Source organism: Pseudomonas sp. GW821-FHT02C04 (assembly GCF_059421845.1).
In genome coordinates this window covers 281,988-327,836 of sequence record NZ_JBWKVT010000007.1, presented here as the reverse complement: position 1 = coordinate 327,836, position 45,849 = coordinate 281,988, and the positions used below count along the sequence as shown (strand labels likewise).

The 45,849-nt window shown below is 60.4% G+C and carries 42 protein-coding genes (1 of these 42 cut by a window edge); 25 read left to right on the top strand and 17 right to left on the bottom strand.

The genetic code is table 11. The annotated features are described in order from the left end of the window. Positions 1-79 precede the first annotated feature (79 nt). The 6 genes from msrQ to AC07VV_RS24405 all read right to left on the bottom strand — a co-directional run bounded on the left by msrQ (position 80) and on the right by AC07VV_RS24405 (position 6,069). Positions 80-703: a protein-methionine-sulfoxide reductase heme-binding subunit MsrQ gene (gene msrQ, locus AC07VV_RS24430; RefSeq protein WP_495037695.1), complete on the bottom strand. Its 624-nt coding sequence runs from the start codon at positions 701-703 to the stop codon at positions 80-82. After that, entirely contained in the window at positions 703-1,716 is a 1,014-nt protein-coding gene (gene msrP / locus AC07VV_RS24425) for a protein-methionine-sulfoxide reductase catalytic subunit MsrP (RefSeq protein WP_495037694.1), read from the bottom strand. The genes msrQ and msrP overlap by 1 nt, the downstream gene beginning before the upstream one ends. A gap of 63 nt (positions 1,717-1,779) precedes the next feature. Next, a complete protein-coding gene (gene pssA / locus AC07VV_RS24420; RefSeq protein ID WP_085712132.1) occupies positions 1,780-2,637 on the bottom strand; it encodes a CDP-diacylglycerol--serine O-phosphatidyltransferase in 858 nt (285 codons plus the stop codon). A 148-nt stretch (positions 2,638-2,785) separates the two neighbouring features. Next, positions 2,786-3,802: a ketol-acid reductoisomerase gene (gene ilvC / locus AC07VV_RS24415; protein WP_003228216.1), complete on the bottom strand. Its 1,017-nt coding sequence runs from the start codon at positions 3,800-3,802 to the stop codon at positions 2,786-2,788. 48 nt (positions 3,803-3,850) lie between these two features. After that, positions 3,851-4,342, bottom strand: a complete 492-nt coding sequence (ilvN, locus tag AC07VV_RS24410; RefSeq protein WP_003205610.1) for an acetolactate synthase small subunit — start codon at positions 4,340-4,342, stop codon at positions 3,851-3,853. Between the two features lie 2 nt (positions 4,343-4,344). Further along, on the bottom strand, positions 4,345-6,069 hold the full coding sequence (locus AC07VV_RS24405) for an acetolactate synthase 3 large subunit (protein WP_495037693.1): 1,725 nt from the start codon (positions 6,067-6,069) through the stop codon (positions 4,345-4,347). Positions 6,070-6,469: 400 nt separating this feature from the next. Between AC07VV_RS24405 and AC07VV_RS24400 the strand changes: the two genes are divergently transcribed. Continuing rightward, on the top strand, positions 6,470-6,886 hold the full coding sequence (locus AC07VV_RS24400) for a DUF4124 domain-containing protein (protein WP_495037692.1): 417 nt from the start codon (positions 6,470-6,472) through the stop codon (positions 6,884-6,886). Between the two features lie 18 nt (positions 6,887-6,904). On the opposite strand, the gene AC07VV_RS24395 is transcribed toward AC07VV_RS24400, so the two are convergent. From AC07VV_RS24395 to mrcB, 3 genes are read right to left on the bottom strand one after another with little or no spacing between them, the layout of a single operon-like run. Beyond that, positions 6,905-7,240: a YqcC family protein gene (locus tag AC07VV_RS24395; protein WP_192559002.1), complete on the bottom strand. Its 336-nt coding sequence runs from the start codon at positions 7,238-7,240 to the stop codon at positions 6,905-6,907. Beyond that, a complete protein-coding gene (locus AC07VV_RS24390) occupies positions 7,240-7,986 on the bottom strand; it encodes a tetratricopeptide repeat protein (protein ID WP_096820920.1) in 747 nt (248 codons plus the stop codon). Before AC07VV_RS24390 ends, AC07VV_RS24395 begins: the two co-directional genes overlap by 1 nt. A 16-nt stretch (positions 7,987-8,002) precedes the next feature. Next, the gene (gene mrcB / locus AC07VV_RS24385) at positions 8,003-10,327 is read right to left on the bottom strand and encodes a penicillin-binding protein 1B (RefSeq protein WP_495037691.1); all 2,325 of its coding nucleotides are present in this window, start codon (positions 10,325-10,327) and stop codon (positions 8,003-8,005) included. 117 nt (positions 10,328-10,444) lie between these two features. On the opposite strand from mrcB, the gene AC07VV_RS24380 reads away from it, so the two are divergent. From AC07VV_RS24380 to AC07VV_RS24365, 4 genes are all read left to right on the top strand, one after another. Then, positions 10,445-12,001: a bifunctional aminoglycoside phosphotransferase/ATP-binding protein gene (locus AC07VV_RS24380; RefSeq protein WP_495037690.1), complete on the top strand. Its 1,557-nt coding sequence runs from the start codon at positions 10,445-10,447 to the stop codon at positions 11,999-12,001. 91 nt (positions 12,002-12,092) lie between these two features. Next, entirely contained in the window at positions 12,093-12,437 is a 345-nt protein-coding gene (locus AC07VV_RS24375) for a pentapeptide repeat-containing protein (protein WP_096820917.1), read from the top strand. A gap of 220 nt (positions 12,438-12,657) precedes the next feature. Continuing rightward, a complete protein-coding gene (locus AC07VV_RS24370) occupies positions 12,658-12,930 on the top strand; it encodes a TfoX/Sxy family protein (protein WP_003228231.1) in 273 nt (90 codons plus the stop codon). A 15-nt stretch (positions 12,931-12,945) separates the two neighbouring features. Then, positions 12,946-13,737 (top strand): Crp/Fnr family transcriptional regulator, encoded by a 792-nt coding sequence (locus AC07VV_RS24365; protein WP_495037689.1) that lies wholly within the window; start codon positions 12,946-12,948, stop codon positions 13,735-13,737. A 227-nt stretch (positions 13,738-13,964) separates the two neighbouring features. On the opposite strand, the gene AC07VV_RS24360 is transcribed toward AC07VV_RS24365, so the two are convergent. From AC07VV_RS24360 to AC07VV_RS24345, 4 genes are read right to left on the bottom strand one after another with little or no spacing between them, the layout of a single operon-like run. Further along, positions 13,965-14,813, bottom strand: a complete 849-nt coding sequence (locus AC07VV_RS24360; RefSeq protein WP_495037688.1) for a ChaN family lipoprotein — start codon at positions 14,811-14,813, stop codon at positions 13,965-13,967. Between the two features lie 21 nt (positions 14,814-14,834). Beyond that, positions 14,835-15,602: a heme ABC transporter ATP-binding protein gene (locus tag AC07VV_RS24355; protein ID WP_495037687.1), complete on the bottom strand. Its 768-nt coding sequence runs from the start codon at positions 15,600-15,602 to the stop codon at positions 14,835-14,837. Continuing rightward, on the bottom strand, positions 15,602-16,585 hold the full coding sequence (locus AC07VV_RS24350; protein WP_495037696.1) for a FecCD family ABC transporter permease: 984 nt from the start codon (positions 16,583-16,585) through the stop codon (positions 15,602-15,604). Before AC07VV_RS24350 ends, AC07VV_RS24355 begins: the two co-directional genes overlap by 1 nt. A 50-nt stretch (positions 16,586-16,635) precedes the next feature. Beyond that, positions 16,636-17,508 carry a heme/hemin ABC transporter substrate-binding protein gene (locus AC07VV_RS24345; protein ID WP_495037686.1) on the bottom strand — a complete coding sequence of 291 codons (873 nt, stop codon included), beginning with the start codon at positions 17,506-17,508 and terminating at the stop codon, positions 16,636-16,638. Between the two features lie 162 nt (positions 17,509-17,670). On the opposite strand from AC07VV_RS24345, the gene AC07VV_RS24340 reads away from it, so the two are divergent. Next, a complete protein-coding gene (locus tag AC07VV_RS24340) occupies positions 17,671-17,988 on the top strand; it encodes a Rieske (2Fe-2S) protein (protein ID WP_102621079.1) in 318 nt (105 codons plus the stop codon). Here AC07VV_RS24340 and sfsA read toward each other — a convergent pair. Together sfsA and AC07VV_RS24330 are read right to left on the bottom strand one after the other, a co-directional pair. Then, positions 17,985-18,698, bottom strand: a complete 714-nt coding sequence (sfsA, locus tag AC07VV_RS24335; RefSeq protein ID WP_495037685.1) for a DNA/RNA nuclease SfsA — start codon at positions 18,696-18,698, stop codon at positions 17,985-17,987. The two genes, AC07VV_RS24340 and sfsA, sit on opposite strands and share 4 nt — an antisense overlap. Continuing rightward, positions 18,698-19,870 (bottom strand): pyridoxal phosphate-dependent aminotransferase, encoded by a 1,173-nt coding sequence (locus tag AC07VV_RS24330; RefSeq protein ID WP_495037684.1) that lies wholly within the window; start codon positions 19,868-19,870, stop codon positions 18,698-18,700. Before AC07VV_RS24330 ends, sfsA begins: the two co-directional genes overlap by 1 nt. Positions 19,871-20,203: 333 nt before the next feature. Between AC07VV_RS24330 and dksA the strand changes: the two genes are divergently transcribed. From dksA to AC07VV_RS24255, 15 genes are all read left to right on the top strand, one after another. Continuing rightward, positions 20,204-20,647, top strand: a complete 444-nt coding sequence (dksA, locus tag AC07VV_RS24325; protein WP_085712147.1) for an RNA polymerase-binding protein DksA — start codon at positions 20,204-20,206, stop codon at positions 20,645-20,647. A gap of 83 nt (positions 20,648-20,730) precedes the next feature. Next, positions 20,731-21,627, top strand: coding sequence for a tRNA glutamyl-Q(34) synthetase GluQRS (gene gluQRS, locus AC07VV_RS24320; protein ID WP_495037683.1), 897 nt, complete (start codon positions 20,731-20,733; stop codon positions 21,625-21,627). A 77-nt stretch (positions 21,628-21,704) separates the two neighbouring features. After that, positions 21,705-21,881: a hypothetical protein gene (locus tag AC07VV_RS24315; protein ID WP_003176118.1), complete on the top strand. Its 177-nt coding sequence runs from the start codon at positions 21,705-21,707 to the stop codon at positions 21,879-21,881. Next, positions 21,865-24,819 carry a sensor histidine kinase gene (locus tag AC07VV_RS24310; RefSeq protein WP_495037682.1) on the top strand — a complete coding sequence of 985 codons (2,955 nt, stop codon included), beginning with the start codon at positions 21,865-21,867 and terminating at the stop codon, positions 24,817-24,819. The genes AC07VV_RS24315 and AC07VV_RS24310 overlap by 17 nt, the downstream gene beginning before the upstream one ends. A gap of 22 nt (positions 24,820-24,841) precedes the next feature. Further along, positions 24,842-26,278, top strand: a complete 1,437-nt coding sequence (locus tag AC07VV_RS24305; protein ID WP_096820907.1) for a sigma-54-dependent transcriptional regulator — start codon at positions 24,842-24,844, stop codon at positions 26,276-26,278. A gap of 734 nt (positions 26,279-27,012) precedes the next feature. Next, on the top strand, positions 27,013-28,413 hold the full coding sequence (locus AC07VV_RS24300; protein ID WP_495037681.1) for a polynucleotide adenylyltransferase PcnB: 1,401 nt from the start codon (positions 27,013-27,015) through the stop codon (positions 28,411-28,413). Between the two features lie 3 nt (positions 28,414-28,416). After that, positions 28,417-28,902 (top strand): 2-amino-4-hydroxy-6-hydroxymethyldihydropteridine diphosphokinase, encoded by a 486-nt coding sequence (gene folK / locus AC07VV_RS24295; protein WP_495037680.1) that lies wholly within the window; start codon positions 28,417-28,419, stop codon positions 28,900-28,902. Between the two features lie 320 nt (positions 28,903-29,222). After that, complete coding sequence (gene panB, locus AC07VV_RS24290) at positions 29,223-30,023, top strand: 3-methyl-2-oxobutanoate hydroxymethyltransferase (protein WP_096820903.1); 801 nt, start codon at positions 29,223-29,225, stop codon at positions 30,021-30,023. Next, positions 30,020-30,880: a pantoate--beta-alanine ligase gene (panC, locus tag AC07VV_RS24285; protein ID WP_096820902.1), complete on the top strand. Its 861-nt coding sequence runs from the start codon at positions 30,020-30,022 to the stop codon at positions 30,878-30,880. Before panB ends, panC begins: the two co-directional genes overlap by 4 nt. Positions 30,881-31,238: 358 nt before the next feature. Next, positions 31,239-32,903 carry a glucose-6-phosphate isomerase gene (gene pgi, locus AC07VV_RS24280; protein ID WP_495037679.1) on the top strand — a complete coding sequence of 555 codons (1,665 nt, stop codon included), beginning with the start codon at positions 31,239-31,241 and terminating at the stop codon, positions 32,901-32,903. A gap of 114 nt (positions 32,904-33,017) precedes the next feature. Next, entirely contained in the window at positions 33,018-34,955 is a 1,938-nt protein-coding gene (gene acs, locus AC07VV_RS24275) for an acetate--CoA ligase (RefSeq protein ID WP_493073032.1), read from the top strand. 50 nt (positions 34,956-35,005) lie between these two features. After that, positions 35,006-35,875 (top strand): oxygenase MpaB family protein, encoded by an 870-nt coding sequence (locus AC07VV_RS24270; protein ID WP_495037678.1) that lies wholly within the window; start codon positions 35,006-35,008, stop codon positions 35,873-35,875. A gap of 54 nt (positions 35,876-35,929) precedes the next feature. After that, positions 35,930-36,946 (top strand): class I SAM-dependent rRNA methyltransferase, encoded by a 1,017-nt coding sequence (locus tag AC07VV_RS24265; protein ID WP_495037677.1) that lies wholly within the window; start codon positions 35,930-35,932, stop codon positions 36,944-36,946. A 122-nt stretch (positions 36,947-37,068) separates the two neighbouring features. Next, positions 37,069-40,020: a DUF748 domain-containing protein gene (locus tag AC07VV_RS24260; protein ID WP_495037676.1), complete on the top strand. Its 2,952-nt coding sequence runs from the start codon at positions 37,069-37,071 to the stop codon at positions 40,018-40,020. Further along, positions 40,020-40,316, top strand: a complete 297-nt coding sequence (locus tag AC07VV_RS24255; RefSeq protein WP_495037675.1) for a DUF2845 domain-containing protein — start codon at positions 40,020-40,022, stop codon at positions 40,314-40,316. The genes AC07VV_RS24260 and AC07VV_RS24255 overlap by 1 nt, the downstream gene beginning before the upstream one ends. Before the next feature lie 167 nt (positions 40,317-40,483). On the opposite strand, the gene AC07VV_RS24250 is transcribed toward AC07VV_RS24255, so the two are convergent. After that, positions 40,484-40,840 (bottom strand): BON domain-containing protein, encoded by a 357-nt coding sequence (locus AC07VV_RS24250; RefSeq protein ID WP_096820895.1) that lies wholly within the window; start codon positions 40,838-40,840, stop codon positions 40,484-40,486. A gap of 299 nt (positions 40,841-41,139) precedes the next feature. Next, positions 41,140-41,580 carry a pilin gene (locus AC07VV_RS24245; RefSeq protein ID WP_096820894.1) on the bottom strand — a complete coding sequence of 147 codons (441 nt, stop codon included), beginning with the start codon at positions 41,578-41,580 and terminating at the stop codon, positions 41,140-41,142. Positions 41,581-41,806: 226 nt separating this feature from the next. On the opposite strand from AC07VV_RS24245, the gene pilB reads away from it, so the two are divergent. The 4 genes in view from pilB to coaE are tightly spaced (at most 2 nt apart) and all read left to right on the top strand, a layout consistent with a single transcriptional unit that may run on beyond the window. Beyond that, positions 41,807-43,507 (top strand): type IV-A pilus assembly ATPase PilB, encoded by a 1,701-nt coding sequence (gene pilB / locus AC07VV_RS24240; RefSeq protein WP_495037674.1) that lies wholly within the window; start codon positions 41,807-41,809, stop codon positions 43,505-43,507. A 2-nt stretch (positions 43,508-43,509) separates the two neighbouring features. Further along, positions 43,510-44,727, top strand: coding sequence for a type II secretion system F family protein (locus AC07VV_RS24235; RefSeq protein ID WP_495037673.1), 1,218 nt, complete (start codon positions 43,510-43,512; stop codon positions 44,725-44,727). A 1-nt stretch (position 44,728) separates the two neighbouring features. Further along, positions 44,729-45,601, top strand: a complete 873-nt coding sequence (locus tag AC07VV_RS24230; protein ID WP_495037672.1) for a prepilin peptidase — start codon at positions 44,729-44,731, stop codon at positions 45,599-45,601. Then, positions 45,598-45,849, top strand: the beginning of a protein-coding gene (gene coaE, locus AC07VV_RS24225) for a dephospho-CoA kinase (protein ID WP_102621090.1). 372 nt of this gene lie beyond the right edge of the window; 252 of the gene's 624 nt are visible here — the first part of the coding sequence; it begins with the start codon at positions 45,598-45,600; its stop codon lies beyond the right edge, outside the window. Before AC07VV_RS24230 ends, coaE begins: the two co-directional genes overlap by 4 nt.

The following is a 45,849-nucleotide window of genomic DNA, read 5'->3' as shown; positions in this document are numbered from 1 at the left end:
TTGAACTTCAAGGAGTTTTCCGTTTCGACTGCGCCGGAAGTGGGGCGAATTATAGGCCTCCAGAATCTGCCGTCAACTCTTAATTGCGCTTTTCTTGCAAAACCTGCCTTTTACCCAGCAAACGCGGGATTCGACGGGCTACCGGCGGAAGCCGCAGCACAAGAAGCAGCCCACCTATAGAGGCATAGACCGCCCACTCCTTGAGATCGGCGCGCACAATCCACAGCATATGCAGCAATCCAAGCCCGAGAATCACATACGCCAGCCGGTGCAACTTCTTCCAGCGCGCACCCAGACGGCGCTGACTATAGCGGTTGGACGTCACCGCCAATGCCAGCAACCCCAGGAATCCAAGCGTACCGACAATAATGTACGGACGCTTGCGCAACTCCACTCCCAGTTGCGACCAGTCGAAACCCAGAATGAATGCCATATAGCTGCATAAATGCAGAACCACATACGCAAAACACCAGAGCCCCAACTGCCGGCGCACAGCGATCCACCCTCCCCACCCCGTAAGCTTCTGCAGCGGAGTCAGGCTCAACGTGATCAGTAGCAACACCAGCGTCCCGAGCCCAAGTCGATCAACCAGGACTTTTCCGGGGTCTGGCCCGAGCAGATCCTCAAAGGCCTGATAGAACCACCACAACGGCCAGATAGCCGCCGCAATAAAAACGCCCACACGCCAGAACGGATATCGCATCAGTAATTCTTCCGCAGATCGAGCCCTGTATATAAAGAAGCGACTTCGTCCGAGTAACCGTTGAACATCTGCGTATCACGCACATTCGGCTTGAACAGACTATTAGGAAGGCGCCGTTCCCGAGCCTGAGTCCAGCGAGGGTGATCAACCATCGGGTTCACATTTGCATAAAAACCGTATTCATCGGCCGCAATGCTTTGCCAGGTCGTCTTTGGCTGCTCACTGACCAGACTGATCCGCACGATGGATTTGACACTCTTGAAGCCATACTTCCATGGCACCACCAGACGCAACGGCGCACCGTTCTGATTTGGCAATTCACGGCCGTACATGCCCACAGCCAGGATCGCCAATGGATTCATCGCCTCATCCAGACGCAAGCCTTCTACATAAGGCCAGTCGATCAGGGCAAAACCCGACCGCTGTCCGGGCATGCTCTTGGGATCCTGCAAGGTTTCAAAACGAATGAATTTGGCATTGGACGTCGGCTCCACCTGCTTGAGCAGCGCCGAAATGGGAAAACCAATCCAAGGGATGACCATCGACCAGGCCTCGACACAACGCAGGCGATAGATGCGTTCCTCCAACTGGTAAGGCTTCATGAAGTCCTCCAGTGCATAGCGCCCCGGCTTCCCCACCTCCCCGTCCACCACCACACTCCAGGGTTCGGTCTTCAGTGATCCGGCATTGGCCGCCGGGTCACCCTTGTCGGTACCGAACTCATAGAAGTTGTTGTAGTGGGTCGCGTCCTTATAGGGCGTGATCACCTCATCCTTGACGTTCACCGCCCCCCATTTAATAGAAGGCTGTTTTTCGGTAAACCAGGCGGGCGCATTGCCAGACTCGACATCCGCATAACGGGCGGCCTCTTCGGCACTGGCCCAACGCGGCAAACTACTCACGGCCAAGCCTGCCGCAGTTGCTCCGAGCAATTGCCGGCGAGAGAGATAAATGGATTCAGGCGTGACGTCCGACTCATGGCAGTCGGACGCTTTGGGGATTTTGATCAGCATGACAACTCCGCAGTTTTGGAGGACAGATGCACCCATAGACTGCGGAGTATGAGGGAAATTACATCACTCGACGTTTTTGTGGCGACGAAGATGCAACAGGTACTGCACAGGGCCCGAGGCCGCATAGGCAAGGAACACCAACAGCAGAATACGCGGAGGATCACTGAACACCACGGCGAACACCAGCACCACCGCCAGGATCGCCACGAATGGCACGCGCCCTTTCAGGTCCAGCTCCTTGAAGCTGTTGTACTTGATGTTGCTGACCATCAGCATGCCGGCAGCTGCCACCATCAGTGCAACCAGGAACGACATCTTCGAACCCTGGATCCCGTAATCGCTGAATGCCCAGACAATCCCCGCGACCACACCGGCAGCTGCCGGACTGGCCAGACCGATGAAGTAACGCTTGTCTGCGGTGCCCACCTGAGTATTGAAGCGCGCCAGACGCAACGCCGCACCGGCCACATAGATGAAGGCGACCATCCAACCGACCTTGCCCATGTCACCCAAGGCCCAGCCGAATGCCAGCAATGCCGGCGCGACGCCAAACGCAACCATGTCCGACAGCGAGTCGTACTCGGCACCGAATGCACTTTGCGTGTTGGTCATGCGCGCCACACGACCGTCGAGACCGTCGAGCACCATGGCAACAAAGATCGCGATAGCCGCGAAGGCGAAGTACTTGCTCGCATTCGCCGAGTCCCCGGCGCTCAACGCAGCCTGGGCGCTCATCGAATTGATGATGGAATAGAACCCTGCAAACAGGTTCGCAGTGGTGAACAGATTCGGCAAAAGATAGATACCACGATGCCGGACTTTACGACCTTCTGCGTCATGCCCTTCTTCGACATGCTCATCGATGGGCAGCAGGCTTTCGGCGTCTGAAGCCTGGTTCGGCTCTTCGGGGCGTTCGCTCATGGACATTACCTTGCAACGGATTGGACATTTTCGACAGGTGTCTGGGACGACGGTTCGGCCACAAACGATGCAGCTTTATACCAGAACCGCCCGCCCATACGAAAAAACGCGGCCGAGGCCGCGTTTTTTTCATACAAGGGTCGACGACTTAGTTTTTGGCTTTGTCGACGATCTTGTTGGCACCGATCCACGGCATCATGGAGCGCAGTTGCTCGCCGATGATTTCGATACCGTGAGCGGCGTTGTTACGACGCTTGGCGGTCATCGAAGGGTAGCCGGTTGCGCCTTCGCTGATGAACATTTTGGCGTATTCGCCGTCCTGAATACGTTTCAGGGCGTTGCGCATGGCCTGACGGGACTCGGCGTTGATTACTTCCGGGCCGGTCACGTACTCGCCGTACTCAGCGTTGTTGGAGATCGAGTAGTTCATGTTGGCGATACCGCCTTCGTACATGAGGTCAACGATCAGTTTCAGTTCGTGCAGGCACTCGAAGTAGGCCATTTCCGGCGCGTAGCCAGCTTCAACCAGGGTTTCGAAACCGGCTTTTACCAGTTCAACGGTACCGCCGCACAGAACGGCTTGTTCGCCGAACAGGTCGGTTTCAGTCTCGTCCTTGAAGGTGGTTTCGATGATGCCGGTACGACCGCCACCAACGCCGGCGGCGTAGGACAGTGCAACGTTCTTGGCGTTGCCCGAGGCGTCCTGGTAGATCGCGATCAGGTCAGGGATACCGCCGCCTTTCACGAACTCGGAACGTACGGTGTGGCCCGGAGCTTTCGGCGCGATCATGATCACGTCAAGGTCGGCACGCGGAACAACCTGGTTGTAGTGGATCGCGAAGCCGTGGGAGAAGGCCAGGGTGGCGCCTTTCTTGATGTTCGGCTCGATTTCGTTCTTGTACAGGGAAGACTGGAACTCGTCCGGGGTCAGGATCATGACCAGGTCGGCAGCAGCAACGGCGGAAGCAACGTCAGTCACTTTCAGGCCATGGGCTTCAGCCTTGGCAACGGTAGCCGAACCTTTACGCAGACCGACGGTAACGTCGACACCGGAATCTTTCAGGTTGCACGCTTGAGCGTGGCCCTGGGAGCCGTAACCGATGATGGCAACTTTCTTGCCCTGGATGATCGACAGGTCGCAGTCTTTATCGTAGAAAACTTTCATGAATTTCCCCTTTATATCCAGGCCGTTCAGGCCATTCGCTAATTTGGTTTAGATGCTGAGTACTTTGTCGCCGCGGGCAATACCGGTGACGCCACTACGGACGGTTTCCAGAATCGATGCGGTGCCGATGGATTGAATGAAGCTGTCGAGCTTGTCGCTGGTACCGGTCAGCTGAACGGTATACACGCTGGCGCTGACATCGACGATCTGTCCACGGTAAATATCGGTGGTGCGTTTGATCTCGGCGCGCTGGGCGCCAGTGGCCTTGACCTTGACCAGCATCAGTTCGCGCTCGATGTGAGCACTTTCCGACAGGTCCACCAGCTTGACCACTTCGATCAGCTTGTTCAGGTTTTTGGTGATCTGCTCGATGATTTCATCGTGGCCGACAGTGGTCAGCGTCAGACGCGACAGGGTCGGGTCTTCGGTTGGCGCCACGGTCAGGCTTTCGATGTTGTAGTTGCGCTGCGAGAACAGGCCGACTACGCGAGACAAAGCACCGGGTTCGTTTTCCAGAAGCAAGGAAATAATGTGCCGCATGATTAGGTACGCTCCGTCTTGCTCAGCCACATATCGCGCATGGAGCCGTCTTTGATCTGCATCGGGTAGACGTGCTCGCTGGTGTCGACCGAAATGTCGAGCACCACCAGGCGATCCTTCAGGGCGAACGCTTCTTCCATCTTCGACTTCAAATCTTTCGATTCGGTGATGCGCACGCCGACGTGGCCATAGGCCTCGGCCAGCTTGACGAAGTCGGGCAGCGATTCCATGTAGGAGTGCGAGTGACGGCTGCCGTAACTCATGTCTTGCCACTGACGAACCATGCCCAATACACCGTTGTTCAAGATCACGATCTTGACCGGCAAACCGTATTGCAGGCAGGTCGACAGCTCCTGGATGTTCATCTGGATGCTGCCTTCACCGGTGACGCACGCAACGTCCGACTCAGGGAAGCTCAAGGCGATACCCATCGCGGCCGGCAGACCGAAGCCCATCGTGCCCAGACCACCGGAGTTGATCCAGCGGTTCGGCTTGTTGAACTTGTAGTACTGCGCAGCAAACATCTGGTGCTGACCCACGTCGGAGGTCACAAAGGCGTCGCCCTTGGTCACTTCGCACAGGGTTTCGATCACGGTCTGCGGCTTGATCTTGCTGCCGTCGCCCTTGTCGTAAGGGAACAGGCCGCGATCACCACGCCACTCGTCGACTTGCTTCCACCAGCTGGCGACCGCTTCCTTGTTCGGGGTCTCGCCGATTTCCTTGAGGATCGCAACCATTTCGGTCAGGACGCTCTCCACCGGGCCAACGATTGGCACGTCAGCCTTGATGGTCTTGGAAATCGAAGCCGGGTCGATGTCGATGTGAATGATCTTGGCGTTCGGGCAGAACTTCGGCGCGCCGTTGATCACGCGATCGTCGAAACGCGCACCGACCGCCAGGATCACGTCGGCATGGTGCATCGCCAGGTTCGCGGTGTAGCTGCCATGCATGCCGAGCATGCCGATGAACTGACGGTCAGTGCCAGGGTAGGCACCCAAGCCCATCAGAGTATTGGTCACTGGCAGGTTGAGCATCTTCGCCAATTCGGTCAAAGGCTCCGAACCGTGGCCCAGAATCACACCGCCACCGGCGTACATCACTGGACGCTTGGCTGCCAGGAGCATTTCTGCTGCCTTGCGGATTTGTCCCGAGTGACCGCGAACGGCCGGGCTGTAGGAACGCAGTTTGGCTTTCTTCGGGAAGATGTATTCGAACTTCTCGGCCGGGTTGGTCATGTCTTTCGGGATATCGACCACGACCGGGCCCGGACGACCGGATTGCGCCAGGTAGAAGGCTTTCTTCATGACTTCCGGGATTTCCGACGCGTGCTTGATCATGAAGCTGTGCTTCACGATCGGCCGGGAGATACCGATCATGTCGGTTTCCTGGAACGCGTCGGTACCGACCATGGTGCTTGGCACCTGACCGGAAATGATCACCATCGGAATCGAGTCCATGTAGGCCGTGGCAATACCGGTGATGGCGTTTGTGGCGCCTGGACCGGAAGTCACCAATACCACGCCGGCTTTACCGGTGGCACGGGCGTAGCCGTCAGCCATATGGGTAGCCGCTTGTTCGTGACGAACCAGGATGTGGGTCACTTCCGGTTCTTTGAACAGGGCATCGTAAACATGAAGGAGAGCACCACCCGGGTACCCGTAGATATATTTGACGCCTTCGTCACGCAAGAAGCGGACGAGCATCTCACCGCCAGATAAAAGCTCCACGTTGTTCACCTCTAAAACGCCAGAATACCGTCCACAAAAAGGCGAACGGGTCTTAATAGGTTTACTTCTCGGCAGAGCATGAGCGACGGTGGTCGCCGACTACGTCAGCACTGACTGAGCAAGTATTGGGATCGTCCCAAGTGTTGCGGGCCTTTCCCACCCAGCGCGAGGTAACGCGTTGCGGGTGTAACAGGTCGACGCGGATATGCGCCTCATGATCTGCCGAGAGGGTCTGCTTCTGGCAGTCCCTGTACAGCGGACTTTGGATTCTTCTGTTTCGCCCTCTCCAAGTCAAGCCGTCAATGTGCTTAATTGTGGGTAAGCACATGAGAACGCAAGAAAAAACCTGAAAAGCGCTACTCTGATAGCGTCAATTGCGCAATTTTGCCAAGGAATCAGCATGCGAACGCTCCTCGTCATACTGCTGATCGGCCTCAGCCCCTGGTGCATGGCCGGTCAGATCTACAAATGGGTCGATGCCCAAGGTGTCACGCATTTCGATGCGCAGCCGCCGCAGGGTCAATCGGCGACCACAGTGCAAACGCCGCCCTCGCCCGCTCCGCGCCCTGTTGCCATGCCCGGCAGCGGCGCGTTGGGCGATCAGAAAGCCATCGACGACAAGGTCAGGAAACAGGTCGCCGAGCAACAGGCTCAGCTAAAAACCTTCTGCGAACAGGCACGCACGAACCTGGCGCAGCTACAGAACAATCCGCGCTTGAGGGAAGAGACCGAGGGGGAACTGCGTCGGCTCAGCGATACGCAACGTCAGGAGCGTATCGCTGAGACGCAGAAGCAGATTGCCGAGAACTGCCAGTGATCACTGGCAGTCGGCCGTTCAGCGCGAAGCAGTGATCAGCAGGTCGAACTCTTTGAGCAACACCTGCAACTGCCGATCCTTGCCCTGCAGATTGCGCTGGGCGAAGACCATTTCGGCCATTTCCTGAATGCCCGAGGCATTGGGCAATGGCAGGTCCTGCTCGAGGATCATCTTCATCCGTGGCAGGAAGATCCATTGCAGCCACTGTTCGAAATCGAGAGTGTCGACCGAGAATGGCTCGACACTGCTCAAGGCTTCAGCCGAAGGCTGGACGTCATCCCACCAGCCCTGGGTGCGCAGTTCGCGCTCGATCAACAGCAGTTGATCGGCGACTTTCGAGAAGCGAGCGTCCATCACAGCGAAACCTTGGCCTTCTGACGGGCCAGTGCGGCGCCGGCGGAATCACCCTGTTTTTCGCGAGCCTGGGCAATCAGTTCCCACAGGCTGGCCTGCAAGTCCGGACGACCGTTGGCCATGGTCAGCGCGCGGCGGGCAGTTTGCTCGGCTTGCGGGGCATCGCCCTGAGCCATGCGCACCTGCGCCAGACGGTAAAGCACTTGTGGCTCACGCGGGGCAACACGCTGAGCGCGCTCAAGGCTGGAGGACGCACCGTTCAGATCGCCACCGGCCTGCTGTTGCTGCGCGGTAGTCAACAAGGCGAGCACCGGACCGTCCAGTTGCTCGTCGGCAGACAGACCGCCGCCGCTGCTAGCCGATGGAATGCCGCTAGGCGTCGAAGGCATGCTGTAGCTGCCGGAGCTGATCGGTGCCGATTCGACCGGCGAAGGGTTGTATGGCCCCGCTGTGATACCACCGGACGCCGGACCCGGAACGATCGGCGAGCTGCTGATCGGCGTTGACGTCGCAGCGCCGCCCGGCACCATCACCACCACACCGGTATCGCCCTGCGGGATAGCCTGAGTCTGGCCCTGCACAGGACGTTTCACCGTCGTCTGGCGGAAACCGCCATTGGCCGAAATGCGTTCGCTGTTAGACACAGCCGTGCCCGAATCGACAACCGGGATCGAACCACGCTGTACGGTGGAGCAGCCGCTGAGCAAAGCCACGGCGGTCACCGCTGGAATCAACCACTTGTTCACTTGAAACCCTCTTCGCTTAATTCATCCAGCCCTTGACCCAATCCATCACCGACTCGCTCGACGCCGGGCTTTCGCCCGCGCAGGAGGCGCCGGGTGGCGGTTCGCTGCCGCGAATATACGGCATCTGCACGGCGCCCGGACAGTTGGCATCAGAGCCCTGGCCGGTACGCGAATCAACCCACGCCTGAACCACGTTGTCCGGCTGCGGCATGTCCAGCGGCAGCGGATCGGCCTTGCGCATGAAACTGGTCCAGACCTGCAACGCACCGGTAGCACCGGTGAACGGCGTCTTGCCGTTATCGTCGCGTCCGAGCCAGACCACTGCCAGCAGATCCTGACTGAAGCCGGCGAACCAGCTGTCGCGCGAATCGTTACTGGTACCGGTCTTGCCGGCCAGCGTCAGGGTCTTGGGCAACACGTTGTAGACCGAGCTGCCGGTACCTTCACGCATGACGCGCTGCATGGCGTTCTGGATCAGGTAGATCGAGGCCGGATCGAAACGCTGCTCGATCTGGAACGGATAACGCTTGAGCGGCTCGCCCTCGGCGGTCAGCACGCTGCGAATCCCGCGCATCGGTGTATTGAAGCCACCGTTGGCGAGGGTCTGGTACATGGTCGCCACTTCGATCGGCGTCATGCCACCGGCACCCAGCAGCATCGACGGGAACGCCGGGAACTCACGGGTTACGCCCAGGCGCCCGATGGTCTTGAGGACATTCGGAACCCCCACCGCCAGCCCGAGACGCGAGGTCGACAGGTTGTAGGAGTGCGCCAGCCCTTGATAGAGGAACACCGTACCGTGGGAGCGACGATCATAGTTCTGCGGTTTCCAGACCTGACCGTCTGCGCCCTTGATGGAAAGCGGATCGTCCGACAGCCAACTGGTCAGCGTGTACTGGCTTGGTTTCTCCAATGCCGTCAGATAAACCGCAGGCTTGACCAGCGAGCCGATCGGCCGCACCGCATCCAGCGCCCGGTTGAACCCGGCGTAACTGGCCTGACGGCTGCCGATCATCGCCTGGACTTCGCCGGTTTCCGGGTTGGTCACGACCATCGCCGCTTCCACGTCATCGGAACCCTTGCGACCGGAAAGGCGCTTGAAGGTGTCGTTGACCGAAGCTTCGGCTTTCATCTGCAGGATCGGATCGAAACTGGTGAAGATCCGCAGACCTTCCTCGGTCAAGTCTTCGTCGCGGTAGTCTTCACGCAATTGACGCTTGACCAGGTCGATGAAGCCCGGGAACGAGCTGTCGGCCAGTTTGCCGCGCGAGGTCACGCCCAGCGGCATTTTCTTCGCGGCTTCCACCTGCTCGGCAGAGGCGACACCCTGCTGCTCAAGCACGTCGAGCACCAGGTTGCGGCGCTCCAGCGCACGCTCGGGGTTGCGACGCGGATTGTAATAGGACGGACCTTTGACCATGCCGACCAACAGCGCAACCTGATGCAGTTTCAGCTCGGACAATGGCTGGCCGAAGAAGAACTGACTGGCCAGACCGAAACCGTGCACCGCACGCTGACCGTCCTGACCGACGAAGACTTCATTGAGGTAAGCCTCAAGAATTTCCTTCTTGTCGTAATGCACCTCGAGCAACAGCGCCATCATCGCTTCGGTGAGCTTGCGCGTCAGGCTGCGTTCGTTGGTGAGGTAGAAGTTCTTGACCAGTTGCTGGGTCAGCGTACTGCCGCCCTGAGTCATCTTGCCCCCAGAGGTGTTGACCCAGATGGCCCGGGCAATCGACTTCGGCGACACGCCCCAGTGACTGTAGTAATCCCGGTCTTCCACGGCGACCAGGGTTTCCAGCAGGTACGGCGGCACCTGATCGAGTTTGATCAGAATCCGGTCTTCGAGGTTTTTCGGGTAGATCCCGCCGATCATCAGCGGCTCCAGACGCACCACCGACAGCTTCGAACCGTTGGTCGCCGAAAGCTCGGCCACGTAGTCACCGGAGAAACGCACGCGCACCGGCTGCGGTTTCTCGAGGCCTTCATAGAACTGGAAGCCACGGGTGTTCAAATCGACGGTATTGCCGTTGACGGCGGCAGCGCCGGGGCCATTGCTCACGGCTTCGCGGCGATAGCCGAGGGCATCGAGTTCGGTGAGAAAATCGTCCTTGCTCAGTTTCTGTCCGACGAACAGCTCGAGCGGACGCGCGTATACCTTGGCCGGGATGGTCCAGCGCTTGCCGGAGAACTTCTCCTGCACCACCGCATCGAGGTAAACGGCGAAGCCAGCCAGCACCACAAGGCCGACCAGACTGAGTTTAAGGGCCCAGCCCAACCATGGGCTCAGGCCCCGGGAAGGTGGTTTTTTAGGGGTGCGGGGGGATCGAGTACGAGTCATGGCGGCGGATTATACGCACTTTATTCATACTCAACAGGAGCGCTCCGAGGTTTGCGTCGGGCTGGCGAGCGGCCATAATGGCGACCTCGAATTTCCCCAGTCTCTGAAGGATCGCCTGTGAGCCAGTCCCTGATCGCCGCCCTGCAAAACCCGGCCCTGTTTGCGCACCCTGTCGAAGGGTTTCAGGTCATCGAAACCCATATCTCGTGGGTCCTGCTCACTGGTCCTTTCGCTTATAAAGTGAAGAAGCCGGTGAACTTCGGCTTTCTCGACTTCACCAGCCTCGAATCCCGCGAGCATTTCTGCGGCGAAGAACTGCGCCTCAACCAGCGCCTGACCGACGATTTGTATCTGGAAGTAATTCCGGTCACCGGCACTGCCGAAGCCCCTCAACTGGGCGGCGAAGGCCCGGCCATCGAATACGTGCTGAAAATGCGCCAGTTCCCGCAGACCGGCCTGCTGAGCACCCTGCAAGCCAATGGCGAGCTGACCACCACACACATCGACGAAATGGCCGAGCAGATTGCTCGCTTCCACCTCAGCGCGCCGAAAGTCCCGGCCGAGCACGATGCCGGCACCCCTGAAAGCGTGATGGCGCCGGTACGCCAGAACTTCGAACAGATCCTGCCGTTCCTCAGCGACAAAGCCGATCTGCTGCAACTGGATGCCCTGCAAGCCTGGGCCGAAAGCAGCTTCGAACGCTTGAAGCCGTTGTTCGCCCAGCGCAAGGCACAAGGTTTCACCCGCGAATGCCACGGTGACATTCACCTGGGTAACGCCACGCTGATCGACGGCAAAGTGGTGATTTTCGACTGCATCGAATTCAACGAGCCGTTCCGCTTCACCGACGTCTGGGCCGACACCGGTTTCCTCGCGATGGACCTGGAAGACCGTGGTCTGAAATCCCTGGCCCGCCGTTTCATCAGCCAATACCTGGAGCTGACCGGCGACTATCAGGGCCTGGAAGTACTGAACTTCTACAAGGCATACCGCGCGCTGGTCCGTGCGAAAGTTGCGCTGTTCAGCATGCCTGCCGACGCAACGCCGGTGCAGCGCGCCACTACCCTGCGCCAGTACCGCAACTACGCCAACCTGGCGGAAAGCTACAGCACCATTCCTTCGCGCTTCATGGCAATCACCCACGGCGTATCCGCTGTAGGCAAAAGCCACGTAGCCATGCGTCTGGTCGAGGCGCTGGGCGCAATTCGCCTGCGTTCCGATGTGGAGCGCAAGCGTCTGTTCGGCGAACAAACCGTCGCCAACGATGTTCAGGCCGGCATATACAGCGCCGATGCCAGCGCCGCGACTTATGCTCGTCTGCATGAAATCGCCGAAGTAATCCTGCACGCCGGTTTCCCGGTAGTGATCGATGCCACTTACCTCAAGCGCGAACAACGTGACAGCGCAGCCAAGGTCGCCGAGGCCACTGGCACGCCGTTCCTGATCCTCGACTGCAACGCGCCACAAGCGGTGATCGAGAGCTGGCTGGCCCTGCGTCAGGCAGACAAAAAGGATCCGTCCGACGCCACACTGGCGGTGATCGAAGCGCAACAAGCCAATCGTGAAGCGTTGACCCCGGACGAAATCCTGCGCAGCAAGCGCGTGCAGACCAATGAGTCCGGCACCCTGGACACTGTCGTGGCGCAAATCCGCCAGCGCCTGCCAGGTCTGTAAGAAACTATTTCGGCCGTGAAGCCCTCGCTCGCTTCACGGCCGTCAAATAGTGGCACTATACTGGCGTCATAAAACCAACAGGTGATCTGACATGAGCCAGCCGAAACTTCTCGACACCCCGCTTTATGCCTTGCTGCACAAAGACGACATAACCGGTTTCAACAAAGAACGTCCGAAAGACGGTCCGATCGACATGGTCGGCGGTGATTTTCGCGGCCTCGACCTGCGTGAACTGAACGCCGATGGCGTGGATTTCCGGGACGCCTACTTCCGTTCCGCTGATCTGCGCGGCATCGACTTTCGCAACGCCGCACTGGAAGGTGCGAGCCTGGCCCATGCGCAGATTTCCGGTGCTTACTTCCCGCCGGAACTGAGTGCAGACGAAATCCTGATGTCGATGAACTTCGGTACACGCCTGCGCTATCGCACTCGCTAAGCCACCGAGAGGCCGACCCGTCCAGCGCCCCCGCTTTGCGCTGGACTGCGTGCTATTCGTTCTTTTCCCACGCCCTCCCCGTCCTGATCCATCAGCGAAAACCTGACCTTTCTTAGAAGCGTTTGCGTCTAATCCGACCAAACAACCACGCTTTTCCTACTGATGGCTACACTCCTGAGAAGCTCGCCCACGCACCATTCGGCCGTCGCAAGGAGGCTTGATGAATGATGAACTGCAACACCTGAAGAATCTTGGCAAGACGTCGGCGCAATGGCTGCATGCCGTGGGCATCCACAGCGCCTCGGATCTGCGTCGCCTGGGCGCCGTGGATGCCTATCGGGCCGTGCGCACGCGCGGGTTCCGGGCGTCGAAGGTGTTGTTGTATGCAATCGAAGGCGCCTTGATGGATGTGCACTGGAACGACATCCCCGCTGAACGCAAGGACGCACTGAACAAACAGCTCGAAGCCATTTCCTCTCGCCACAAGAACTGACGGGCACTCACCTTCATGTATCTGCTCGGGGAACAATCGGCGCCGGCCGAAGCAATGATCAACCGTTTGCAGAGTCTGCCCGGTCAATTTCTGCGGGACCTTGAACCGTGCGGGGCCGTGCTGCAACTGGAGGCCACGAATGATCTGATGGCGCAATTGCCGGGTGATCAGTTGTTCTTACTGACAGAGGGCATCATCAACGGCCAGTTCGGTGGCCGGGCGCTTTTCTATTGGCAGGAAGGTGATCTGATCGGTCTGCAACAAAGCCCGGACTGGACGGATTGCGTCCTGCGTTCGGACGGACCGCTGAGCCTCCTGCCCTATCGTCGACGCGATTTGTTTCAGCATGTGTATTCAGAGCCGGCACGTTCGGAGCAATTTCTGCACTATCTGCTCGGACAAATGGCGCTGCTGGCCCATGCGGTTGCCGAACTGAAGCCACGGGAGTTTCGCAGCACCAATGGCTTTAAACGGGTCGAGGCCGGAGAAGTGTTGATCCGCGAGGGCGATCCCGCCGATCACGTGTTCGTAATCATCGAGGGACACGCGCAGGCATTCGTCGACGGGCATAAGGTCGGCGATGTGCCCAAGGACGAGATCTTCGGCGCCATGGCGATATTCACCGGCGAACCTCGCAACGCTACCGTCGTTACCTGCGAGCCGAGCACGGTGATGCTGATTCCAGGCGATCAGTTTTTGAGCATGACCCGCAGCAATCCGAAAATCGCCCACAGCCTGATCGAAAGCATGGCGCGGCGCATCGACCAGCTCAACAAGCAGCTCACGGCACTTGACCGTCCAAGCTGAAGCCCAGTGTTTGCAGGGCTTTTCAGCCATTCCCCAAACAAAACCGAAGAAATGGAAAAACACACGTTGACTTGTTAATGAGAATCGCTATGATTATCACAACTGGTCGCGAGATCAGTCGATATTCTGAAAAGCCCTTGGTTCGGACTCTCAGATTATCTCCTCATCAGGCTAATCACGGTTATTTGACCCGGTTTTTACCGGGTCTTTTTTTGCCTGCGAGAAAGTCATTGGCCGAACTGTTTACGCATTTCGGCGCAGTAATCCGGTTTCGGCGTGGCCGGTGTGAGCCAGACATAATCGGCCATGGCCGCCGTGACCTCGCTGCCCTGCTCCGCCAGAATCAGCACCGTCGGTGCTTCGGGCGCGCCCAGATCCAGCACATGCAGCGGCACACCAACATCCTTGCGCGCATGGAACGCACCAGCGAACAACAATGCCGGCGCAGGCGCCGCCATCAATCGTGAGGCCATCCGCCGATCCCGTTGCTGCTGCACCGCCAGCATCGCCGGCATTTGCGATTGGGGCAGCAAGCCGCAGTGAGAATCGTTGATCTGCCCGGCCAGTTCGTTTTTCACCGACTCGGCGTTGCTGCGAGCTCCCTTCAAAACCGGAGGGTCGCGATACAACGCACGAATTTCAATGTTATCGAGATTGGCCGCCAGCAGTGGATACGGTTGCGTGAAAGCAAACCGCACAATCGGCCCGTAGAGTTTCCAGTCCCAACCGTCCTGCCACGCCAACTCGACCGGAAGATCGACAGGAGGCTTTGCGGAATGGCGTACGTCATCAACCCGCGATTGTTGATCGGGTGTCAGCATTTCAAGCAGGAGACTGCCTTGGGGACGCGCTTCGCCCAGCGTCTGCAACAGCCACAATTGCACGGCATGATGATCGGCGTTGTCATGTTGCTCACCGACGATCACTCGTGCTGGCTTGCCCAGACGCGTCAGCAATTCTTGCGGGGTAATCAGTGTTCCGCTGCGCAAGTCGCGAATCTCGCCACTGACCGGTGGCGGAGCGACATGTTGGCAACCGCCAAGCAACAACACCGCAAACAGCAAAATCCCACGCATGCTTTCACCTCGATGACGAAATCAGCGGGCGATGATCAGCGGATGCCCGCGCTCCGGGTGTGACTGCACCAAAACCTCCAGACCGAATACGGCCTTGAGCGATTCCGGACGCAACACCTGCTGCGGCGTGTCCAGCGCCACCGGGCGCCCGCTTTCAAGCAGCAAGATGCGATCACAATAGCGCGCCGCCAGGTTCAGATCATGCAGGATCACCATCACTGCAGCGCCACGATCGGCAAACTCACGCACGGTTTGCAACGTGGTGTGTTGATGCAAAGGGTCGAGCATCGAAGTCGGCTCGTCCAGCAACAACGTCTGCCCGGCCTGCCCCGGCCACAACTGCGCCAGCACGCGGGCCAGATGCACCCGCTGGCGTTCGCCACCGGAGAGCGCCAGATAACTGCGACCACTCAGGTGACCGGCATCCGCAGCCAGCAACGCGGCGGCAACAATCTCGTCGTCGCGCACTCTGCCGGTCTGGTAAGGCAAACGCCCCATCCCGACCACTTCTTCGACGCGAAAGGCAAAATCCAGCGTCGACACCTGGGGCAACACCGCCAGCCGTTGGGCACGCTGAGTACCACTCCAATGACTCAAGGCTTCGCCGTCGAGGGAAACGCTGCCTTCACTGGGCGTCAGTTCCCCGCACAACGCCCCGAGCAAAGTGCTTTTGCCGGCGCCATTGGGGCCGAGCACACCGAGCACTTCACCCGACTCCAGTTGCAGATCGACGTCAGCCAGCACGGTCTTGCGGCCACGACGGATGTGCAGATTGTGCGCACGCAACATCAGGCACGCCCTCGCAGCAGCAGATAAAGGAAGAACGGCGCGCCGATGAATGCGGTGACGATACCGATCGGCAACTCTGCTGGCGCCAGCGCCAGCCGCGCCACCAGGTCCGCCAGTAACAACAGACTGGCACCGGCCAGCACCGAAGCCGGCAACAACACGCGATGATCCGGCCCGGCGAGCAAACGCACCAGATGCGGTACTACCAGCCCGACGAAGCCGATCATCCCTGCCGCCGCCACTGCCGCCCCGACACCCAACGCCGTGCAGAACACCAGCTCACGCTTGAGCCGCTCGACATCGATCCCCAGATGCCCGGCTTCCGACTCCCCAAGCAACAACGCATTGAGTGCCTTCGCCCGGCGAGGAAGCCATAACGCGACACCGGCGCTGATGATCAGCAGCGGCCACAACCGCGCGTAACTCGCGCCGTTGAGACTGCCAAGGTTCCAGAAAGTCAGGGTTCGCAGAGTCGCGTCGTCCGCCAGATAGGTAAAAAGCCCCACAGCAGAACTGGCGAGCGCAGTCAGGGCGATGCCTGCCAGCAACATGGTCGCGACATTGGTCTGCCCGTTGCGACGGCCGAGCCGGTAGACCAGCGCCGTCACACCAAGGCCACCGAGAAACGCACACACCGACAACAGGTACGGCCCGAACCACTCCGGCAAACCGCCGAAAAACGAACCGCCGACAATCGCCACCGCCGCGCCTAAAGCAGCGCCACTGGAGACGCCAACCAACCCGGGATCGGCCAACGGATTGCGAAACAACCCCTGCATCGCCACACCGGACAACGCCAGCACGCCGCCGACGGCCAACCCGAGCAAGGTCCGCGGCAAACGAATCTGTCCGAGAATCAGTTCAGCCTGTTCCAGCCCGTCCGGCGCCAGCGGCACGCCGACCATGCGCAAGGCCGCCCTCAAGGTATCGAACAGCGGAAGGCTGACCGGCCCCAAGGCCAGCGACAGCCAGATTGCCAGCAAGCACAGCAGGGTCAGGCCGATGAACAACCCACGGGGTTTGACCAGCGTGGTCATTGGCCGCTCTGGGTCGGGTAGAAACCGTCAGACAGGGTTTTCAGCGCTCCCGGCAAACGCGGCCCGAGCCCGCCGACCAGCAGCGTCGGGTCCAGCTCCAGCACACGTCCGGACTTGGCCGCACGGCTTGAATTGAGGATCGGGTTTTCCTTGAACAGCGCCGCTTTCGCCGCCTCGCCGGTCAATGCACGGTCAGCAAACACCAGCACCTCAGGGTCGAGCCCGGCCAGGGATTCCACGGAAAACGGTTTGTAACCGGTGTGGGTGGCCAGGTTGTGCCCGCCCGCCTGTTGCAGCAGCCAATCGGCGGCGGTGTCCTTGCCGGCAATCAATGGTTTGCCGCCGGCATGCCCGAGCAGCAACAACACACCGGGAGCCTTGTGTTTTGACTGCATCTCAACCACCCGCGCCTTCTGTGCGTCGAGTTGCTGTTGATAACTTCGCAGCAGTTGCGTCGCCTGAGTCTCGGCGCCCAGCAACTGGCCCAGATGGGTGACGTTTTTTTCCAGCGTCGGCAGATCCGGCTGAGCGGAGAACAATTCCACCTGCACCTTGGCACCGCGAACCTGCGAGATCACCGGTGGCGGGCCCATTTCTTCGGTGCCGATCAGGATGTCCGGGCGCAGGCTGAGGATGCCTTCGGCCGACAGACTGCGCTGGTAACCAATGCTGGGCAGCGACTTGAGGGATTCGGGATGCTGGCTGGTGGTGTCGACGCCCACCAGTTTCGCCTCGCCGCCCAATGCACTGACCCACTCCGACAGCGCACCGCCGGCACTGACCCAGCGTTGCGGCAATTGGGCCGCTGCAGCCTGGTGGCTGACAAAAAGTCCGACACACAGCACGGCAACGCGGGTACTCAGGCGCATAGACAGCTTCCTTGAAGGATTTTCCCGGGCATCGGGACGGCAGGCCAAGTATCCTCGGCAGCGGTCACCGCGCAGCGGGCGAAGGCGGCCATTTGATAATTGTTTGCATTTAAACGTCAAGCTCGGACATATCCGGACATGAGCTGACACTTGAGGATAGCCATGAAGTTTCTGTGCACGGGCGCCGATCTGGCCGAGGCCGCCAGCCGCGGTTTCGAGATCGACGGCAAAAAACTGTTTGCTGTGCGCAGGGCCGGCCAGGCGTACGTCTACCTCAACCGCTGCCCGCACCGGGGCGTTGGTCTGGAATGGCAACCCGACCAGTTTCTCGACCCGAGCAACAGCCTGATCCAGTGCGCGACACACGGCGCACTGTTTCTGATCGAGGACGGTGAATGCGTGGCGGGCCCCTGCGCCGGGCAATCGCTGACGGTCATCGATTGCCGTGAGGACGCACAAGGGCTGTGGGTCGACGTTTAACCGTCGAGCAATACGTCCAGCCGACGATCGATCAACATTTCCTCATGATTTAACCGCACACCATAAGCCAGCACCTCGACCCCGGACGCCACCGCCTCGCGCAAGGCACCAGCGTAGGCCGAGTCGATTTCCACGGCAGGACGCACCGCCTCGATGCCGGTCAGGTTCACGCAGTACAACTGCACCGCCCGAATCCCGTCGCGCGCCAGATGCGCAAGCTCACGCAAGTGTTTGGCGCCGCGCTCTGTCACCGCATCGGGAAAGGCCGCCACCGCCGTACCGTCGAACCCCAGCGTGACGCTTTTCACTTCCACGTACGCCGGCCCTGTCGGGTATTCGAGGCGGAAGTCGATACGGCTTTTTTCCTGTCCGTAGGCCACTTCGCGTTTCAGCGCAGTAAAACCGTTCAACTCGCTGATGACACCGGCCTGCAACGCTTCTTCGACCAGCGCGTTGGCGCGCCCGGTGTTCACACAGAACAACCGGCCCTGCGGGGTTTCGCCGATTTCCCAGGTACCGGGCAACTTGCGCTTGGGATCATTGGAACGGCTGAACCAGACCTGACCGCCCTCGACCTGACAATTGAGCATCGAGCCGGTGTTCGGGCAGTGAATCGTCAGCAATTCGCCGCCAACGGTTTCGATGTCGGCGAGAAAGCGCTTGTAACGGCGGATCAACCGACCTTCTTCAAGAGGAGGATGAAAGCGCATCAGCCTTGCCAGCTCTTCAAGCCACGGGCGATGCGTTCCACCGCGTCCTGTAGGCGAGGAAGGTTTTGCGTGTAGGCAAAGCGCACGTGATGACTGGCCTGATAGCGACCGAAATCCAGGCCCGGAGTGAACGCCACGTGCTCGGTTTCGAGGAAATGCCGGCAGAACGCGAAGGCATCACCGCCGAACTGGCTGATATCGGCGTACAAGTAGAACGCACCTTCCGGCTCTACGGCGATATTGAAGCCCAACTCCCGCAGTGCGGGCAGCAGGAAATCTCGGCGACGGCCGAATTCAGCTCGGCGCTCCTCGAGGATCGCAATGGTCTCCGGCTCAAAACAGGCCAGCGCCGCATATTGGGCCATGCTCGGTGCGCTGATGTAGAGATTCTGCGCGAGTTTTTCCAGCTCACTGACCGCCGCATCCGGCGCCACCAGCCAGCCGAGACGCCAACCGGTCATGCCGAAGTATTTGGAGAAACTGTTGAGGACAAACGCGCTGTCGTCGACTTCCAGCACGCTGGCAGCATCGGTGCCGTAAGTCAGGCCATGGTAGATCTCGTCCACCACCAGATGCCCGTGTCGCGCCTTGATGGCTGTGGATAACCCCGAAAGCTCATCGCGGGTCAGAATCGTGCCGGTCGGGTTGGCCGGCGAGGCGACCAATGCGCCGACACTGTCGTGATCCCAATGGCGCTCCACCAGATCAGGCGTCAGTTGATAGCGAACGTCCGGCCCGACAGGAACGAGCTGCGCCGCGCCCTCGACCAGTCGCAGAAAGTGCCGGTTGCACGGATAACCGGGATCGGCCAGCAACCAGTGCTTGCCCGGATCCACCAGCAACGCACTGGCCAGCAGCAGCGCCCCGGAGCCGCCCGGCGTGATCAGAATCCGTCGCGGATCAATATTCAGGCCGTAGCGGGTCTGGTAGAAACCGGAAATCGCCTCGCGCAGCTCAGGAATGCCACGGGCGGCGGTGTAACGGGTTTTCCCCGCCGTCAGCGCGGCCTGGCCGGCGCGGATGATCGGTTCGGCGGTCGTGAAGTCCGGTTCGCCGATTTCCAGGTGGATCACGTCGTGGCCGGCGGCCTGCAATTCATTGGCCCGCGCCAGCAACGCCATCACATGGAACGGTTCGATCGCACGACTGCGCGCACTGTAGGGCTGAGCCATTGGCCTTCCTTCAACGAGGGAAAAGAAACGATTCTACCCATCTGCCGGAACGAGCGAGAACCCGTAGCGGTCACAGCCTCAAGAACACTGGACTGTAACGACCCGAGCGTACGCTCCAGGATTGACTAAAATGATTGATTGTCAGGTCTCCAGCACCACCAGACATGGCTTGGCAAACATTTGCAAGCACCACCGGCCGCGGGCTCGACATCCGGGAGTAGCGCGGGCCGAATTGATCTGGTAAGTTCGCCCGCTTGCAGCCGCAGGGCCGGCAGGTGTCGGTGATGGAGCAATCCTGCGCAATGGATTACAAGAGTAGAGGCGGTCCATTTCATGCCCACCCAAGCAAAGCAACAGCAGCAACAGGCGATCAGCGGTTTCGAACCTTACGTTCCGGCCGAAGGCGAAGAGTACATGGGCAAGCCCATGCGCGCGCACTTCACCAAGATCCTGACCAAGTGGAAACTGGACTTGATGCAGGAAGTCGACCGCACTGTTGATCACATGAAAGACGAAGCAGCCAACTTCCCTGATCCGGCCGACCGTGCCAGCCAGGAAGAAGAATTCGCCCTTGAGCTGCGTGCCCGCGACCGCGAGCGCAAGTTGATCAAGAAGATCGACAAGACGCTGCAACTGATCGAAGACGAAGAGTACGGCTGGTGTGATTCCTGCGGCATCGAGATCGGCGTCAAGCGCCTCGAAGCCCGCCCGACCGCCGACATGTGCGTCGACTGCAAGAACCTTGCGGAAATCAAGGAAAAGCAGGTCGGCAAGTAATCCCGACCTGAACGAGAAACGGAGCGTGCGAACGCTCCGTTTTTGTTTCTGCTGTTTTTTGACTCTCTAGTAGCATCGCTCTCATGACTGCCAACACCTCCCCCGCCTACATCGGCCGCTTTGCGCCTACACCCAGTGGACACCTGCACTTCGGTTCGCTGGTGGCTGCACTGGCTTCTTATCTGGATGCCCGTTCGGTGAATGGCCGCTGGCTGGTGCGCATGGAAGATCTCGATCCGCCCCGGGAAGAGCCGGGCGCGCAGACCGCGATTCTCAAGGCGCTGGAAAGCTACGGTTTCGAATGGGACGGCGAAATGGTCCGCCAGAGCGACCGGCATGAAGCCTACGCGCAAGTGCTCGACAGCCTGTTCAATCACGGCCTCGCCTACGCCTGCACCTGCTCGCGCAAACAACTGGAGCCTTATCACGGCATTTATCCAGGACTGTGCCGCAATGCCGGCCATGGTCAGGAAAACGCCGCGATCCGCCTGCGCGTGCCCGAGCTGGAATATCACTTCATCGACCGGGTGCAGGGCGAATACCGTCAGCACCTGGGCCGTGACGTGGGTGATTTCGTGATCCGTCGCCGCGACGGCCTCTACGCCTATCAACTGGCGGTGGTATTGGACGACGCCTGGCAGGGCATCACCGACATCGTGCGCGGCGCCGATCTGCTCGACTCGACGCCGCGCCAGCTCTACCTGCAAGAACTGCTGGGCCTGCGCCAGCCACGTTATCTGCACCTGCCGCTGATTACCCAGCCCGACGGCAACAAGCTCGGCAAGTCCTACCGCTCGCCGCCGCTGGAAGCCGATCAGGCCACCCCACTGCTGCTGCGCGCCTTACGCGCGCTGGGGCAAAATCCCGGCGCCGAACTGGCCCACGCCTCGCCGCAAGAACTGTTGAACTGGGGCAGCGCCCACTGGGATGCCTCGAAAATCCCGCGCACACTGACCCTGCCCGAAGCGCAACTGCTGTGACGACACTTGCAGTGGCGCGCCCATCCGTTACCATCGCCGCACGTTTTCGGGCACGCGCATAAAAAAGAGAGGCCGGGATGTACATCTATCGCTTGGTCCTGCTTCTGGTCGTGGGGATCTACCTGTTTTCTCCCGCCATCATGGATTGGTGGATCGACGCCACGGGCGCCTGGTATCGCCCTTATCTGCTCTGGCTGATCCTGATCGTCGTGACCTTCATCCTTCAGAGCCAAAAAGATGCCGATGAGCTTTAGCCTGACCCAGATGCTGCTGATCAGCGCCGCCTACCTGGCCGCGCTGTTCGGAGTGGCCTGGATCAGTGAACGGGGCATGATCCCGCGGGCGATCATTCGCCATCCGTTGACCTACACCTTGTCGCTGGGGGTCTACGCCAGTGCATGGGCGTTCTACGGCACGGTCGGTCTGGCTTATCAGTATGGCTACGGCTTTCTGTCGAGTTATCTCGGAGTATCCGGCGCGTTTCTGCTGGCACCGGTGCTGCTGTATCCGATCCTGAAGATCACCCGCACCTATCAACTCTCGTCGCTGGCGGACTTGTTCGCCTTCCGTTTCCGCAGCACCTGGGCCGGTGCGCTGACCACGATTTTCATGCTGATCGGTGTATTGCCGTTGCTGGCGTTGCAGATCCAGGCCGTGGCCGACTCCATCGGCATCCTCACCGGCGAACCGGTGCAGAGTCGCGTGGCCCTCGCGTTCTGCGCGCTGATCATCCTGTTCACGATTTTCTTCGGCTCACGCCATATCGCTACCCGCGAAAAGCACGAAGGGCTGGTGTTTGCGATTGCCTTCGAATCGGTAATCAAACTGGCCGCTCTCGGCGGCGTCGGCCTCTACGCGTTGTACGGTGTGTTCGACGGCCCGCAACAGCTTGAACTGTGGCTGCTGCAGAACCAGACCGCCCTCGCCGCCCTGCACACGCCATTGCAGGAAGGCCCGTGGCGCACGTTGCTGCTGGTGTTTTTCGCCTCGGCGATCGTAATGCCGCACATGTATCACATGACCTTCACCGAAAACCTCAACCCGCGTTCGCTGGTGAGTGCGAGCTGGGGCCTGCCGCTGTTCCTGCTGTTGATGAGCCTGGCAGTACCGCTGATTCTCTGGGCCGGCCTGAAACTCGGGGCGACCACCAATCCGGAATACTTCACCCTCGGCATCGGCATCGCCGCCAATAGCAAGTCGCTGGCGCTGCTGGCTTATGTCGGCGGTCTGTCGGCAGCCAGCGGCCTGATCATCGTCACCACGCTGGCGCTGTCGGGCATGGCCCTGAACCATCTGGTGCTACCGCTTTATCAGCCACCGGCCGAAGGCAACATCTACCGCTGGTTGAAATGGACCCGCCGGGCACTGATCGTCGCGATCATCATGGCGGGCTTCTGCTTCTACCTGATGCTCGGCGCCGAGCAGGACCTGGCCAACCTCGGCATCGTCGCGTTCGTGGCGACCCTGCAATTCCTGCCCGGCGTGTTGTCGGTGCTGTACTGGCCGACCGCTAACCGCCGCGGTTTCATCGCCGGTCTGCTGGCGGGGATTCTGGTGTGGGTGGTGACCATGCTGCTGCCGCTGGTCGGCAATCTGCAGGGTTTCTATATTCCGCTGCTGAACATGATCTACGTGCTGGACGACACCAGTTGGCACATGGCGGCCATCGCCTCGCTGGCGGCCAACGTCTTGATGTTCACCTTGATTTCGCTGTTCACCAATGCCAGCCCTGAAGAGGCCAGCGCCGCCGAAGCCTGCGCGGTGGACAACGTGCGTCGCCCGCAACGCCGGGAACTGCATGCGGCCTCACCGCAGGAATTCGCCACTCAACTGGCCAAACCATTGGGCGCCAAAGCGGCACAAAAGGAAGTCGAGCAGGCCCTGCGCGACCTTTACCTGCCGTTCGACGAACGCCGCCCTTACGCCTTGCGCCGGCTGCGTGACCGGATCGAAGCCAACCTCTCCGGCCTGATGGGCCCGAGCGTCGCCCAGGACATGGTGGAAACCTTCCTGCCGTACAAGGCCGGTGGCGAAAACTACGTCACCGAAGACATCCACTTCATTGAGAGTCGCCTTGAGGATTACCACTCGCGCCTCACCGGCCTGGCCGCCGAACTCGATGCCCTGCGCCGCTACCACCGCCAGACCCTGCAGGAATTGCCGATGGGCGTCTGCTCGCTGGCCAAGGATCAGGAGATCCTGATGTGGAACAAGGCCATGGAAGAGCTGACCGGGATTGCCGCGCAACGGGTCGTCGGATCGCGCTTGAGCACCATCGCCAATCCGTGGAAAGAATTGCTGCAAGGCTTCATCAACCTGCCCGACGAACATTTGCACAAGCAGCATCTGGCCCTCGACGGCCAGACCCGCTGGCTGAACCTGCACAAAGCGGCCATCGACGAGCCACTGGCGCCGGGTAACAGCGGCCTCGTGTTGCTGGTGGAAGACCTGACCGAAACCCAGATGCTCGAAGACAAACTGGTGCACTCCGAGCGCCTGGCCAGCATTGGCCGACTCGCGGCCGGCGTGGCCCATGAAATCGGCAACCCGATCACCGGCATCGCTTGTCTTGCGCAAAATTTGCGAGAAGAGCGTGAAGACGACGGCGAACTGACGGAAATCAGCGGCCAGATCCTAGAGCAGACCAAACGCGTGTCGCGCATCGTGCAGTCGCTGATGAGCTTCGCCCATGCCGGCAGCCATCAGCACAGCGACGAGCCCGTCTGTCTGGCGGAAGTGGCTCAGGATGCCATCGGTCTGCTGGCCCTGAACCGACGCAACTTCGAAGTCCAGTTCTACAACCTGTGCGACCCCGATCACTGGGTCGAAGGCGACCCGCAGCGGCTCGCCCAGGTTCTGATCAATCTGCTCTCCAACGCCCGTGACGCCTCGCCTGCCGGCAGTGCGGTACGGGTCAAGAGCGAAGCCGGCGAACACACGGTCGATCTGATCGTCGAGGACGAAGGCAGCGGTATTCCATCGAGCATCATGGACCGATTGTTCGAACCCTTCTTCACCACCAAGGATCCTGGCGAAGGCACCGGTCTGGGCCTTGCACTGGTCTATTCCATCGTTGAAGAGCATTATGGACAAATCACCATCGACAGCCCGGCTGATGTTCAGAGCCAGCGCGGCACCCGTATCCGGGTGACATTGCCGCGTCATGTCGAAGCGACGTCCGCTGTGAACTGAGACCGTCGAGAGTATCGAATCAATGCCGCACATTTTGATCGTCGAAGACGAAACCATTATCCGCTCCGCCTTGCGCCGCCTGCTGGAACGCAACCAGTACCAGGTCAGCGAAGCCGGTTCAGTGCAGGAAGCACAAGAACGCTTCAGTATTCCCACTTTCGATCTGATCGTCAGCGACCTGCGCCTGCCGGGTGCTCCGGGCACCGAGCTGATCAAGCTCGGCCAGGGCACGCCGGTGCTGATCATGACCAGCTACGCCAGCCTGCGCTCGGCGGTCGACTCGATGAAGATGGGCGCGGTGGACTACATCGCCAAGCCTTTCGACCACGACGAGATGCTTCAAGCTGTCGCGCGGATCCTGCGTGATCGCCAGTCGGCGCCGGCTGCCGGCGAAGTTGTTACCGGCAAAACGGCCAACGGTAACGGCAAATCCGCCGTCGACAACAGCAACGGCGAGATCGGCATCATCGGCTCCTGCCCGCCGATGCAGGACCTTTACGGCAAGATCCGTAAAGTCGCCCCGACCGATTCCAATGTATTGATCCAGGGTGAGTCCGGTACCGGTAAAGAGCTGGTGGCCCGCGCCCTGCACAACCTGTCGAAACGCGCCAAGGCACCGATGATCTCGGTGAACTGCGCCGCCATTCCGGAAAGCCTGATCGAGTCCGAACTGTTCGGTCACGAGAAAGGCGCGTTCACCGGTGCCAGCGCCGGTCGTGCCGGCCTGGTGGAAGCGGCGGACGGCGGCACGCTGTTCCTCGACGAGATCGGCGAACTGCCACTGGAAGCACAGGCCCGCCTGCTGCGCGTGTTGCAGGAAGGCGAGATTCGCCGCGTTGGCTCGGTTCAGTCGCAGAAGGTCGATGTCCGACTGATCGCCGCGACCCACCGCGACCTCAAGAGCCTGGCGAAAATCGGCCAGTTCCGTGAGGACTTGTATTACCGCCTCCACGTGATCGCGTTGAAACTGCCGGCCCTGCGCGAGCGTGGCGCCGACGTCAACGAAATCGCCAATGCGTTCCTCGCTCGCCAGAGCGCACGCATCAACCGCACCGACCTGAAATTTGCCGCCGATGCCGAACAGGCCATCCGGCACTATTCCTGGCCGGGCAACGTGCGGGAGCTGGAAAATGCCGTCGAGCGCGCCGTGATTCTGAGCGAAAGCCCGGAAATCTCTGCCGACCTGCTGGGCATCGACATCGAGCTGGGTGACCTGGAGGACGATGAGTTCATCGGTCTGCCGGCGCAACCGGCCGGTAACGCCAGCAACAGCAGCCACGAGCCGACCGAAGATCTGTCGCTGGAAGATTACTTCCAGCATTTCGTGCTCGAGCATCAGGACCACATGACCGAGACCGAACTGGCGCGCAAACTGGGTGTCAGCCGCAAATGCCTGTGGGAACGCCGTCAGCGCCTGGGCATTCCACGGCGCAAGACCGGGGTCGCCAGCGAGAGCTGAACGTTACCTGTCGAGTGTGCGGGTAACGGTTGAGGATGTGAAAAAACTGTTACCTCAGTCTTTTCACGTAACAGAAGCCGGGGTTATCGGTAACGAAACCCCGGCTTTTTTTCGCCCTGCGAAAACGGTTATATCGACCTAACCCCTTGTTTTATTGGGGTTCGCAAAAGTTGGCACGGCACCTGCTATATGTTTGGTACAAGAACAATAACAAGCAATGCACAAGACAATAAAAATAAGACGAATCGACTCACGCACAATAAAAACAAGACGGCGAGAGGCGCAGCTAACTGATTCTTTTGGAGAGGCGTTGTATTTGGGGCTTGCCCCACGACCAGGCCGAGAACAACAAAAACTGTCTTAAGACAGAGCCTGTACTGGTTGGATCGAGAGATCACTGCAATTCAGCGACCAAAGCAATCCGTTTGCTCTTGGCTCCCGATTGGGAGGGTCATGAAGGAAAAGCTTCATGGCGAGGGCACTCAACAAAAACAAGAAGCCCGAATCAATAATAAAAAGAGCACGCAACTACTTCTTGGGGAGCTTCGGCTCCCCTTGTAGTTTCTCCCCCGCAGTAAAATCTCCCTCACTCATGCAATTCGACGCCTTTAGCCTGCGGCTTGCAGCGCAAAATGCCTGCGTCCTACACCATCACTCGACTAAATGCTAGAATCCCGGCCCATCATGCGGTCATTCTTTGGTCTGGCCGAACATTCCTTCAAACAGTGCATCCCATGCTGAAGAAGTTGTTCCAGTCATTCCGAACTCCCGTTCGTCGTACTCAACACATCCGTAGCACGCCTGAAGTCCTCAACAGCGGCCAACATTCGCTGCAAAAAGGCCAATTCAGCCGTTACGCGGTCAACATCGTCGAACGTCTGCAAGGCGCCGGTTACCAGGCTTATCTGGTCGGCGGTTGCGTGCGCGACATGCTGCTGGGCATCACGCCCAAAGACTTTGACGTTGCCACCAGCGCCACTCCCGAGCAGGTTCGCGCCGAATTCCGCAATGCGCGAATCATCGGCCGCCGCTTCAAGCTGGTGCACATCCATTTCGGTCGCGAAATCATCGAGGTCGCGACCTTCCGCGCCAATCACCCGCAAAACGAAGATGACGAAGACAGCAGCCAGTCTTCGCGCAACGAGAGCGGGCGCATTCTGCGCGACAACGTCTACGGCACGCTGGAAGAAGACGCGCAACGCCGCGACTTCACCATCAACGCCCTGTATTACGATCCGGTCAGCGAGCGCATCCTCGATTACGCCAATGGCGTACACGACATCCGCAATCACCTGATCCGCCTGATCGGCGACCCGAAGCAACGCTACCAGGAAGACCCGGTGCGGATGCTGCGGGCCGTGCGTTTCGCCGCCAAGCTCAACTTCGGCATCGAAAAGCACACCGTCCAGCCGATCCGCGAACTGGCACCGATGTTGCGCGAGATTCCTTCGGCCCGGTTGTTCGAAGAAGTGCTCAAGCTGTTCCTCTCCGGTCATGGCGCCATCACCTTCGAAATGCTGGTCGACCTGCAACTGTTCGCGCCGTTGTTCCCGGCCAGTGCCGATGCGCTGGAACACAACCCGGAATACACCCACACGCTGATCAGCGAAGCACTGACCAACACCGACCTGCGGATCAAGCAGAACAAACCGGTGACCCCGGCGTTCCTGTTCGCCGCACTGCTGTGGCCTGCCCTGCCGGCCCGTGTGTTGCGTCTGCAAGAGCGTGGCATGCCGCCGATTCCTGCGATGCAGGAAGGGGCTCACGAACTGATCGCCGAACAGTGCCAGCGCATTGCGATTCCAAAACGTTTCACCATGCCGATCCGCGAGATCTGGGACATGCAGGAACGTCTGCCGCGCCGCAGCGGCAAACGCGCCGACCTGCTGCTGGACAATCCGCGCTTCCGCGCCGGCTACGACTTCCTGCTGCTGCGTGAAAGCGCCGGCGAGCAGACCGATGGCCTGGGTGAATGGTGGACCGATTATCAGGACGCCAACGACAGCGAACGTCGCGACATGATCCGCGACCTGAGCGGCAAGGGTGACGACGCCAGTGGCGCTCCGCGCAAGCGTCGCCGCAGCAGCGGTTCCAAGCGAAAGCGCGCCGGCGCACCGAGCGCCACGGGCGAATAAGGCATGGAACGCATCTACATCGGCATGGGCAGCAACCTGGCTGACCCCGCCGAACAACTGCGCAGCGCGGTCGACGCGCTGGGGCAATTGCCAGACAGCGCGCTGGTCGGCGTCTCGGCCTTTTACCAGAGCGATTCGTTGCTGCCGGGCCAACCGCGTTACACCAACGCGGTCGCGGCGCTCGACAGCACACTCGCCCCACTGGAACTGCTCGATGCCCTGCAAGCCATCGAAAACGGTCAGGGCCGCGAGCGCCTGGAGCGCTGGGGCCCGCGCACGCTGGACCTGGACATTCTGTTGTTCGGTGACCGACTGATCGACGAGCCGCGCCTCAAAGTCCCGCATTACCACATGCAGGAACGCGCGTTCGTTCTCTATCCCCTGGCCGAACTGGCCCCCGAAGATCTGCGCCTGGCTGATGGCCGCACCCTTGCCGATCTTCTGAAAGCCTGCCCGTTCGTCGGCCTCGAACGCCTCTCCCACGCCTGACACAAACCGCTGATGCGGGAGCGAACCTGCTCCCGTATTTTGCGTTCTTGTAGGACAAAAATTCCGCAGATCAGGCCCGCCGGCCCGCTGAATCGCATCAGTAACGCCGGTAACACTCCCGTCGTAACAATGCGGTAACACATGCAATTGACTTCCTGAGGCCTCATCACGACTATAGGCGTCCCGCTGCCGCCAACCCGGCATACAAGGGCGCAATCCAGGCCTTATAAGCACGACAAAAGAGCGTGCGCCTGAGTAGATGACGAATCACGCGCGTTACTCGCAGTAGTTTCCAAAGCGCCTGAACGAGGATTTCTTACATGCCAGCCATCACCCTGACCACGCTCCAGAGCCTCAAGCAGAAAGGTGAAAAGATCACCATGCTGACCTGCTATGACGCGACCTTCGCCCACGCCTGCAATGAGGCCGGTGTCGAAGTGCTGCTGGTGGGCGACTCCCTCGGCATGGTCCTGCAAGGTCACGACAGCACCCTGCCGGTGACCATTGCGGAAATGGCCTACCACACCGCCAGCGTCAAGCGCGGCAACACCGACGCCCTGATCCTGGCCGACCTGCCTTTCATGGCCAACGCCACCCTTGAACAAACCATGACCAACAGCGCCATGCTGATGCAGGCCGGCGCACACATGGTCAAGGTCGAAGGCGCGCTGTGGCTGGCGGAGTCGATCCGCCTGCTGGCCGAACGCGGCGTTCCGGTCTGCGCCCACATGGGCCTGACCCCGCAAGCCGTGAACATTCTCGGCGGCTATAAAGTGCAGGGCCGCAACGAAAACCAGGCGCGCCAGATGCGCGCCGACGCGATCTCCCTGGAGCAGGCCGGCGCGGCCATGCTGCTGCTGGAATGCGTGCCGAGCGAACTGGCTGCCGAAATCACCAGCGCAGTAAAAATCCCGGTGATCGGCATCGGCGCCGGCGCCGACACCGATGGTCAGGTCCTCGTGCTGCACGACATGCTCGGCCTGTCGATCAGCGGCCGCGTACCGAAATTCGTGAAGAACTTCATGCAGGGTCAGGACAGCATCCAGTCCGCATTGAAGGCGTACGTCAGCGAAGTCAAAGCCGCCACTTTCCCTGGGATCGAACACGGATTCTCTGCATGAACACCGTTAAAACCGTACGTGAACTGCGCGCTGCCGTGGCTCGCGCCCGCAGCGAAGGCAAGCGCATCGGCTTCGTGCCGACCATGGGCAACCTGCACAGCGGCCACATCGCACTGATCACCAAGGCCACGCAGCGAGTGGACTTCGTGGTCGCGAGCATTTTCGTCAACCCGCTGCAGTTCGGCGCCGGCGAAGACCTCGACAAATACCCGCGCACCCTGGCGGCGGATCAGGAAAAGCTGCTGGAAGCCGGCTGCTCCCTGCTGTTCGCCCCGACCGTCGAAGAGATGTACCCCGACGGCATGGCCGGCCAGACTCGGGTCAGCGTGCCGCACTTGTCCGAAGGCCTGTGCGGTGCCAGCCGTCCGGGGCACTTCGAAGGCGTGGCGACCGTGGTCAGCAAACTGTTCAACATGGTTCAGCCGGATCTGGCGATCTTTGGTCAGAAGGACTACCAGCAACTGGCGGTGATCCGTGCGCTGGTGCATGACCTGAACATGCCGATCCAGATCATCGGCGAGCCGACCGTGCGTGCCGCCGACGGCCTGGCGCTGTCCTCGCGCAACGGTTTCCTCAACGAGGAACAACGGGCCGTGGCGCCCGTGGTCTATCGCGCCCTGAGCAACATTGCCGAGTCGATCAAGCAGGGCGAGCGCGACTTCCCGGCATTGATCCAGGCACAGCGGCAACAGCTGGAAGCCGCCGGCCTGCGCCCGGACTACCTGGAAATCCGCCACGCCCTGACCCTGCGTCCGGCGACGGCGGAAGATCGTGACCTGGTGATTCTGGTGGCTGCGTTCCTCGGCACCACGCGGTTGATCGACAACCTGCACCTGAATCTCGATACCCCCGCCTGAGCACCGCAATATCAGAATGTGAGAGTGAGCCTGCTCGCTCTCACATTCGTGTCACCTCCTCTTCCAAACCGTATTGCTGACCACCAGACCATCGGGCAAACTGCCCGCCGATCCACTGCGCGCGAAAAGCAGGGACTTGCTCGTATTACCCGCCGTCTGTCGGCGTCTGCTGTTATCGATGTTAAAAAAGTACAGGTAACAGGTCAGAAGAAGCCAAGACAGATCGCAGCGCTAGGTTTACTGTATTCGCCCTGCGCCCGTGTAATCGTGTCGACGCAGTTGCCCCCTCGCCCAAACATGGCGGGGAGGTCTTTTCAGTGTTCAAAAGGCCGTTCAAGTAAAAAGGAAAACCGCAGCGATGGCGTACTACCGCACTCCTCATGACGTTACCGCTCTGCCTGCCTGGCAAGCGTTGAAAGACCACCGCCAAGCCATGCAGGATTTCAGCATGCGCGAAGCCTTCAACGCCGATCCGCAGCGCTTCAATCAGTTCACCCTCAGCAGCTGCGGACTGTTTCTCGATTATTCGAAGAATCTGATCAACGCCGAGACCCGCAACCTGCTGGTGGGTCTGGCCAATGAAGTCGATCTCAAGGGCGCGATCAAGGCGCTGTTCGACGGCGAAATCGTCAACTCCTCCGAAGGCCGCCCGGCGCTGCACACCGCCCTGCGTCGCCCGGTCGGCGACAAGCTGTCGGTCAACGGCGTCAACGTGATGCCTGAAGTACACAAGGTGCTGAACCAGATCACCGATCTCGTGGGCCGTATCCATGATGGTCTGTGGCGCGGTTACACCGAGAAGCCGATCACTGACGTGGTGAACATCGGCATCGGTGGTTCCTTCCTCGGCCCTGAGCTGGTCTCCGAAGCCCTGCTGTCCTACGCTCAGAAAGGCGTGCGTTGCCATTACCTGGCAAACATCGACGGCAGCGAATTCCACGAGCTGACGCAAAAACTGCGCGCCGAGACCACGCTGTTCATCGTTTCGTCGAAATCGTTCAACACCCTCGAAACCCTGAAAAACGCCCAGGCCGCACGCGCCTGGTACCTGGCTCAGGGCGGTTCGGAAGCCGAGCTGTATCGTCACTTCATCGCCGTATCGAGCAACAACGCGGCAGCCGTGGCCTTCGGTATCCGCGAAGAAAACATCTTCCCGATGTGGGACTGGGTCGGCGGCCGTTACTCGCTGTGGTCGGCCATCGGTCTGCCGATTGCCCTGGCCATCGGCATGTCCAACTTCAAGGAACTGCTGTCCGGTGCCTACACCATGGACCAGCATTTCCAGAGCGCGCCGTTCGAACAGAACATGCCGGTGCTGCTGGCCCTGCTCGGCGTGTGGTACGGCAACTTCTGGGGCGCGCAGAGTCACGCGATCCTGCCGTACGACCACTACCTGCGTAACATCACCAAGCACTTGCAACAGCTGGACATGGAATCCAACGGCAAGAGCGTGCGTCAGGACGGCACCGCCGTGTCGACCGATACCGGCCCGGTGATCTGGGGCGGCGTCGGCTGCAACGGTCAGCATGCTTATCACCAGTTGCTGCACCAAGGCACCCAACTGATCCCGGCCGACTTCATCGTGCCGATCGTCAGCTTCAACCCGGTGTCCGACCACCATCAGTGGCTGTACGCCAACTGCCTGTCCCAGAGCCAGGCGCTGATGCTCGGCAAGACCCTGCCGGAAGCCGAAGCCGAACTGCGCGACAAGGGCATGAGCGAAGCCGAAGTACAGAAACTGGCACCGCACAAGGTGATCCCGGGCAACCGTCCGAGCAACACCCTCGTGGTCGAGCGCATCAGCCCGCGTCGTCTCGGCGCACTGGTGGCGATGTACGAACACAAAGTCTTCGTGCAAAGCGTGGTCTGGGGCATCAACGCCTTCGACCAGTGGGGCGTGGAACTGGGCAAGGAACTGGGCAAGGGCGTCTACAACCGCCTGGTCGGCAGCGAAGAAACCGCCGCCGAAGATGCTTCCACCCAGGGCCTGATCAACTACTTCCGCGGCCGTCACCGCGGCTGATCCTGTACTGAACACACCCCCTCGCCATGAGGGGGTGTTTGTTTACGGGTCTTGAACCCTCCCCGATCTCGGCGCATCTTTATCCTTGTCGCATAACAAGAATAAGGAACCGTCATGTTCGATATCAGCACGTTCCCCAAAGCCGATGCCGTCCGCCGGGCTGCCCAGTTGAGTCAGGACGACTACCATCGCCTGTACCGCGAATCCATTGAACACCCCAGCACTTTCTGGGCCGAACAGGCCACGCGCTTCCTCGACTGGAGCACGCCGTGGCAGACCGTCCAGCGCTATGACCTGAAAACCGGCGAGGCTTCCTGGTTTGCCGGGGCGAAACTGAACGTCAGCTACAACTGCATCGACCGTCACCTGGAAAAGCGCGGCGATCAGATCGCCATTCTCTGGGAAGGCGACGACCCTGCCGAATCGACGCAAATCACCTACAACAAACTCCATCACCACGTCTGCCGCCTGGCCAACGTGCTGAAAAGCCGTGGCGTGAAGAAAGGCGATCGGGTGTGCATCTACATGCCGATGATCCCCGAAGCGGCCTACGCCATGCTCGCCTGCACGCGGATCGGTGCGATTCACTCGGTGGTGTTCGGCGGTTTCTCCCCGGACTCGTTGCGCGATCGCATTCTCGATGCCGACTGTCGCACCGTGATCACCGCTGACGAAGGCGTGCGCGGCGGCAAGTTCGTGCCGCTGAAACAGAATGTCGACAAGGCCCTGCAGAGTTGCCCGGACGTCAGCACCGTCGTGGTGGTCGAGCGCACCCAGAACAAGATCGATTGGGTCGAAGGCCGCGACCTCTGGTATCACCAGGCCGTGCGCGACGTCAGCGACGACTGCCCTCCAGAACCGATGGACGCCGAAGATCCGCTGTTCATCCTCTACACCTCCGGCAGCACCGGCAAACCCAAAGGCGTGCTGCACACCACCGGCGGTTACCTGCTGCAAGCGGCGATGACCTTCAAGTACGTCCTCGACTACCGCGACGGCGAAGTGTTCTGGTGTACCGCCGACGTCGGCTGGGTCACCGGCCACAGTTACATCGTCTACGGCCCGCTGGCCAACGGCGCGACCACGCTGATCTTCGAAGGCGTGCCGAGTTACCCGAGCACTTCACGGTTCTGGCAGGTGATCGACAAACACAAGGTCAACATCTTCTACACCGCGCCCACTGCCCTGCGCGCACTGATGCGTGAAGGTGCAGGTCCCTTGCAGGAAACTTCGCGACAGAGCCTCAGATTGCTCGGCAGCGTCGGTGAGCCGATCAACCCGGAAGCGTGGGAATGGTATTTCAACGTCGTAGGCGAACAGCGCTGCCCGATAGTCGATACGTGGTGGCAGACCGAAACCGGCGGCATCATGCTCAGCCCGCTGGTCAGCGCCCAACGGATCAAACCGGGCTGCGCCACCCAACCGATGTTCGGCGTGCAACCGGTGCTGCTCGATGAGCACGGCAAGGAAATCAAAGGCGCTGGCAGCGGCGTACTGGCGATCAAGTCGAGCTGGCCGGCGCAGATCCGCAGCGTCTACGGCGATCCGCAGCGCATGGTCGACACCTACTTCAAGCCCTACCCCGGCTACTATTTCACTGGCGACGGTGCCCGCCGCGACGAGGACGGCGATTACTGGATCACCGGGCGCATCGACGATGTGATCAATGTCTCCGGCCATCGCATCGGTACCGCCGAGGTAGAGAGCGCGCTGGTGCTGCACGACAGCATCGCCGAGGCCGCCGTGGTCGGTTACCCCCACGACGTCAAAGGCCAGGGCATCTATGCCTTCGTCACCCCCATGAACGGCGCCGAACCCAACGACGAATTGAAGAAGGAACTGCTGGCCCACGTCAGCAAGGAGATCGGCAGTTTCGCCAAACCGGACCTGATCCAGTGGGCCCCGGCCCTGCCGAAAACCCGTTCGGGCAAGATCATGCGGCGGATCCTGCGCAAGATCGCCTGCAACGAACTCGACAGCCTCGGCGACACCTCGACCCTGGCCGACCCGAGCGTGGTGCAGGGGCTGATCGACAAGCGCCTTAACCAGTAGAATCACGGGCGCGGCCAACCGGCCGCGCCGCCCTTCACCACTGAGTTGCCATGGAATTCATCCGCAGCCGTATCGAAAACCAACTCATGAGCCTGACCGGTCTATCGCTCGGCCAGCTCGACCTGGAAAACCCCAAGGGCGATCCCGGCCTGTTCGGCCCGGACTCGATCAGTTGGCAAGTGCACGGCGACTTCAGCAGCATGTTGATCGGCGGCATCAGTGCCTTGTTGCTGCAAGCCTTGCATCCATTGGCACTGGCGGGCGTCTGGGATCACTCGAATTTTCGCCAGGACATGCTCGGCCGCTTGCGCCGTACCAGCCAATTCGTCTCCGGCACTACGTTCGGCTCGAAACGCGACGCCGAATGGCTGATCGAGAAAGTCCGCACCATTCACCTGCAAGTCGTCGGCACCGCGCCGGATGGCCGGCCTTATGCGGCCAGCGATCCGGATCTGCTGACCTGGGTGCACGTGGCCGAAGTCAGCAACTTTCTCGCCGCCCATTTGCGTTACCGCAACCCGCAGTTGTCGCCGGCCGATCAGGATCGTTACTACGCGGAAATCGCCGTGGTCGCTGAACGCCTCGGTGCCCGGGATGTACCGAAGTCGCGCCAGGCCGTGGCCGATTACCTGCAACGCATGCGCCCGCAGTTGCTGTGCGACGATCGCAGCCGCGAAGTCCTGCGCCTGTTGCTCGATGCCCCGGCACCCAGCGTTCTGGCGCGGCCGTTTGGCGACCTGATGATGAAGGCCGGCATCGACCTGCTGCCGGACTGGGCCAGCGACATGCTGGATGCCCGCCAGAACCCGCTGCAACGCCAGTTGATCCGCGCCAGCGTCAAACGCAGCGCACCGATGCTGCGCTGGGCGATGCGCAATGGATCGGTGCAACGGGCCCAGCGGCGGATGGGGCTGAGCTGAAGCTCAGTAACTGCTAAACTCCCGCGCCCCGATTCCCTCCAGCAAGGCGCAAGCATGTCTTCCCTGAATCAGGCGCTGCGCGCCGCCCTCGACCAACGCCAGGATCTGCTCGCCGAGCTGCACCGCCAGGGCACCGACTGCTATCGCCTGTTCCACGGCAGCCAGGAAGGCGCCGGCGGTCTGACTATCGACCGCTACGGCCCGCAACTGATGGTGCAGAGTTTCCACCAGACGCTGGAACTCGCCGACCTGCTGCAACTGCACGCCACGGTGAATGAAACGCTGGGTTTGCAAACCTTGCTGGTTTACAACGACCGCTCCCGTGGCAACTCGCGCATCGATCGTGAAGATGGCGTGTACCGCGCCGACGACGCCGCGCTGGTTGATTTGGTGGGCCACGAATGGGGCCTGAATTACCGCGTCCGCGGACGCCACGCCGGACAGGATCCGCTGCTGTTCCTCGACCTGCGCAACACTCGCGGCTGGGTCAAGGATCACGCCAAGGGCAAGAGCGTGCTCAATCTGTTCGCCTACACCTGCGGCGTCGGCCTCAGCGCGGCTGCCGGCGGAGCCCGCGAGGTATGCAACCTGGACTTCGCCGAGGGCAACCTGGCAGTCGGTCGCGAGAACGGCTTGCTCAATCCGCAACTGCCGACCATGGAGTTCATCCAGTCCGACTACTTCCCGGCGATCCGCCAGTTGGCCGGTCTGCCGATCAGCCAGCGTCGCGGGCAGAAGCTGCCGAGCTATCAGCGCCTCGAACAGCGCCAGTACGATCTGGTGCTGCTCGACCCTCCTGCGTGGGCCAAAAGTGCGTTCGGCACGGTCGATTTGCTGCGTGACTATCAAAGCCTGCTCAAGCCTGCCCTGCTCACCACCGCCGAGAACGGCGTGCTGATCTGCTGCAACAACCTGGCGAAGGTCAGCATGGACGACTGGCGCGAACAGGTGCTGCGTTGCGCCGAGAAGGCCGGTCGCCCGGTACGCGAATGGAGTGTGATGACGCCAGGTGCCGACTTCCCTTCGCTGGATCAACAACCGCCGCTGAAGACCCTGATTCTTCAGCTCTGATTCTCTGGCTTTAAAGTCGCGCAGGAAATTTCCCACAGAAAAATCTGAACAATCCTGATCACAGGCTATTACTTCGGAACCGGAATCGCGTGCCATACTCCAAGGCACTCCGATTCAGACAGATGAAGCCGCACATGCCCAAAGGATTGATTCGCGCGATTGGCGCCTTGTTGACTGCTCTGGCCCTCTACAGCCTGCTGGGGTTTCTGATTTTGCCGGGCATTGCGCTCCGCGTGGCCAACCAGCAACTGGCCAACTACGCGACGGTGCCTGCGCATATCCAGCGTATCGAACTCAATCCGTTCAGCCTCGAAGTCACGCTTTGGGGCCTGGTCATCGGCGAGCCGGGCAAGGAACAGGTCGGTTTCGAACGCCTGTACGCCAACCTGCAACTCGACAGCCTGTGGACAAAAGCGCTGCACCTGTCCGACATCGAACTGGATAAACCCAAGACCGAAGTCCTGTTCGCCCAGGACGGCAAACTCAATCTGCTGGGTCTGTTCAAGTTGCCGGCCAGTGAACCGACGCCGGCCGATCCGAATGCCAAACCGTTTCCGCTGCGCATCGACCGGATCAAACTGGCCGGCGGCAACGTGCACTTCCAGGATTCACGCCCGAGCGAACCGATCGAGTTCCTCTACGACAAGCTCGATTTCGAACTGAACAACCTCAGCACCCTGCCTGACGACAACGCCGACATGACCCTGGTCGCCATCGGCCCGGCCGGTGGGCAGATCGACTGGAAAGGCAACTTCAGCCTGATCCCGATCGCCTCCGAAGGCACGCTCAAAGTCACCGATGGCCAGATGAAAGCCTTCTGGCCCTACGTGCGCGACGCGGTGCCATTGGTGCTGGAAAACGGCGTAGTCAGCCTGAGCACTGACTACAAGCTCAACCTGTCCAAGGAAACCGAACTGCTGTTGAGCAACGTCTCGGTCAGTGTCGCGCCGTTTGCGATCAAGGCCCCGGACGGACGCCCGCTGGCGAAACTCGACCGCCTCGACGTCAGCGAAACCACGGTGGACCTGGCCAAACAGCAAGTGGTGGTCGGCAAGATCCGCAGCCAGAAACTCGAAACCTGGGCCGCCCTTGAGGCGGACGGGCAACTGGACTGGCAGAAATTGTTCGCCAGTCAGCCGTCGAAACCGGCCGCCAAAGCGGCGGCGGAGCCGAAAAGCACCCCGGCGGCTGCCGACTCACCGAAACCGGAACCGGCCGCACCGGGCAAACCGTGGCAGGTGCTGCTCAAGGACGTGCAACTGCGTGACTACAAAGTGCATCTGGCCGACCGTTCGGCGAAGCCGGAAGTCACACTGGATGTCACGCCACTGAACGTCGACCTGCAGAATTTCGACAGCCTCAACGGCTCGCCCTTCAACGTCAAACTGGACACCGGCCTGGGCAAGCAAGGCAAGATCAGCGCCGACGGCGTGGTCAATCTGGCACCGGTCACGGCCCAACTCAACGTGAAGACCCAGGACATCGACCTGCGCGTCGCCCAGTCCTACATCAACCCGTTCATTCGCCTGGAACTGCGCAGCGGCATGCTCGGCAGCGATCTGAAAGTGAATCTGAAAAGCGTCACACCCCTGGCACTCAGTGTCACCGGTCGCGCCCAGGTCGATCAGTTGCACACCCTCGACACCCTGAAGACCCGCGACTTTCTCAAGTGGCAGCAAGTGGTGGTCGAAGGCCTGAACTATCAGCACGGCGACAACCTGTCGATCGACAAGATCAACCTGTTCCAGCCCTATGTGCGGTTCATGATCAACGATGACCGCACCACCAACATCGACGACCTGCTGATTCCTCAACCCGCCGATTCCGGGGCGAAAACCGCAGCGGCCAAACCGGCCAGTAACTCGAAACCGCTGGGCATTCATATCGGCGGCATCGCGATCAATGACGGCTCGGCCAACTTCGCCGACTTCAGCCTGACCCCGAACTTCGCCACCGCGGTCCAGCAGCTAAACGGCCAGATCGGCACCATCGACAGCCGTCAGGCGAAACCCGCCAGCGTCGACGTCAAAGGCAAGGTCGACCGCTATGCGCCCGTGACCATCAAGGGCGCGGTCAACCCGTTCGACCCGATGGCCAGCCTCGACATCGCCACCAGTTTCAAACGGGTCGAATTGACCACCCTGACGCCCTACTCCGGCAAGTTCGCCGGTTACCGGATCCGCAAGGGCCGGCTCAATCTCGACCTGCACTACCTGATCACCAAGGGCCAGCTCAAGGCCGAGAACAAAGTGGTGGTCGAGCAGCTGCAGCTGGGTGAGAAAGTCGACAGCCCGGATGCCGTGAGCCTGCCGCTGAAACTGGCGATTGCGTTGCTCAAGGACGTGGACGGCAAGATATCCATCGAGCTGCCGGTCACCGGCGACCTGAACAACCCGCAATTCAGTGTGATGCCGATTGTCTGGCAGACCCTGCGCAACCTGATCGTCAAAGCCGCCGCCGCACCGTTCAAGATGATTGGCGGACTGATCAGCGGCGGCGGTTCCGAAGACCTCGGCACCGTGTCCTTCGCACCGGGCTCCAGCGAACTGAACAAGGACGCCGAAGCCGCGCTGGTCAAACTGTCCCAGGCCTTGAAGGAACGTCCTGCCCTGCGCCTGGAAATCGAAGGCACCGCCGCCCAAAGCAGCGACGGCCCGCTTATTGCCGAACAGCGTCTGGAACGTGAATACCAGTACAACTACTACAAGATGCTGCAGCGCCGTGGCGACAAGGTGCCGGCTCAGGCCTCACTGATCCAGGTGCCGGATGGCGAAAAAGGCCCGCTGCTCGAAGGCATCTACCGCACTCGTCTGAAAACCCAGCCGCCGGCTGAATGGAAGGATCTGGGCAAGGAAGAACGCACCGCGAAAATGCGTGCGGACGTGATCAAGTTCTGGAGCTCCAGCGACGTGCTGCTGCGCCAGCTCGGTCAGGACCGTGCCAGCAGCATCAAGGATTACCTGGTGGACAAGGGCCAACTGGCCGACGACCGCGTGTACTTCATCGACGCCAACCTCGGCGAAGCGGAAAGCGACGGCCGCGTGGTGACGCAAATGCATCTGGATGCCGAGTGATGAACCGCCAATGGCTGGCTGCAATGGCGCTGGCACTCGTCGCCAGCCAGGCGTCAGCGTCCGATACGCTGCGCTGCGGCAGCCAGTTGGTCAGCCTTGGTGACCGTTCCAGCGAGGTGCTGCAAAAGTGCGGTGAACCGGTCAGTCGTGACGTGCTGGGCTACAAGCGCAGCGCCAATCGCCGGGAAGAGTTTCAGGTCGAGGAATGGACGTACGGCCCGAGCAACGGCATGTACCAATACCTGCGGTTCGAAGGTAATCGCCTGCGGCAGATCAACAGCAAACGCGGTAACTGACCTCCCCCATTGGTTTCCCGTCCCTGAAATAGAACAGGCCCCGACACGAATGCCGGGGCCTGTAATGGCCACTCCCTGTGGCCGTTCGCATGAACTCTAAAGTGCGGCAGACGTATTGCTCGGCCCGCCTGTCGCGTCTTCTCCCGGTCCAGGCGAGAAGTCTTGCCTTACTCGGCTTTCAGGCCGTCAGCGGAGACCGCTTTGACGCCTTTGATTTTCTTGGCGATGGCCACGGCGGTGGTTTTCTGAGCTTCGGTGATGGCAACGGTCGAAGACAGGGAAACGACGCCTTTGTTGGTTTCTACTTTGATATCAGTGCCTGGAATGCCTTTTTCGGTGACCAGGTCGCTTTTGACTTTAGTGGTGATCCAGGTGTCGGAAGTGGCCTCTTTCGCCTTGGTCATTTCACCGGCGGCCAGGGTCATCGGCGCCTGGGTTGCCTGGGTGGATTGTGCGAATGCGCCGGTGGCCATGGTCAGGGTCAGCGCGGTAGCAGCAGCGGCAGTGATAGCGAACTTCTTCATACGAGTAACTCCTGTTTTTCTGGAAAGTCTGCTGCGTGTCTTGTCAGCAGGGTTACTGGAGATATTGCGAACGCTGTGCCAAGTTTTGAAAATAGTAAAAAACCATACAAATCAACAACTTAGCAAACTCATAAATTTTCAGAATCATGCAAATTGCATGACAGGCGAATTATCTGCATGCAAGTTGCGGCTTTTGGGAAAGTTCCTAACACACTGAAAAGATTGAAGCTTTTTGTGAAGTGCTACGCAAAAGAAAATGCCCCGCAAAGCGGGGCATTTCAGGACGCCTGGCTAGCCGGTCAGGCACCGCTGCCCGGGCAACCTTTAGGCGCGTAGTCCGGGTTGACCGTGGATGCGCAACTCCAGACACCGGCGGTGTTGCCGGTGGCAGCACCCGTACGGGAAAGCGTGATGGTCTTGCCCAGTACCGGGCCCGGTGCATTCACCAGCGTGCAGGTGATCGTGCCGGCACCTGTCGAAGCCGTGCCCGACGCCGCCAACGTGCAGTTGGAGGTGGTGGCTGCCGCGTTACCGGCCACCAGCAACAGGGTCGGGTCGGTACCTTGATTAATGGTGTCCTCGAACGGCACTTTGAGGGCGCTGATTTCCGCCAGCCCTGCCGTCACCTTCGACCGTGCCTGGTACTTGGTGTATTGCGGCAACGCGATGGTGGCCAGAATGCCGATGATCGCCACGACGATCAGCAGCTCGATCAGAGTGAAACCTTGTTGTTTCTTCATAGACACGCTCCATGCATGAGTCGGAATCTCATGATCTGAACAGGACTCAGCACAGCCCGTGCCAAGGCGCTCGCACCCGCGCAGGCTGGGCGAGATCACGCTATCGCGGCGTTTCCTACAACCTGTAACCGCACTATCTGACACTTTTTGTCACCTGCACCGAGGCGGTTTGGCGCTGTCACTTGACTAGGCTATAAGTCATGAACTGTCTGCATCCGGGATTCCCATGAATGACATCGCTCTGAGCGGTCTGGCCAAGCAATTGGTACAGGCCGAACTGCTCACGGAAAAAAGCGCCCAGCAAGCCTGGCAGCAGGCCCAGCGCAATCGTCTGTCGCTGGTCAGCTATCTGGTACAGAACAAACTGGTGAAGAGTTCGCAGGTTGCCGAGATCGCCTCGGAGCATTTCGGCATGGCGTTCCTCGACCTCAACTGCCTGGACAAGGAAACCCAGCCCAAGGGCCTGGTCAGCGAAAAACTGGTGCGCCAGCACCACGCGCTGCCCCTGTGGCGGCGCGGCAACAAGTTGTTCGTGGGGATTTCCGACCCGAGCAATCATCAAGCAATCAACGATATTCAGTTCAGCACCGGGCTGACCACCGAAGCGATTCTGGTGGAGGACGACAAGCTCACCGACGCCATCGAGAAGTTCTTCGACACCCACGCCTCCGGCCTGGAGGACATGGCCGATGTCGACCTCGACGGGCTGGACGTCGAGTCCATCGATGACAGCAAGCAGGATGCTATCGGCGCCATGGACGCCGACGACGCGCCGGTGGTGCGCTTCGTCCACAAGATGCTGCTGGATGCGATCAAAAGCGGCTCCTCCGACCTGCACTTCGAACCCTACGAGAAAAACTACCGGGTTCGGGTACGTACCGACGGCATCCTGCGCGAAGTGGCCAAACCGCCGATTCAACTGGCCGGGCGCATTGCCGCACGCCTGAAGGTCATGGCCAGCCTCGACATCTCGGAACGCCGCAAACCTCAGGACGGGCGACTGAAGATGCGCCTGTCGAAGAGCAAGTCGATCGATTTTCGGGTCAACACCTTGCCAACCCTGTGGGGCGAGAAAGTGGTGATCCGGATTCTCGACCCGTCCAGCGCGCAGATCGGCATCGACGCCCTCGGCTACGAGCCGGAGCAGAAAGAACTGTACCTGGCCGCCCTGAAGCAGCCCCAAGGCATGATCCTGGTCACCGGCCCCACCGGTTCCGGCAAGACCGTGTCGCTGTACACCGGGCTCAACATTCTCAATACCGTCGACATCAACATCTCCACTGCCGAAGACCCGGTGGAGATCAACATGGAAGGCATCAACCAGGTCAACGTCAATCCGAAGCAGGGGCTGGACTTCGCCCAGGCCCTGCGCTCGTTCCTGCGGCAGGACCCGGACGTGATCATGGTCGGCGAAATCCGCGATCTCGAGACTGCGGAAATCGCCATCAAGGCGGCGCAGACCGGTCACCTTGTGCTCTCCACGCTGCACACCAACAGCGCCGCCGAGACACTCACCCGCTTGCATAACATGGGCATTCCCGGCTTCAACATCGCCACGTCGGTCAGCCTGATCATCGCCCAGCGTCTGGCGCGAAAACTCTGCAGCCACTGCAAGAAACCCATCGAGATTCCCCGCGAAACCTTGCTCAAGGAAGGCTTCCCCGAGGAACGCATCGGCAGTTTCACGATCTATGAGCCCGCCGGTTGCGATCAATGCAACGGCGGCTACAAGGGTCGCACCGGAATTTATGAAGTGGTGAAAAACACCCCCGAGCTGCAACGGCTGATCATGGCCGAGGGCAACTCATTGGAAATCGACAGCCAGATGCGCCTGGACGGCTTCAACGACCTGCGCACCTCGGGACTGATCAAGGCGATGCAAGGCATCACCAGCCTTGAAGAAATCAACCGGGTCACCAAGGACTGAACATGGCCGTCAAGGCAGCGAAAATCAGCGTCTATGCCTGGGAAGGCACGGACAAGAAAGGCAGCAGGATCACCGGCGAGTTGAGCGGGCAAAACCCCGCACTGATCAAGGCCCAGTTGCGCAAGCAGGGCATCAACCCCGGCAAGGTGCGCAAGAAATCCGCGTCGTTGCTGAACTTCGGCAAACGCATCAAGCCGCTGGACATCGCCCTCTTCACCCGGCAGATGGCGACCATGATGAAGGCCGGCGTGCCGTTGCTGCAGTCGTTCGACATCATCGGCGAAGGCTTTGAAAACCCGGCGATGCGCAAACTGGTGGACGAGGTGAAACAGGAAGTCGCCGCCGGTAACAGCTTCGCCGCGGCCCTGCGCAAGAAACCGCAATACTTCGACGAGTTGTACTGCAACCTGGTGGATGCCGGCGAGCAATCCGGCGCCCTCGATACCCTTTTGGAACGCGTAGCGACCTACAAGGAAAAGAGCGAAAGCCTCAAGGCCAAGATCAAGAAAGCCATGACCTACCCCACCGCCGTGATCCTGGTGGCGGCGGTCGTCACCGGGATTCTGCTGGTGAAAGTGGTGCCGCAGTTCCAGTCGGTGTTTTCCGGATTCGGCGCCGAACTGCCGGCGTTCACCCTGATGGTGATCGGCCTGTCGGAGTTCATGCAGCAATGGTGGTGGGCGATTCTCGGCGTGCTGATCGCAGCGTTTTTCGGCACCCGCCATGCCCTGAAGAAATCCCAGGCCCTGCGAGATCGGCGTGATGCCTGGCTGCTGAAACTGCCACTGGTGGGCACCATGATGTACAAGTCCGCCGTGGCCCGTTTCGCCCGAACCCTGTCGACCACGTTTGCCGCCGGCGTGCCGCTGGTCGAAGCGCTGGACTCGGTCGCCGGGGCCACCGGCAACGTGGTGTTCAAACGTGCGGTGCTGCGCATTCGCCAGGACGTGGCCACCGGCATGCAGCTGAACTTTTCGATGCGCACCACCGGAATCTTTCCGAACATGGCCGTGCAGATGACCGCCATCGGCGAAGAGTCCGGCGCCCTGGACGACATGCTCGACAAGGTTGCCGGGTTCTACGAGGAAGAAGTGGATAACATGGTCGACAACCTCACCAGCCTGATGGAGCCTTTCGTCATGGTGGTACTCGGGGTGATCGTCGGCGGACTGGTCGTGGCCATGTACCTGCCGATCTTCCAACTCGGCTCAGCGATCTGACATGCCCATCGACGAACTCTTCGCCCTCTATCCGCTGGCCTTTGTCTTCACCGCTCTGGTGCTCGGGCTGGTGGTCGGCAGCTTCCTCAATGTGGTGATCTGGCGCCTGCCGAAAATGCTCGAGCGTGAATGGCGCCAGCAGGCCCACGACGTACTCGGGCTGCCCGTCGAAACGCCTTTGCCGGTCTACAACCTGATGTTGCCGCACTCGCAGTGCCCGCATTGCGCCCACCGCATTCGTGCCTGGGAAAACATTCCGCTGCTCAGCTACGTATTTTTGCGCGGCCGCTGCTCGTCCTGTTCGGCACCGATCAGCAAGCGTTACCCACTGACCGAACTGGCCTGCGGCCTGCTCTCCGCGTTCATCGCCTGGCACCTGGGCTTTGGCTGGCCGGCATGCCTGATGATCGTCCTGACCTGGGGCCTGCTGGCGATGAGTCTGATCGACACTGAGCATCAGCTGTTGCCCGATGTACTGGTGCTGCCGCTGCTGTGGCTGGGGTTGATCGTCAACAGCTTCGGCCTGTTCGTCTCGCTGCACGACGCGTTGTGGGGAGCAGTGGCGGGTTATATGGCGCTGTGGTCGGTGTTCTGGCTGTTCAAGCTGCTCACCGGCAAGGACGGCATCGGTCACGGTGATTTCAAGTTGCTGGCGTTGCTCGGGGCCTGGGGTGGCTGGCAGATTCTGCCGCTGACCATCCTCCTGTCTTCGTTGGTAGGGGCGGTGCTGGGGGTGATTCTGCTCAAACTGCGCGACCGCAAAACCTCGACGCCAATCCCCTTCGGGCCGTATCTGGCAATTGCCGGCTGGATTGCCTTGCTCTGGGGTGGTCAAATAACCGACTTCTATTGGCAGTTTGTCGGTTTGAAATGAATACCCCTGTGGAAAAACCCTGGATTCTCGGCCTGACCGGCGGCATCGGCAGCGGCAAAAGCGCAGCCGCCCAGCACTTCATCGACCTCGGCATCCATGTCGTGGACGCCGATCATGCGGCACGATGGGTGGTTGAGCCGGGGCGCCCGGCGCTGGCAAAAATCGCCGAGCACTTCGGCCCCGATGTCCTGCAGGCCGACGGCACGCTGGATCGCGCGGCGTTGCGCAAGCTGATCTTCGAAGTACCG

What these genes read in the sequence shown, in the direction of transcription:
- panB (WP_096820903.1), top strand. Translation starts at nt 29,223, where the DNA reads ATGCCAGCCATCACCCTGACCACGCTCCAGAGCCTCAAGCAGAAAGGT.
- AC07VV_RS24345 (WP_495037686.1), bottom strand. Translation starts at nt 17,508, where the DNA reads ATGCGCCTGAGTACCCGCGTTGCCGTGCTGTGTGTCGGACTTTTTGTC.
- AC07VV_RS24265 (WP_495037677.1), top strand. Translation starts at nt 35,930, where the DNA reads ATGTCTTCCCTGAATCAGGCGCTGCGCGCCGCCCTCGACCAACGCCAG.
- mrcB (WP_495037691.1), bottom strand. Translation starts at nt 10,327, where the DNA reads ATGACTCGTACTCGATCCCCCCGCACCCCTAAAAAACCACCTTCCCGG.
- msrP (WP_495037694.1), bottom strand. Translation starts at nt 1,716, where the DNA reads ATGCTGATCAAAATCCCCAAAGCGTCCGACTGCCATGAGTCGGACGTC.
- dksA (WP_085712147.1), top strand. Translation starts at nt 20,204, where the DNA reads ATGCCCACCCAAGCAAAGCAACAGCAGCAACAGGCGATCAGCGGTTTC.
- AC07VV_RS24315 (WP_003176118.1), top strand. Translation starts at nt 21,705, where the DNA reads ATGTACATCTATCGCTTGGTCCTGCTTCTGGTCGTGGGGATCTACCTG.
- AC07VV_RS24255 (WP_495037675.1), top strand. Translation starts at nt 40,020, where the DNA reads ATGAACCGCCAATGGCTGGCTGCAATGGCGCTGGCACTCGTCGCCAGC.
- AC07VV_RS24305 (WP_096820907.1), top strand. Translation starts at nt 24,842, where the DNA reads ATGCCGCACATTTTGATCGTCGAAGACGAAACCATTATCCGCTCCGCC.
- pgi (WP_495037679.1), top strand. Translation starts at nt 31,239, where the DNA reads ATGGCGTACTACCGCACTCCTCATGACGTTACCGCTCTGCCTGCCTGG.
- folK (WP_495037680.1), top strand. Translation starts at nt 28,417, where the DNA reads ATGGAACGCATCTACATCGGCATGGGCAGCAACCTGGCTGACCCCGCC.
- AC07VV_RS24400 (WP_495037692.1), top strand. Translation starts at nt 6,470, where the DNA reads ATGCGAACGCTCCTCGTCATACTGCTGATCGGCCTCAGCCCCTGGTGC.
- AC07VV_RS24340 (WP_102621079.1), top strand. Translation starts at nt 17,671, where the DNA reads ATGAAGTTTCTGTGCACGGGCGCCGATCTGGCCGAGGCCGCCAGCCGC.
- AC07VV_RS24330 (WP_495037684.1), bottom strand. Translation starts at nt 19,870, where the DNA reads ATGGCTCAGCCCTACAGTGCGCGCAGTCGTGCGATCGAACCGTTCCAT.
- ilvN (WP_003205610.1), bottom strand. Translation starts at nt 4,342, where the DNA reads ATGCGGCACATTATTTCCTTGCTTCTGGAAAACGAACCCGGTGCTTTG.
- AC07VV_RS24310 (WP_495037682.1), top strand. Translation starts at nt 21,865, where the DNA reads ATGCCGATGAGCTTTAGCCTGACCCAGATGCTGCTGATCAGCGCCGCC.
- AC07VV_RS24235 (WP_495037673.1), top strand. Translation starts at nt 43,510, where the DNA reads ATGGCCGTCAAGGCAGCGAAAATCAGCGTCTATGCCTGGGAAGGCACG.
- AC07VV_RS24245 (WP_096820894.1), bottom strand. Translation starts at nt 41,580, where the DNA reads ATGAAGAAACAACAAGGTTTCACTCTGATCGAGCTGCTGATCGTCGTG.
- AC07VV_RS24395 (WP_192559002.1), bottom strand. Translation starts at nt 7,240, where the DNA reads ATGGACGCTCGCTTCTCGAAAGTCGCCGATCAACTGCTGTTGATCGAG.
- AC07VV_RS24300 (WP_495037681.1), top strand. Translation starts at nt 27,013, where the DNA reads ATGCTGAAGAAGTTGTTCCAGTCATTCCGAACTCCCGTTCGTCGTACT.
- AC07VV_RS24230 (WP_495037672.1), top strand. Translation starts at nt 44,729, where the DNA reads ATGCCCATCGACGAACTCTTCGCCCTCTATCCGCTGGCCTTTGTCTTC.
- acs (WP_493073032.1), top strand. Translation starts at nt 33,018, where the DNA reads ATGTTCGATATCAGCACGTTCCCCAAAGCCGATGCCGTCCGCCGGGCT.
- AC07VV_RS24260 (WP_495037676.1), top strand. Translation starts at nt 37,069, where the DNA reads ATGAAGCCGCACATGCCCAAAGGATTGATTCGCGCGATTGGCGCCTTG.
- gluQRS (WP_495037683.1), top strand. Translation starts at nt 20,731, where the DNA reads ATGACTGCCAACACCTCCCCCGCCTACATCGGCCGCTTTGCGCCTACA.
- AC07VV_RS24365 (WP_495037689.1), top strand. Translation starts at nt 12,946, where the DNA reads ATGTATCTGCTCGGGGAACAATCGGCGCCGGCCGAAGCAATGATCAAC.
- pssA (WP_085712132.1), bottom strand. Translation starts at nt 2,637, where the DNA reads ATGAGCGAACGCCCCGAAGAGCCGAACCAGGCTTCAGACGCCGAAAGC.
- ilvC (WP_003228216.1), bottom strand. Translation starts at nt 3,802, where the DNA reads ATGAAAGTTTTCTACGATAAAGACTGCGACCTGTCGATCATCCAGGGC.
- AC07VV_RS24270 (WP_495037678.1), top strand. Translation starts at nt 35,006, where the DNA reads ATGGAATTCATCCGCAGCCGTATCGAAAACCAACTCATGAGCCTGACC.
- AC07VV_RS24360 (WP_495037688.1), bottom strand. Translation starts at nt 14,813, where the DNA reads ATGCGTGGGATTTTGCTGTTTGCGGTGTTGTTGCTTGGCGGTTGCCAA.
- AC07VV_RS24250 (WP_096820895.1), bottom strand. Translation starts at nt 40,840, where the DNA reads ATGAAGAAGTTCGCTATCACTGCCGCTGCTGCTACCGCGCTGACCCTG.
- AC07VV_RS24375 (WP_096820917.1), top strand. Translation starts at nt 12,093, where the DNA reads ATGAGCCAGCCGAAACTTCTCGACACCCCGCTTTATGCCTTGCTGCAC.
- AC07VV_RS24370 (WP_003228231.1), top strand. Translation starts at nt 12,658, where the DNA reads ATGAATGATGAACTGCAACACCTGAAGAATCTTGGCAAGACGTCGGCG.
- pilB (WP_495037674.1), top strand. Translation starts at nt 41,807, where the DNA reads ATGAATGACATCGCTCTGAGCGGTCTGGCCAAGCAATTGGTACAGGCC.
- sfsA (WP_495037685.1), bottom strand. Translation starts at nt 18,698, where the DNA reads ATGCGCTTTCATCCTCCTCTTGAAGAAGGTCGGTTGATCCGCCGTTAC.
- msrQ (WP_495037695.1), bottom strand. Translation starts at nt 703, where the DNA reads ATGCGATATCCGTTCTGGCGTGTGGGCGTTTTTATTGCGGCGGCTATC.
- panC (WP_096820902.1), top strand. Translation starts at nt 30,020, where the DNA reads ATGAACACCGTTAAAACCGTACGTGAACTGCGCGCTGCCGTGGCTCGC.
- AC07VV_RS24355 (WP_495037687.1), bottom strand. Translation starts at nt 15,602, where the DNA reads ATGTTGCGTGCGCACAATCTGCACATCCGTCGTGGCCGCAAGACCGTG.